The sequence below is a fragment of the Psychrobacillus sp. Z3-81 genome (genome assembly GCF_056620325.1).
On sequence record NZ_JBWQPU010000020.1, the window covers coordinates 1 to 50,194 of the forward strand.

Annotated in this window: 51 protein-coding genes, 2 tRNA genes, 1 rRNA gene and 1 pseudogene; 4 read left to right on the forward strand and 51 right to left on the reverse strand. The window is 38.8% G+C overall.

What is annotated here, in order from left to right; all coding sequences use genetic code 11:
* Nucleotides 1–350 precede the first annotated feature (350 nt).
* The 14 genes from lysS to AC1ECF_RS16235 form a co-directional block, all read right to left on the reverse strand.
* On the reverse strand, nt 351–1,841 hold the full coding sequence (gene lysS / locus AC1ECF_RS16170) for a lysine--tRNA ligase (protein WP_480390463.1): 1,491 nt from the start codon (nt 1,839–1,841) through the stop codon (nt 351–353).
* A 158-nt stretch (nt 1,842–1,999) separates the two neighbouring features.
* Nucleotides 2,000–3,025: a tRNA dihydrouridine synthase DusB gene (gene dusB / locus AC1ECF_RS16175; RefSeq protein ID WP_480390464.1), complete on the reverse strand. Its 1,026-nt coding sequence runs from the start codon at nt 3,023–3,025 to the stop codon at nt 2,000–2,002.
* A complete protein-coding gene (locus tag AC1ECF_RS16180; protein WP_480390465.1) occupies nt 3,022–3,246 on the reverse strand; it encodes a helix-turn-helix domain-containing protein in 225 nt (74 codons plus the stop codon). Before AC1ECF_RS16180 ends, dusB begins: the two co-directional genes overlap by 4 nt.
* Nucleotides 3,198–3,716, reverse strand: coding sequence for a 2-amino-4-hydroxy-6-hydroxymethyldihydropteridine diphosphokinase (folK, locus tag AC1ECF_RS16185; RefSeq protein ID WP_480390466.1), 519 nt, complete (start codon nt 3,714–3,716; stop codon nt 3,198–3,200). The genes AC1ECF_RS16180 and folK overlap by 49 nt, the downstream gene beginning before the upstream one ends.
* Nucleotides 3,713–4,078 (reverse strand): dihydroneopterin aldolase, encoded by a 366-nt coding sequence (gene folB, locus AC1ECF_RS16190; RefSeq protein ID WP_480390467.1) that lies wholly within the window; start codon nt 4,076–4,078, stop codon nt 3,713–3,715. The genes folK and folB overlap by 4 nt, the downstream gene beginning before the upstream one ends.
* A 2-nt stretch (nt 4,079–4,080) precedes the next feature.
* Nucleotides 4,081–4,935 (reverse strand): dihydropteroate synthase, encoded by an 855-nt coding sequence (gene folP / locus AC1ECF_RS16195; RefSeq protein WP_480390468.1) that lies wholly within the window; start codon nt 4,933–4,935, stop codon nt 4,081–4,083.
* A gap of 354 nt (nt 4,936–5,289) precedes the next feature.
* Nucleotides 5,290–6,213 carry a cysteine synthase A gene (gene cysK, locus AC1ECF_RS16200; RefSeq protein ID WP_480390469.1) on the reverse strand — a complete coding sequence of 308 codons (924 nt, stop codon included), beginning with the start codon at nt 6,211–6,213 and terminating at the stop codon, nt 5,290–5,292.
* A gap of 148 nt (nt 6,214–6,361) precedes the next feature.
* Nucleotides 6,362–7,288: a peptidyl-prolyl cis-trans isomerase gene (locus tag AC1ECF_RS16205; RefSeq protein WP_480390470.1), complete on the reverse strand. Its 927-nt coding sequence runs from the start codon at nt 7,286–7,288 to the stop codon at nt 6,362–6,364.
* The gene (gene hslO, locus AC1ECF_RS16210) at nt 7,272–8,153 is read right to left on the reverse strand and encodes an Hsp33 family molecular chaperone HslO (protein ID WP_480390471.1); all 882 of its coding nucleotides are present in this window, start codon (nt 8,151–8,153) and stop codon (nt 7,272–7,274) included. Before hslO ends, AC1ECF_RS16205 begins: the two co-directional genes overlap by 17 nt.
* Nucleotides 8,154–8,936: a type III pantothenate kinase gene (locus tag AC1ECF_RS16215; protein ID WP_480390472.1), complete on the reverse strand. Its 783-nt coding sequence runs from the start codon at nt 8,934–8,936 to the stop codon at nt 8,154–8,156.
* 110 nt (nt 8,937–9,046) lie between these two features.
* Nucleotides 9,047–11,038 carry an ATP-dependent zinc metalloprotease FtsH gene (gene ftsH / locus AC1ECF_RS16220; protein WP_480390473.1) on the reverse strand — a complete coding sequence of 664 codons (1,992 nt, stop codon included), beginning with the start codon at nt 11,036–11,038 and terminating at the stop codon, nt 9,047–9,049.
* Between the two features lie 99 nt (nt 11,039–11,137).
* Nucleotides 11,138–11,680: a hypoxanthine phosphoribosyltransferase gene (hpt, locus tag AC1ECF_RS16225; protein ID WP_480390474.1), complete on the reverse strand. Its 543-nt coding sequence runs from the start codon at nt 11,678–11,680 to the stop codon at nt 11,138–11,140.
* A gap of 16 nt (nt 11,681–11,696) precedes the next feature.
* Nucleotides 11,697–13,097 carry a tRNA lysidine(34) synthetase TilS gene (gene tilS / locus AC1ECF_RS16230; RefSeq protein ID WP_480390475.1) on the reverse strand — a complete coding sequence of 467 codons (1,401 nt, stop codon included), beginning with the start codon at nt 13,095–13,097 and terminating at the stop codon, nt 11,697–11,699.
* Between the two features lie 50 nt (nt 13,098–13,147).
* Nucleotides 13,148–15,493, reverse strand: a complete 2,346-nt coding sequence (locus AC1ECF_RS16235) for a SpoIIE family protein phosphatase (protein ID WP_480390511.1) — start codon at nt 15,491–15,493, stop codon at nt 13,148–13,150.
* A gap of 270 nt (nt 15,494–15,763) precedes the next feature.
* Between AC1ECF_RS16235 and AC1ECF_RS16240 the strand changes: the two genes are divergently transcribed.
* A tRNA-Met gene (locus AC1ECF_RS16240) sits at nt 15,764–15,837 on the forward strand.
* A 10-nt stretch (nt 15,838–15,847) separates the two neighbouring features.
* Nucleotides 15,848–15,919, forward strand: a tRNA-Glu gene (locus AC1ECF_RS16245).
* Nucleotides 15,920–16,973: 1,054 nt separating this feature from the next.
* Here the strand turns inward: AC1ECF_RS16245 and AC1ECF_RS16250 are convergent.
* The 3 genes from AC1ECF_RS16250 to AC1ECF_RS16260 form a co-directional block, all read right to left on the reverse strand.
* Entirely contained in the window at nt 16,974–17,426 is a 453-nt protein-coding gene (locus tag AC1ECF_RS16250; RefSeq protein ID WP_480390476.1) for a DinB family protein, read from the reverse strand.
* A gap of 122 nt (nt 17,427–17,548) precedes the next feature.
* Complete coding sequence (locus AC1ECF_RS16255; protein ID WP_480390477.1) at nt 17,549–17,980, reverse strand: S1 domain-containing RNA-binding protein; 432 nt, start codon at nt 17,978–17,980, stop codon at nt 17,549–17,551.
* 127 nt (nt 17,981–18,107) lie between these two features.
* Nucleotides 18,108–18,503: an FtsB family cell division protein gene (locus AC1ECF_RS16260; protein ID WP_480390478.1), complete on the reverse strand. Its 396-nt coding sequence runs from the start codon at nt 18,501–18,503 to the stop codon at nt 18,108–18,110.
* A gap of 70 nt (nt 18,504–18,573) precedes the next feature.
* On the opposite strand from AC1ECF_RS16260, the gene AC1ECF_RS16265 reads away from it, so the two are divergent.
* Nucleotides 18,574–18,705, forward strand: a complete 132-nt coding sequence (locus AC1ECF_RS16265; RefSeq protein ID WP_480390512.1) for a hypothetical protein — start codon at nt 18,574–18,576, stop codon at nt 18,703–18,705.
* A gap of 52 nt (nt 18,706–18,757) precedes the next feature.
* On the opposite strand, the pseudogene yabQ reads toward AC1ECF_RS16265, so the two are convergent.
* The 23 genes and pseudogenes from yabQ to metG all read right to left on the reverse strand — a co-directional run.
* Nucleotides 18,758–19,021: pseudogene (yabQ, locus tag AC1ECF_RS16270) on the reverse strand (spore cortex biosynthesis protein YabQ); the annotation flags it as partial.
* Nucleotides 19,018–19,320, reverse strand: coding sequence for a sporulation protein YabP (gene yabP, locus AC1ECF_RS16275; protein WP_480390479.1), 303 nt, complete (start codon nt 19,318–19,320; stop codon nt 19,018–19,020). The gene yabP and the pseudogene yabQ, both read right to left, overlap by 4 nt.
* Nucleotides 19,321–19,433: 113 nt before the next feature.
* Nucleotides 19,434–19,724 carry an RNA-binding S4 domain-containing protein gene (locus AC1ECF_RS16280; RefSeq protein ID WP_480390480.1) on the reverse strand — a complete coding sequence of 97 codons (291 nt, stop codon included), beginning with the start codon at nt 19,722–19,724 and terminating at the stop codon, nt 19,434–19,436.
* 4 nt (nt 19,725–19,728) lie between these two features.
* Nucleotides 19,729–21,189 carry a bifunctional methyltransferase/pyrophosphohydrolase YabN gene (gene yabN, locus AC1ECF_RS16285; protein ID WP_480390481.1) on the reverse strand — a complete coding sequence of 487 codons (1,461 nt, stop codon included), beginning with the start codon at nt 21,187–21,189 and terminating at the stop codon, nt 19,729–19,731.
* Between the two features lie 13 nt (nt 21,190–21,202).
* Nucleotides 21,203–22,813, reverse strand: a complete 1,611-nt coding sequence (locus AC1ECF_RS16290) for a putative polysaccharide biosynthesis protein (protein WP_480390482.1) — start codon at nt 22,811–22,813, stop codon at nt 21,203–21,205.
* 229 nt (nt 22,814–23,042) lie between these two features.
* A complete protein-coding gene (gene spoVT, locus AC1ECF_RS16295; protein ID WP_480390483.1) occupies nt 23,043–23,579 on the reverse strand; it encodes a stage V sporulation protein T in 537 nt (178 codons plus the stop codon).
* An 88-nt stretch (nt 23,580–23,667) separates the two neighbouring features.
* Nucleotides 23,668–27,195 carry a transcription-repair coupling factor gene (gene mfd / locus AC1ECF_RS16300; RefSeq protein ID WP_480390484.1) on the reverse strand — a complete coding sequence of 1,176 codons (3,528 nt, stop codon included), beginning with the start codon at nt 27,193–27,195 and terminating at the stop codon, nt 23,668–23,670.
* A gap of 79 nt (nt 27,196–27,274) precedes the next feature.
* Nucleotides 27,275–27,505 carry an anti-sigma-F factor Fin gene (locus tag AC1ECF_RS16305; protein ID WP_480390485.1) on the reverse strand — a complete coding sequence of 77 codons (231 nt, stop codon included), beginning with the start codon at nt 27,503–27,505 and terminating at the stop codon, nt 27,275–27,277.
* Nucleotides 27,506–27,550: 45 nt separating this feature from the next.
* Complete coding sequence (gene pth / locus AC1ECF_RS16310; protein ID WP_480390486.1) at nt 27,551–28,114, reverse strand: aminoacyl-tRNA hydrolase; 564 nt, start codon at nt 28,112–28,114, stop codon at nt 27,551–27,553.
* Between the two features lie 133 nt (nt 28,115–28,247).
* On the reverse strand, nt 28,248–28,850 hold the full coding sequence (locus AC1ECF_RS16315) for a 50S ribosomal protein L25/general stress protein Ctc (RefSeq protein WP_480390487.1): 603 nt from the start codon (nt 28,848–28,850) through the stop codon (nt 28,248–28,250).
* A gap of 73 nt (nt 28,851–28,923) precedes the next feature.
* Entirely contained in the window at nt 28,924–29,883 is a 960-nt protein-coding gene (locus tag AC1ECF_RS16320) for a ribose-phosphate diphosphokinase (RefSeq protein WP_480390488.1), read from the reverse strand.
* A gap of 28 nt (nt 29,884–29,911) precedes the next feature.
* A complete protein-coding gene (gene glmU, locus AC1ECF_RS16325; protein WP_480390489.1) occupies nt 29,912–31,282 on the reverse strand; it encodes a bifunctional UDP-N-acetylglucosamine diphosphorylase/glucosamine-1-phosphate N-acetyltransferase GlmU in 1,371 nt (456 codons plus the stop codon).
* A 367-nt stretch (nt 31,283–31,649) separates the two neighbouring features.
* Nucleotides 31,650–31,937: a septation regulator SpoVG gene (gene spoVG, locus AC1ECF_RS16330; protein ID WP_480390490.1), complete on the reverse strand. Its 288-nt coding sequence runs from the start codon at nt 31,935–31,937 to the stop codon at nt 31,650–31,652.
* Nucleotides 31,938–32,259: 322 nt separating this feature from the next.
* Nucleotides 32,260–32,631, reverse strand: coding sequence for a RidA family protein (locus tag AC1ECF_RS16335; protein ID WP_480390491.1), 372 nt, complete (start codon nt 32,629–32,631; stop codon nt 32,260–32,262).
* Nucleotides 32,609–33,460, reverse strand: a complete 852-nt coding sequence (purR, locus tag AC1ECF_RS16340) for a pur operon repressor (RefSeq protein ID WP_480390492.1) — start codon at nt 33,458–33,460, stop codon at nt 32,609–32,611. The genes AC1ECF_RS16335 and purR overlap by 23 nt, the downstream gene beginning before the upstream one ends.
* 57 nt (nt 33,461–33,517) lie before the next feature.
* On the reverse strand, nt 33,518–34,384 hold the full coding sequence (gene ispE, locus AC1ECF_RS16345) for a 4-(cytidine 5'-diphospho)-2-C-methyl-D-erythritol kinase (protein ID WP_480390493.1): 867 nt from the start codon (nt 34,382–34,384) through the stop codon (nt 33,518–33,520).
* A 276-nt stretch (nt 34,385–34,660) separates the two neighbouring features.
* A complete protein-coding gene (locus AC1ECF_RS16350) occupies nt 34,661–34,840 on the reverse strand; it encodes a small, acid-soluble spore protein, alpha/beta type (RefSeq protein WP_480390494.1) in 180 nt (59 codons plus the stop codon).
* 112 nt (nt 34,841–34,952) lie between these two features.
* Nucleotides 34,953–35,216 (reverse strand): biofilm formation stimulator Veg, encoded by a 264-nt coding sequence (veg, locus tag AC1ECF_RS16355; protein ID WP_480390495.1) that lies wholly within the window; start codon nt 35,214–35,216, stop codon nt 34,953–34,955.
* 154 nt (nt 35,217–35,370) lie between these two features.
* Nucleotides 35,371–36,252 (reverse strand): 16S rRNA (adenine(1518)-N(6)/adenine(1519)-N(6))-dimethyltransferase RsmA, encoded by an 882-nt coding sequence (rsmA, locus tag AC1ECF_RS16360; RefSeq protein WP_480390496.1) that lies wholly within the window; start codon nt 36,250–36,252, stop codon nt 35,371–35,373.
* Nucleotides 36,252–36,815 carry a ribonuclease M5 gene (rnmV, locus tag AC1ECF_RS16365; protein WP_480390497.1) on the reverse strand — a complete coding sequence of 188 codons (564 nt, stop codon included), beginning with the start codon at nt 36,813–36,815 and terminating at the stop codon, nt 36,252–36,254. The genes rsmA and rnmV overlap by 1 nt, the downstream gene beginning before the upstream one ends.
* Nucleotides 36,816–36,899: 84 nt before the next feature.
* Entirely contained in the window at nt 36,900–38,123 is a 1,224-nt protein-coding gene (locus tag AC1ECF_RS16370) for a ubiquitin-like domain-containing protein (protein WP_480390498.1), read from the reverse strand.
* 117 nt (nt 38,124–38,240) lie between these two features.
* Nucleotides 38,241–39,011 (reverse strand): TatD family hydrolase, encoded by a 771-nt coding sequence (locus AC1ECF_RS16375; RefSeq protein WP_480390499.1) that lies wholly within the window; start codon nt 39,009–39,011, stop codon nt 38,241–38,243.
* A gap of 373 nt (nt 39,012–39,384) precedes the next feature.
* A complete protein-coding gene (gene metG, locus AC1ECF_RS16380; RefSeq protein WP_480390500.1) occupies nt 39,385–41,337 on the reverse strand; it encodes a methionine--tRNA ligase in 1,953 nt (650 codons plus the stop codon).
* A 332-nt stretch (nt 41,338–41,669) separates the two neighbouring features.
* Here metG and AC1ECF_RS16385 point away from each other — a divergent pair, with 332 nt between their 5' ends.
* Entirely contained in the window at nt 41,670–41,945 is a 276-nt protein-coding gene (locus tag AC1ECF_RS16385; protein WP_480390501.1) for an AbrB/MazE/SpoVT family DNA-binding domain-containing protein, read from the forward strand.
* A gap of 50 nt (nt 41,946–41,995) precedes the next feature.
* Here AC1ECF_RS16385 and rsmI read toward each other — a convergent pair whose 3' ends face one another.
* The 11 genes from rsmI to rrf form a co-directional block, all read right to left on the reverse strand.
* Nucleotides 41,996–42,868: a 16S rRNA (cytidine(1402)-2'-O)-methyltransferase gene (rsmI, locus tag AC1ECF_RS16390; RefSeq protein WP_480390502.1), complete on the reverse strand. Its 873-nt coding sequence runs from the start codon at nt 42,866–42,868 to the stop codon at nt 41,996–41,998.
* Nucleotides 42,865–43,131 (reverse strand): GIY-YIG nuclease family protein, encoded by a 267-nt coding sequence (locus AC1ECF_RS16395; protein WP_480390503.1) that lies wholly within the window; start codon nt 43,129–43,131, stop codon nt 42,865–42,867. The genes rsmI and AC1ECF_RS16395 overlap by 4 nt, the downstream gene beginning before the upstream one ends.
* A complete protein-coding gene (locus tag AC1ECF_RS16400; protein WP_480390504.1) occupies nt 43,118–43,864 on the reverse strand; it encodes a tRNA1(Val) (adenine(37)-N6)-methyltransferase in 747 nt (248 codons plus the stop codon). Before AC1ECF_RS16400 ends, AC1ECF_RS16395 begins: the two co-directional genes overlap by 14 nt.
* 64 nt (nt 43,865–43,928) lie before the next feature.
* Entirely contained in the window at nt 43,929–44,288 is a 360-nt protein-coding gene (yabA, locus tag AC1ECF_RS16405; RefSeq protein WP_480390505.1) for a DNA replication initiation control protein YabA, read from the reverse strand.
* A gap of 9 nt (nt 44,289–44,297) precedes the next feature.
* Entirely contained in the window at nt 44,298–45,128 is an 831-nt protein-coding gene (locus AC1ECF_RS16410) for a PSP1 domain-containing protein (protein ID WP_480390506.1), read from the reverse strand.
* Complete coding sequence (gene holB / locus AC1ECF_RS16415) at nt 45,121–46,131, reverse strand: DNA polymerase III subunit delta' (protein ID WP_480390507.1); 1,011 nt, start codon at nt 46,129–46,131, stop codon at nt 45,121–45,123. The genes AC1ECF_RS16410 and holB overlap by 8 nt, the downstream gene beginning before the upstream one ends.
* Before the next feature lie 62 nt (nt 46,132–46,193).
* Nucleotides 46,194–46,631 carry a YaaR family protein gene (locus tag AC1ECF_RS16420; protein ID WP_480390508.1) on the reverse strand — a complete coding sequence of 146 codons (438 nt, stop codon included), beginning with the start codon at nt 46,629–46,631 and terminating at the stop codon, nt 46,194–46,196.
* Between the two features lie 23 nt (nt 46,632–46,654).
* Complete coding sequence (locus AC1ECF_RS16425; protein WP_093276576.1) at nt 46,655–46,984, reverse strand: cyclic-di-AMP receptor; 330 nt, start codon at nt 46,982–46,984, stop codon at nt 46,655–46,657.
* A 54-nt stretch (nt 46,985–47,038) separates the two neighbouring features.
* Nucleotides 47,039–47,677: a dTMP kinase gene (tmk, locus tag AC1ECF_RS16430; protein ID WP_480390509.1), complete on the reverse strand. Its 639-nt coding sequence runs from the start codon at nt 47,675–47,677 to the stop codon at nt 47,039–47,041.
* 2 nt (nt 47,678–47,679) lie between these two features.
* Nucleotides 47,680–49,101: an aminotransferase class I/II-fold pyridoxal phosphate-dependent enzyme gene (locus AC1ECF_RS16435; protein ID WP_480390510.1), complete on the reverse strand. Its 1,422-nt coding sequence runs from the start codon at nt 49,099–49,101 to the stop codon at nt 47,680–47,682.
* Between the two features lie 1,021 nt (nt 49,102–50,122).
* Nucleotides 50,123–50,194: ribosomal RNA gene (gene rrf, locus AC1ECF_RS16440) — 5S ribosomal RNA — on the reverse strand; the annotation flags it as partial.

Here is a 50,194-nt window from a genome sequence, read left to right on the forward strand (position 1 = left end):
GATAAGCTTTGATAGCTCATAAATTTTGCTGGCATCATCATAAAATGATGTCATGTTTGTTTTGCGATATGTTTCAACCGCTGTATATCTTGACGTTTTGCATGTTCAGTTTTCAATGTTCATTTTGTTATCGCCTTAGCGACTTTAATATCTTATCAGACTCTTTTGTTTGTGTCAACAACTTTTTAAAAGTTTTTTTCGGAGAGTTTCAATGAGAAACTCGTTTGAAATTGACAGCTTGATAACTATATCACGCTCTAACCAAGTTAGCAAGAGGTAAAACATATTTTTTAAAAATGTTAATTTTACCAAAAAAATGAAACGCTACTGTCGTAGCGTTTCATTTTTTATTAGTCACGGTGACGCATAGTTGGGAATAACAGTACGTCACGAATGGATGGTGAATTTGTTAATAGCATGACCAAACGATCTATACCTATTCCAAGTCCACCTGTTGGTGGCATACCATATTCTAAAGCCTCTAAGAAATCCTCGTCCATTTCATGCGCTTCATCATTACCAGCTGCCTTTTCTGCCATTTGTGCTTCAAAGCGTTGACGTTGGTCAATAGGATCATTTAACTCTGTGAAAGCATTAGCATGCTCACGTCTTACGATAAACAACTCAAAACGATCCGTAAAGCGTCCGTCCTCCGGATTTTTCTTAGCCAGTGGGGAAACTTCTACTGGGTGCCCATATATGAAAGTAGGTTGAACAAGCGTTTCTTCTACTTTTTGTTCAAAGAATTCATTAAGAATATGTCCTACCTCCATGGAATCTTTAATTTCTACTCCATGCTCCTTAGCATAAGCTCTTGCTTCCTCTACGGTCATCTCTTTCCAGAAGTCCACTCCAGTTATTTCTTTAACCGCATCCGCCATATGCCAACGTCTCCAGCCTGGAGCTAAGTTAATTTCATCATCACCATATTGAACGGTAGTAGTACCAAGTACTTCTAAAGCTACATGAGAAACAAGGTTCTCTGTTAAATCCATAATATCTCTATAATCAGCATAAGCTTCATATAATTCAATCATCGTAAACTCTGGATTATGTCTCGTGGATACTCCTTCATTACGGAATACGCGGCCGATTTCATAAACCTTTTCTAATCCACCAACAATTAAACGCTTTAAGTGCAGCTCAATCGCTATACGCAAATAAAGCTCCATATCTAATGCATTATGATGAGTAATAAAAGGGCGAGCCGCTGCTCCACCTGCTACTGTATGCAAAAGGGGAGTTTCAACTTCTAGATATCCTTGATTATCTAGATAACGACGCATAGATTGAATTATTCTACTTCTCGCTATAAAGGTAGTTTTACTTTCCTCACTAGTCATTAGATCTAAATAACGTTGACGGTATCGTTGCTCAACATCTTTTAAACCATGAAATTTTTCAGGCATTGGACGTAGTGATTTGGTTAGGAACGTAAATTCCGTAGCTTTCACAGAAAGCTCCCCTACTTGTGTACGGAATACATTTCCTCGCACTCCGACAATATCGCCAAGGTCAGCTGTATTGAATAGCTCATAAGCATCTTCTCCTACTGCATCCTTACGAACATAAATTTGAATTTGTCCACCTAAATCTTGAATATGCGCAAAGCCAGCCTTACCTTTGCCCCTCTTTGTCATAATACGCCCTGCAATTACAACTTCTTTTGGAGATTCTTCTAAAGTTTCTTTTGTATACTCATTGAACTCCGCTACAATTTGGTTGCTCATATGAGTACGTTCGAATTTTCCTCCGAATGGGTCTAACCCTTTTTCTTGTATAGCATTCATCTTTTGGCGTCTCACCAAAAGCTGATCATTTAATTCTTCTATATTAGACATTTCCTTCACTCCTCCGCGACATTTATCGCACGTATCTTCACGTTTCATCTATTGTACACAATTTCATTTAGCTATTCATCTTTTTGCTTATGGGCTTCGTTATTTCCACTTTTCTGATTACAGAGGAAAAGCCGCCACTTACTGTGACAGCTTTTGACTTACGCTAGAATTGAACTGGAGGTTTGTCCGTCCTTCATTGACTCTTCTGCAAAGTGACGAAGATATGACTTTAATTCTTCTGCCGACTCCATTTGATTAATCATATTTCTAGCTGTCCCATTTCCTCGGATGCCTTTTAGGTACCAGGAGGCATGCTTACGCATTTCTCTAACTGCAATTGCCTCACCTTTTAGTGCTACAAGGCGGTCAAAATGCAATAAACAAACTTCAATCTTTTCTTGTACACTCGGCTCCGGCTTTAGGATCCCAGAGTCTAGGTATTCCACCGTACGATAAATCATCCAAGGATCTCCTAGTGCCGCTCGACCGATCATGACTGCATCTACACCTGTTTCTTCTATCATTCTCTTAGCATCCTGAGGTGTATTCACGTCTCCATTCCCAATAACAGGGATGTTCACTGATTCTTTGACTTGTCGAATATAATCCCAGTTTGCATTTCCTTCATACATTTGCACACGAGTACGACCATGTACAGCTACCGCTGCTCCTCCAGCTCGTTCCACTGCACGAGCATTTTCCACCATGTATAAATGCTCATCATCCCAGCCTGCACGCATTTTTACAGTTACCGGCTTCCTTACATTATCTACGACAGCCGCAACCATCTCATAGATTTTATTGGGATCTAACAACCATCTTGCGCCAGCTTCACATTTAATGATTTTATTAACCGGGCAGCCCATATTTATATCAATAATGTCTGCTGTTGTATGCTGGTCCACATATTTAGCCGCAGCTACTAACGTTTCCTTCTCTCCTCCAAATATTTGTAAGGAAAGGGGATTTTCTCGTTCGTCGATATATAACATGCTTAATGTTTTTTCATTTTTAATAACGATTCCCTTGTCACTAATCATTTCTGCACACACAAGCCCTGCTCCAAATTCTTTCACAGTTAGACGGAATGCTGAGTTACAGATACCTGCCATAGGGGCCAGTACGACACGGTTATCCATAACAATATCCCCTATTTGGAAAGGCTTAGTTGATGCAACTGTCAATATTCTTCACCTTCCTTTTGTTCCCCTTTCAATTCTTCTAGCTGTATATCAAGTATGGAAGCTATTTTTTTCAACTGTTCATCAGTTGGCATACGCTTCCCTTGCTCTATTTTGCCCAATATAGATACAGACATATCCATTTTCTTTGCAAGCTCTACCTGCTTGACCATCTTTAACTTTCGAAATGCACGAATGCGTGAACCCCATCGAATGTTTTCCATAAATGGACGCCTTCTTTCTGACCATCCGCTAGATGTGATAAAAATTGTTTAGATTGTGGCTCTATTAACTGATCGTTAAGTTCCACTAGTGGTATGAGTACAAAGCCTCGTTCCGTCATTCTAGGATGCGGAATAATAAGGTCTTCTGTTTTCATATTCTCTTCATTATACAACAAAATGTCAAGGTCTACCGTTCGAGGTCCCCAGCGAATATCTCGCTTTCTCCCTAAAGCCGCTTCAATCTCATTACATTTTTTTAAAAGTTCATGTGGTGTTAGTGATGTTGCCACTTCTACCACCATATTTAAAAAAGCATCTTGATCTAAATAACCTACAGGATCTGTTTCGTACACAGAGGAGATTTTCTTCACTTCTACCATATCCGATTCAGCCAGGAGTCGAACTGATTGCTGAAGGTGGTGAAGACGGTTTTCGATGTTTGATCCTAAGGAAAGATAGGCGATGTTCATAGCACACCTCTCGTAATTTCCACAGCTACAGAAGCATAATGACCCGCTATTGGTGGATTCGGCTTCACAACATGAATCTTACAGCCGCTTACCTTGCCCTTATACTGTTCTAGAATTTTCCCTGCAATTTTTTCTGCTACGGATTCAATTAATAAATAAGGCTTACCTTCTACTATTTCCTTACAAACTTCATAAACCTCTGCATAGTTTACCGTAGCCTCTAAGTTATCTGTTTCTCCTGCTTCCTTTAAATCACAAGCAAGTGTGACTGTCACTCGAAAGATTTGACCCAGTTTCGTTTCCTCCGGCAGTGCACCATGATAGCCGTAGAACTCTAAATCATTTAGATATATGTAATCCATGTTTAATTCTCCGCTTCTTGATAATTTGTTTTACCTACTAAAACATCCATCATTCTTGTCATTCTCGTTATTTCCTTCACATCATGCACACGTACCATATGACATCCTTGCTGGATACCGTAGCATACAGTCGCTCCAGTACCCTCCATACGTTCCTCTACTGGAAGTTGGAGTACATTGCCGATAAGACGCTTACGTGAGGTGGCAAGTAATACCGGATAGCCCATGTCTACTAACTCCTTCAAACGCTGCATCATCCATATATTTTGCGTCGTATTTTTAGCAAAGCCAATACCCGGATCCAGCCAAATGTGACTATCTGGAACTCCAGCTGACTTAGCTATCCGGATGCTTTCCTCTAAATCTTGCTTGGCTTCATTCCAAAAATCTTGATAATCTTCGTTATTTCTATTATGCATTAAGATGATAGGTACTTGAAATTCTACCGCTACCTCGGCAATTCGAGGATCTTTTCTAGCGCCCCAGATATCATTGATAATATGTGCACCAGCTTGGATAGCTGCTCTTGCTACCTCTGCCTTATAAGTATCAATTGAAATAATACCATCGACTTCTCTTCGAAGAGCTTCGATCACAGGCACTACGCGAGCAATTTCTTCCTCTACAGTAATTGGAGTATAGCCCGGTCTCGTAGACTCTCCTCCAACATCAATAATCTTCGCTCCGTCCTTTACCATCTGCTTTGCTTGCGCAACAGCCGCTTCTATCTCATTAAACTTCCCACCATCCGAAAAGGAGTCTGGTGTTACATTTAATATGCCCATCACGATTGTTTCCTTTCGAAAATCAAGGGTGATTCCGCCAGCCTCAAATTTTTGCGAGTACTTTAGTTCCAATGTTATTCCCTTCTTCCTTTTGCTTGCTATATACTGTAGATCCAGATCAACGGCTCCTTCTGAACGATAAGAAACCATCAACTTATTTGTTTACTCTTTTGAATAAAAGCTTATCTCGATCTCTATTTTAGCATTTATTCCATTTTCCATTTAAAGAAACACATTTACGTCCATCTTAACTGGAAACATATGAAGTTATCTACCAAAACGAACACACTTTAAATTGCAAAAGAATCGTGCTCCAACAGGTGATACTGGTTGATGACCACCCCAATAACAATCCTTAATCACAAATAAACGCAAAAAAGGGGTGTCCCATAGTTTTCTACTAATGGGACACCCCTTCACACTATATTAATCCTCAAATTGATATAAAGGTGTACTTAAATATCTTTCTCCGTTATCCGGGAAAATAGCAAGTACTTTTTTACCTTTTCCTAGCTGTTTCGCAAGCTGAATAGCTCCGTATACCGCAGCACCTGCAGAAACCCCTCCAAGGATACCTTCAGTTTTCGCCACTTGACGAGAAGTTGCATATGCATCCTCATTAGAAACCTCAATAATAGAATCATATAAATCTGTATTAAGCACGCCTGGTACAAATCCAGCACCGATTCCCTGGATTTTATGAGGTCCTGGCTTTCCTCCTGATAATACATTCGAATCCTTTGGTTCAACTGCAGCGATATGAATGTTCGGGAAATGCTCTTTTAATACGCCACCAGCACCAGTAATTGTACCACCAGTTCCAATTCCGGCTACGAAGCCATCTAATTGATCGAACGCTTCTACAATCTCAGGACCTGTAGTTAAACGGTGAACTTCTGGATTAGCAGGGTTATTAAACTGTTGTGGCATAAAATAACCGTGTTCTTTTGCTAATTCTTCCGCTTTAGCAATCGCACCCTTCATTCCATCCGCACCCGGTGTTAATACTAATTCTGCACCGTATGCACGTAAAAGATTACGACGCTCTAAGCTCATTGTATCTGGCATTACTAAAATAGCTTTATAGCCTTTTGCTGAAGCGATCATAGATAAACCAATACCCGTGTTACCACTCGTCGGTTCAATAATCGTACTATTTTCGTTTAACTTTCCGTCCTTTTCTGCCGCCTCAATCATTGCTAGTGCAATACGATCCTTTACACTGCTCCCAGGATTAAAGTACTCAAGCTTCACATATACCTCTGCATCTTCAGGCCCTGTTACGTTATTTAACTTTACAATTGGAGTTTTTCCAATTAAATCTGTAATACTTTGTGCTACCTTAGTCATTATCTCACTCCTAATCCCTAGTTATTTAATAGGGTTTATTATATTCATCTTAACAACCTATTAGAAGATATGTCAATTAATAAAGATTCTCGTCACTCTCTATGTATATCCGTTAATAAGTAGTAAAAAACGCACCCTAAGGATGCGTTTATTCTTCTCCATATAACCAATTAGCATCGAACTCCTGCCAAAAGGATTGTGGTGGAACCGATTGAGAAATCTGATTAAGCGCCAGATCTCTCTTAATATGCTCTTCTACTTCTTTAAAAGAGAAGGATTGGCCTTTTATGATATCCTCTACAAGCACAACAGCATATCGACCATCCTCCAAGCTGATGGCATCACTCCATTTGCCTTCATCAATTTTTGACACAGCTTGAGCAATAGCAGAGTCTAAATTTGGTGTTTCCACAGTTATGTACCCAATATCTCCTCCTAAGCTAGCGGAGCTAGGGTCAATAGAAAGCTCTCTTGCCAGCCCTTCAAAGGAAGATTTATTATTTAATTGCTTTACTACTTCTTTTGCTTCTCCCTCGCTTGACACATAAATGATACTCGCTCGGTAAGAGGTTGGTATGTCAAAGAGGTTTTGGTTGTTTTCATAGAAATCTTCGATCGATTTCTTTTCAACACCAAGATCCTTTGTGAGAACCTTTTCTAATATAAGTCTCGACCGAATTTTTTTCCTGAGTGTTTCTTCATCAAAAGCCTGAAGGGAAGTGTCGTTTCCTTCTTGGCTAGAGACAGTCAAAGCTAGCTCTAAGTCCACTTCCTCTTCAGTCACCTTAATATTATTTCTTTTGGCAGCCGCTTCCATGACCTCTGTATTTACCATGTCTAGTAAGACTTCTTTTCCATACCTGGACTCCATCTCGGCAACCCATTGTTCTTTCGTAATAGCCTTCCCACCAACAGTTGCCACTTCCTCAGAATCCTGGACATCATTGTTTGGTATTAACCAAGCAATAAACCACAACAGATTTCCAAGCAGTAGTATGCTAATAAGCATTAGCGTAGGTTTTGTTTTTAAGCGTCGTTTAGTTGGTGGTGGGGTGTTATTACGAATTGATTTCATCTATAAAGGACTCCAGTTCATCTATTGAATATTGATACTTTTCCATACAGAAATGACAATGAGCCTCTGCTCCGCCATCCTCATGAATCATATCACGAATTTCTTCTTCTCCTAGACTAATTATAGCACTTGCAAAGCGCTCTTTTGAACAGTTACATTGAAAAGATACTGGCATATCATTTAAAATTTTCACGTTTTCTTTACCTAAAATTTCATATAGCAACTCTTCTGGTGTTAAGCCCTTTTCAATTAACTTTGAAACTGGCTGCATATTCGCTAAATGCTCCTCTATTATCGTGATAGTTTCATCATCTGTCCCTGGCATTAGCTGAATAATAAAACCACCCGCAGCCAAGATAGAGTTATCAGGGTTTACTAGCACACCAAGCCCCACTGAAGACGGAACTTGTTCAGAGGAAGCGAAGTAATAAGTAAAGTCCTCTGCAATTTCTCCAGAAACAATTGGCACTTGTCCAGTGAAGAAATCACGCATTCCTAAGTCTTTAACAATGGTGATAGCACCTTCTGTACCGACTGCCCTTCTTACGTCCAACTTACCTATAGCATTTAAATCAAAATGGGTTTGTGGATTGGTCACGTAGCCACGTACCGTACCATTCGCATTACTATCAATAATCATCGGACCAATAGGACCATTCCCCTCTACCTTAACAGTGAGTTTGTCCTCTCCCTTTAACATAGCGCCCATCATTACTGCAGCAGTCATTGATCTTCCTAAAGCTGCGGAAGCAGTTGGCCATGTTTCGTGGCGACGCTGCGCCTCCCCAATTGTCTCTGTGGTACGAACGGCAAATGCACGGACACTTCCATCAAAAGCTAATGCTCTTACTAAATAATCATTCATCTATTTATTACCTCTTTCATCTAAGTTTCGTTTATATATTAAATGTAAGCCCTTTAAAGTCAGGTACGGGTCGATGATATCTACAACCGCAGTTTCACTTGCGATAAGAGATGCCATACCTCCAGTACTTATAACAGTAGGCCTTTTCTTCGCTACCTTTTTCATACGATTTACTATACCCTCAACCTGACCTACATACCCAAAAACAATACCAGATTGCATTGCAGCTATTGTATTTTTTCCTACTACATGCTCTGGCGTCGCAAGCTCAATACGCGGAAGCTTGCTTGCCTTAGTAAATAGCGCTTCTGTAGCAATACCTATCCCTGGAGCAATTGCTCCCCCCATGTATTCTGCCTTTTCGTTAATAAAGCAATACGTTGTGGCAGTACCAAAATCTACAATAATAAGAGGAGAACCATACTCATGAATAGCTGCAACAGCATTTACAATACGATCAGCCCCGACTTCTCGTGGGTTTTCGTATTTTATATTTAGTCCAGTTTTCACACCTGGCCCCACTATTAGTGGTTTTATTCCAAAATATTTTTTACACATGGATTCAAGGGAAAACATAATGGGTGGCACAACAGATGAAATAATGATTCCCTCAATTTGATCGAATGATATATGAACATGTGAAAATAGTGCTTTTACCTGCATGCCGTATTCATCTTCTGTCTTACGACGATCTGTTTCTATGCGCCAGTGATGGATGAGCTGCTCATCTTGAAAGACTCCTAACACAATATTTGAATTTCCGATATCTAAAACGAGAATCATGGAGCATATCCTCACTTTTCTAGTTTTTCCAAAACATCATACCATATTTTCTATATAAGAAAAAAGCCGATTGCCTCGTGCACATACGAGAGCAATCAGCTTTCCTATTATTATCGACGTTCTTCCTGAATTGGTGAATCTGGATCATTAGAACCGTCTTCGCTTGGTAAGTCTCCAATTGTCGGATCATTTGGAGCTCCTACTGCATCCGAAGTGATTTCGGTTGCATCCTCAGTTGTTTCTTCAGTGTTTTGGCCATAGTTTCGCTCAGGAAGCGTACCATGATCCTTTAAATGAAGAATCTGAGCAGCATCTAATGTCTCTACTTCTAAGAGTGTATTCGCGATAAGGTCTAGCAAATCACGTTTTTCTGTTAGAATTTGTTTTGTTCGTTCATATTGTTCTTTAATCATTGTTTGCATTTCTTGATCAATTTCGTAAGCAATCTTATCGGAGTAATTTTGCTCGGAGTTGAAGTCACGGCCTAAGAAAACGTTACCACCTTGAGATTGACCAAATTGCATTGGACCTAATTTATCACTCATGCCGTATTCCGTTACCATGCTTCTTACGATGCTTGTTGCGCGCTGGAAGTCATTATGGGCACCTGTAGATACTTCCCCAAACACGATGTCCTCAGCCACACGTCCTCCTAATAGACCAGCGACTTTATCCAAAAGCTCTGGCTTTGTCATAAAGTAACGATCTTCTTTTGGAAGCATTACTGCATAACCGCCAGCCTGACCACGAGGAACGATTGTTACCTTGTGAACGACTTCTGCATCATCTAAGGTTAAACCGATTACTACGTGACCTGCTTCATGGAAGGCAACGATTTTACGTTCTTTTTCTGATATAACCTTCGTTGATTTTGCAGGACCTGCAATAACTCGGTCTGTTGCTTCATCAATGTCAGACATATCAATTTTCTTTTTATTTCTTCTAGCAGCAACCAATGCCGCTTCGTTTAAAAGATTCTCTAGGTCTGCACCAGAAAAGCCTGGAGTACGAGAAGCTATTGCTTTTAAATCTACAGTATCATCTAAAGGCTTGTTACGTGCGTGTACTTTAAGTACAGCTTCACGACCTTTTACATCCGGGCGACCTACTGTGATTTGACGGTCGAAACGTCCAGGACGCAATAATGCTGGGTCTAGAATGTCCGGTCTGTTTGTCGCAGCGATAATGATAATACCTTCATTAGCACCAAAGCCGTCCATCTCAACTAGTAACTGGTTAAGTGTTTGCTCACGCTCATCGTGTCCGCCACCAAGACCTGCACCACGTTGGCGACCAACTGCGTCGATCTCGTCAATAAATATGATACACGGAGCGTTCTTTTTCGCATTTTCAAATAAGTCACGTACACGGGAAGCCCCTACACCAACAAACATTTCTACGAAATCAGAACCACTAATTGAGAAGAAAGGTACGCCGGCTTCACCGGCAACAGCACGTGCAAGTAAGGTTTTACCGGTTCCCGGTGGACCTACTAAAAGGATACCCTTAGGGATACGTGCACCAATTTCTACAAATTTACGAGGGTCTTTTAAGAAATCTACAACCTCTACAAGCTCTGCTTTTTCTTCATCTGCCCCAGCAACATCTGCAAATTTGGCCTTTTTCTTCTCGTTATCATATAATTTTGCCTTACTCTTACCAAAGTTCATCACACGGTTTCCACCGCCCTGTGATTGACTTAATAAGAAGAAGAACAAAATAATGATAATTAAGAAGGGTAATAAGCCAGTAAAGAATTGAACCCATCCACTCGTTTTGGATTGTTCAATAACTTCTACTTCTATCGCTTGAGCCGCTGCTAATGAACGTATCTTTTCTTGTAAATTTTCACTATTATAAGGAAGCTTTGTTAAAAACGTCTCTCCCTCTTCATAGCCCTTCATTTTCCCTTCAACAAAGTAAACACCTTGTTCAGGTTGCATAGAGAAGCTTGTTACCTCTCCTTTTTCAAGAGCTGTGATGAATTCGTCGTAACGAATATCTTTAGTTGGTTGATTGCTATTATTAAACGTAGCGAATATACCAACAATCACAAAAAATATCAGTAAATACAATATGGCGTAGCGCAATGCTCGATTCATTCCTAGCCTCCTCACAAGGTAAACAGAAAAACTACTGATTATCTTATCATACGAAATTTTGGGCGTACAACAAAAAGCCTCTAAACTTGGATACTTATACTAAAAAGAATACACTTCTTTTTTCAGCACACCAACGTATGGTAAATTTCTATATTTTTCTGCGTAATCTAATCCGTAACCTACAACAAACGCATCTGGCACTTCAAAACCAACATAATCTGCTTCCAAGTCTACTTTTCTACCAGAAGGCTTATCCAATAGGGTCACGATTTTAATGGATTTTGCTTTACGATACTTTAAAAGATCCACTAGATAGCTTAAAGTCATCCCACTATCAATGATATCTTCAATAATAAGAATGTCTCTGCCTTCCACACTAGTGTTTAAGTCTTTGACAATTTTTACTTCTCCAGAAGAAACTGTCGCATTTCCGTAGCTCGATACATCCATGTAATCCATTTCAATATAAGCATCTACTCGCTTCATTAAATCGGACATAAAAGGCATTGCACCCTTTAAGATTCCTATTGCAAGTGGGAACTTGTCTGCATAATCTGCTGACAATAACGCACCAAGCTCATTCGTCTTTTCTTGAATTTGCTCCTCTGTTATTAATACTTCTAGAATGTCCTTCTCTAGCATGATTGGTCCCCCTAAATTATTGATTTCGCCTTATGTATAATACATAATTTTGCGAACTGCCTTGCTTCGAAAATTGTACTCCGTAACGTATGCCGATTACTGCTATTATATCATCTTTGGCAGTCACTAGCAGTGGCCATACTAGCCGTTCCTCTAATGGGACCTTTTCATCTATAAATAGACGTGAAATTTTTTTGGAGGCGCGCATTCCTTTTATTTGTATGCGGTCTCCATTTTTCTTTTGTCTAATCTTAAGGGGAAGCATGTCTTTTTCTACATGAACAAACCATTTTTCATCTGAGAATTGTACTTCACCTATATTCCGTGTTAAATAGATAGAAAATCCAGCACCACAATTAGTCCATTTGTTCTCTTCTAGAAAAATTTGTTCTCTTAACTTAAAAGCATTTTGTGGATTAGAAGAGGTAAATTGAACTACTTGGTAATGACGAATGAGGAAGAAACCGTTGGGCAAATGTAAAACAGCATGGCCCTCCTGTTCATTGCAGGCTGCTAAAATAGATTCAATCAGACGGTCATTAAGTAGTATGTCGGAGTTTTTATATAGATACTCTAATAGTAGTAGAATCAATCTCCTTTGTAAAGCAAGGGGAATCTTCGAAAATGTGCTAGTATTGAGTGAGAAGACCCCTTCACTCTCAACTGTCACAAGCTGTTCAAACTTATCCTTTGCAAGCTGCCACAGAAAATCATCATCTTGTTGTTGTTTTTCTACCAAGGTACGGATCGCCTCATTGATATTCGGATTTTCTTCTTCCAATAAAGGGACGATTCGATGTCTGATACGGTTGCGTGTGTATGTATGCTTATCATTACTAGGGTCATGTCGATAGCCTACGTTGCATTCATTTAAATACTCCATAATCTCCTTCTTCGTCACATTAAGAAGCGGGCGAATAATCTGACCTGTTGAAAATGGACGCATATTGGGGATTCCAGTAATTGCATTACTTAAAGATCCTCTGATCACTGTCATTAATACTGTTTCCGTTTGGTCGTCTCCATGATGGCCGAAAATGAGTTTATGATAGTCATGGTTCCTTACTACTTGTTCAAAAAAAGAGTATCTTTCCTCCCTACAGATCAGTTGAACATTTCCACCTTCAGCTTCAATTCGCTCTGGTACTTGAAGTGTGGTTGCATGAACAGGAATACGTAATTTTTCTCCTAATTTTAATACAAAGTCCATATCCTCTGCAGACTCTTTTCCTCTTAATCGATGGTCTGTATGAGCAATTCCTAGCTCGCATTCATAAACGCTCGCCAACTCTTTCATTACGAGAACTGCAGCTACAGAGTCAGCCCCACCAGAGCAGGCGATAAGAAGACGCTCTCCCTTTTCAATCAGCTGGTGCTTGTCAATATATTGTTTCACCTTTCGGACGAATTGGTGCATCTTCTCACCCTCTCTCTTTCAACATCCTTTAGATTATTGTAGCATTTTTCTTAGTATCTAGCCGCCTCTCTTGGTGAAAATATAGACCATTCAGGAACAGCGTGTTTCACTTGCATAAAAATAACAGTCCGGTCATCACCCGGCAACGAATAGGTTTCTTCTAAAATCTTCACAAATCGCTCTGCATTAATGGTTGGGTCTTGCAATATTTTTCGGTAATATTGCTCCTGTTTTTCAATTGTTGTTTTAGAAGAAAACACGCCATCCGAAAGCATAAGTAAAATATCTCCATCCTTTATATCTACTTTTCTTGCCTCTATAGAAATGGTTGGTAAAAATCCAAATGGGACATGCTTGCTTTCAATTTTACGCATATCCTTCCCTCTTATCAAATACGTAGACATACTGCCGGCCTTCCAAGACCAAAGCTCTCCCTTTTGCAAATCAATTAAGGCTAAATCTACTGTTGCATAGCTATCCGTTTCATCCTGTAGACTCATCATGTAATGTAGCGTATGCATCGTTGTTTCTGGATCCATTTTTTTGTTTAAGCATTCACGCATAAACTGCATGACTCTTCTACTTTCTCTATGTGCCTCTATATTATTACCCATTCCGTCAGATAAAATAACTGCTAGTAAACCTGGATGCAATTGAAAAACAGCATGAGCATCTCCTGAATAGATTGTATTTCTGCTAGAGGATGTATAAACATCATGTGTTACTTGAAAACGAACAGATGACTTAAAGGTCATTTGTATATGATTGTAAGGTTGCTGCAACTCTCTTTCCGAAATAATTTCAAATGGCTCCTTCCACAATTCATAAAGAATAGGAAGAATCATTCTTTCTCCTAACATCTTTCCTCGTGCCTCTACAGGTAGGCAGCATACAATTTCCATTTGTCCTTTTTCAATACTTAGCACATCTATCTGAAAAAAATCGACATTGCACTGCTGAAGCTTTTGTTTTAGTTCTTCTTCATGAGATGTATATAGAGAAACCCCACTTTCTAAATTGTTCATCAGCTCACTCATATGCTGTCCCATATCTCTCAGTTTTAAAGCAAACATTTTCTTACCATGCTGCATCTCCAGCTGCAGCTGTTTCTTAGCCTCTCTTTCTTTAAGCTCCTGTATAATCACACTTGGCTTCACACATTTATTTTGAAGTTTAATTTCTAAATGGATCCTTGTCTTATTCGGCTGCTCCTCCCACTGTTTTATTAGGTTTGGAATTCCATTAGATTTTTCCCCCCAGCATTTTTCATAATGAAAGCATGACTGACAGACATGTAAAAGTTCTGGCTGTTCTAAGGTCCCCCCTTTTTTCTCGAATTTTTGTGTAATAAAACCAGTGATAAAATCAACAAAATACTGAAACTCTTGTAATTGATGGTGTACCTTCTCTGTCATCCATTTTTGTCTCCGTAAAAGAACATGAGTTGCGTCAGGATATAAATGGTTCTTTAAATCGCTAATCCACTGGGACGGTATCATAAAGAAAAGTAAAGAGGCCGCTACAAGAGACCCTATATAAACACTATCTAGAGGCAAGGTTTGATCATATAAAATAAAGAAAAAGGTGATGCCAAGCATGCTAAAAGCCTGCCATAGCCGTCCGAATCTCCTGTGCAGGCCAGCGAAAAACCCTGTTACCGCGTATACAGCAATCATGCCGCTAAAGCTGAGCGTTGAAATACTTAAAATACTACCTGCTAGGACTGCTACCACTGTAGACAACTGAGCTCCTCCTACAGCTGCTGCTATTACGATAACGAGATGTGCAATGATTAATGGAATCGATACATAACCAACTATTAATGATGACATCCCTGTTAGTATTAGTGCTCCGATTAGTAAAGCTGCTCCCATTCTTTCGTTTGTCCACTTACGGTGAAGAAGCTCTGGTAAAGGCAGAAAGAGCTGAAACAAAAACAGCGTCATAAATAGGCTTAGTATCCCCTCATATCCAATGGATAGCCAGATGGATACTGGTACCTCACCCCCATAGGAGATAAGCTGCCAGATCAGCTGAACAAGTATAATATCCAAGAAAACAAATAACGGAACCGGTATTTTTCTTATAATCCTTTTCCCTTGAAACTTAAAAAGGAGTGCTTGTAGTGCATGTATAGTAAGTTGTCCTATGCCTAACGTTAAGCTTCCTAGTACAGCCCCAGCTATTGTCCAAGGGATATAGCGTGGGAATCTAAGATGAACAAGTGCCCAAATGGGTAAGAAAAAGGGAACTGTTGCCTCAAACAAAACCACCTGTGCTCCAAAGAATGTTAATAAAAAGAATATTACGGTAAACAACAGCGTGATCTTCCTTGCTTTTATCCCTTCTATGAAGCTGCGCCAGAAATAAAACTTTTTTTGTTCCTGTTCATACATTGTTTTCAATTGGGTATACCTCCTATTCAACTCTTGTTCGAAGTATACCTTCGCTATTACGAGAAGAATGTCACTTCCTGATATTCCTCCTTAAAAACTTTTCGACTAGATTGGCTAGAAAAAAAGGGCTTTGTAAGGTTCTAATAATTTTTCTCTAAACAAGTCGAGGGGGAACTATTTACCCCTTCAAAAGTCGAACTATTTAGTTTTAAAAAAAGTATTGACACTTTGTCCAATCGCTTGTAATATGATATTTGTTGTTAAGAGAACGGCGGCGTAGCTCAGCTGGCTAGAGCGTACGGTTCATACCCGTAAGGTCGGGGGTTCGATCCCCTCTGCCGCCATTATATATACGGCCCCTTGGTCAAGCGGTTAAGACACCGCCCTTTCACGGCGGTAACACGGGTTCGAATCCCGTAGGGGTCATCTTACAAATAGCAGCTACTTTGTAGCTGCTATTTTTTTATCTATTTTTAAAGGAATAACTGCAAAGGTCTGAAGCTCATACAGCAGCGTTCCAATTTGTTAAACGTCATTTTCCATTATGTCAGGCTGTGCTTCTGGCTGTTAGTGTCGTAAGAGGCAAATCTAATTCTACGTTAGATTTCGATATCTTTATCTTTGATTCATCTATTCCCTATGCCTATAGGGAATCTCTTCACATTTAAAATTGGCTGATTGAAATGTATAATCTAGCATTCTATAAGAGTTTCTTCGCTTCGGACTGGCATCGAACAAAGTCCACCCTCTCTAGAATGTTTTTTGAAGGAGTAATTTTAAAAGATGAAAGAATTCTTAAGGACATTCAAAAAAAGCTGAGGGTTTATTGTCGAAGGGACCAATTCCTTGGTCAATGGAAGATATCCGCATGAAACAGTATTTTGTAACTGAATGTTAGATGATTTTAATGGAAATACCTGTCGAGCAGAAGGAATTTTATTGCAAGTACGCTTACAGAGTAGACTGTGGAAGCACGTGTGATTCATTATACAATTAGAATAATACGTACTTTCTTAATTTTTGAGATTTAGGTTCTCCGCTGCGTCGGACGCTTTCCGTGGGGGCGTAACAAGCCAGCACCCAACGCTTACGCGTGCGGTTGTGCTGGCTCTCCTACCACCTGCTCCCACAGGAGTCGCCGACGCTGCTTCGAACCAATAAAATTACCTATTAAAAATAAATTTTGGTCAAGAAATTTTAAAAAGGACATAATCTTTCCATTCCCAATCCTCTAATTATTTGATCGTAAAATAAACTCATTCGATTTGTCCAGCCTCATATTCTTTTTTCTCCTCTTTATTAACGACAAGCCTTCAAACAATCTTCCACGATACGGCTCTAAGTTCTTCTCTACTAATTGAATGATTTTTTTCATTCTTTCATGCTTATCATAAGCCTGATAGGCATTAGCAATTCGGCCGAAAACTTCTCATTATAGAATTTAGGAATAGGCTTTATTCCAGCCTCTCAGACTCCTCATTTACAGATAACCTGAAATCTGAACCTTATGGTGTAAGTCATGCTCGATAAAATCTGTGAAATACTGACGGATAGACATAGGGCGTTCTCCGATGTAAAAGATTTTTTCCCATTCCGTTTCATCTATTTTTTGTAGTTGCTCCATAATCTTAGTGCGTTGCTCTTTTGCATGAGCAATGGTTTCTTTAAATGTTTGTTTATTCGCTGAGGCAGCGGCCTTTGCATTAAACTCTTGGAAATCAGGATACCTTTCATGTATTTCTCCCTCCTTCATTCTTGGTAATCGATTCTCTAGCGTAAAACGATCCCATTCTGCTAAATGCATAATTATTTCCTTTGGTGACCATTTACCCTCCCTGTAAGGTTTTCTTCCTTCCTCTTCCGAATAACTTTGCAAAGAATCTAGCCATTCCACGTAACGTTGATGCTCCCTTAAAATCTCTACTTTTCTCAATCCCCTACCCCCAGTTTTGAAAATAAATTCTTTTAGTTATAAAAAGAGGTGCCCAGCTAAGCTGTGCACCTCTAGTTCTTCATCTATTAAACATTTTTTCTACCGATAAAACAGACAGCGTATTATCCTCTTTTTGCGCCACGTCCGCCGCGCTTAGATTCTGTTGCACGCTTTAACGTAGACAAACGATCTTCACTATCCTTTAGGAACTTCGCCATTTTTTGCTCAAAATTCTCTTTGCTCGGACGATCACGGTCGTTCGGGCGGTTGTTGTTGCGTGGACGCTGTGGACGTTCTGGTCTCTCCGGTCTCTCTGCTTGTGGCTTTGCTTTACGAATAGATAAGCCGATTTTGCCATCCGCTTCAACATTCATCACTTTCACTTCGACCATATCGCCAACTTTTAAATGATCATTAATATCCTTCACATAGTTATCTGCAACTTCACTAATGTGAACAAGACCTGTTGAGCCTCCTGGTAGCTCGACGAATGCTCCAAAGTTAGTGATTCCTGTTACTTTACCTTGTACCTTGCTGCCTACTTCAATTGACATAAAAAAAATGCTCCTCCTTAAAATTTAAGCGACTCTTAGAACGAGTAGTATACACATTCTTATCTTTTATTATAGCTAACAAAAAAAGAGTGTCAACAAGACACTCTTTTTGACTACAAATTTTTCATTATTTGTCACTATCCTCAGGTAAGGAAAAGATGATTTCTCCCTCTTCGGATAGAAAATATTCTTTTCTAAGAAGTTTTCCAATGTATTCATCATCATTAAGCTTGGAAATTTGCATTTTAAGCATTTCCTGCTCTTCTTGAACTCTTTCAAGCTCCACTGCAACTTCTTCCTTTTGTAGTTGCTTTTCTGCTAAAGTTTGCTTGCTGTTTACCAGTGCAGACACTAGGAAACCTATAAGCAGCATAGAAAAAATACTAAAAGCAACTAGGCGTCTAATAAGTCTTATTTTACGAGACTTATTTTGAGTTTCACGACGTTGGACAGAACGCACGTAGTCTGTATTAATAGATGTAATATGTTGTTCAGTTGGTGCTTTATATCGCTCCTGCCTCATGTCTCACTCTCCTATTCTACTTTAGGAATTCTACTTTTCTTATTATATCGTTTTTTTAGGAAATTCTGTAGTGCCAAATGCAATGTATTTTTATAAATATAAACAATTGGTGACAGTAAAAACCGCAGAAATTTTAAAAGAAGTTGTACAAATTTTAGAACTAACCCAGTTAGTAGCTTTAATAGAATCCATAAAGGCCTAATTATGAAGCGTAAACAAACTCGTCCAGCAAAGCGAAAAACGGGCTGAAATACTTGTTCATATAAGAGAATTCCTAGCAATTGGGCAAGCGGATCATATATTCGCCAAATACCATCTCTAACTGTGTAAAGAATATAAAAGGTTCCCAGACCAAGGACGATCCAGGCTACTATCTCGATGTAGATACGATATTTATAAAAGAAGGAGCGTCTTGGCGCACTATGCATAACAAAACGCAATCCCTCTATGATGGCTCCTACGATGACTCCACTAATCATCATTAGTAACAAACTAAAAAACTGTAAGGAAAGCGTCATCCGAATAACTTATGAAGTAATCCTCTAGCACCGTCTATGCTTTGCTCATCTGCGTATTGTATTGCCTGGACGATACCTTCTAATGTCAGTAGACCTTTGTCTACATCCAGATGGACAATCTTCAAATCTTCCCCTTTAATATGAAGGGTGCCTTGAGATGTGCGAACGAAAAATTCTTGTTGATCAAATCTTTCAATTGCTTTGACAGATGTTAGGTCCATTCTCTTTCGATTTCTTAGCGAAATTAAGTGGTCCCCCGTTGGAATTGTGATTGTTTGATTTTCTGCTTGATATTGCATATCCTCTCTCCTCTCCTTGTCCTAATAGATTCTATGCATAAAAAAAAGAAAGCATGACTAAATCTCATGCTTTTTTTCTTAACTTTTATTTTAGAGAGAAGAGAATATATGCTTTAGTCTTCATCGTCAATAAACTCAGGCTCTATTTTTTCAAGGCGCTCTTCTTTCAAGATAGTAAACATCTTAGCCGCATCTTCTTTCTTCGCATTCTCTTTTACTTCATTAACCTGCGCCGTTACAACCTTTTGCCCAAACCGGATAGAAAGCTCGTCTCCTGGTTTCACCGTTGAGCTTGCCTTAGCTACTTTCCCATTGATCGTCACTCTTCCTTGATCTGCTACTTCCTTTGCTAACGTTCTTCGCTTAATTAACCTAGATACCTTTAAAAACTTATCTAATCTCATCGTCTCACAGCCTCTCTAACTTTTTTGCTTCGTTCCAAAACTCATCGAGCTCCTCTAGGCTATAAAGAGAAAATTCTCCCCTACCTTCTGCTACTCTTTTCTCAATATATTGGAACCTTCTTTTAAATTTATTATTTGCCTGCATCATTGCTAGCTCTGGCGACAGACCATAGAATCTTGCAAGATTCACAATCGTGAAGAGGACGTCTCCTAATTCATCGGTTTGCGTCTCTTTCGATCCTCCTTTTAACTCTTCCTTCCATTCAGCTAGCTCTTCCTCAAACTTCTTCCAAGCCTCTGAAACCTCTGGCCAATCAAATCCAAATTTTGCTGCACGCTTTTGATAATTAAAGGAAGTTAACAAGGAGGAGTCTGCTCTCCAATCTCCATCCAATATAGAGTCGCTACTGACACTTTGCTCGTTCTCCTTAATCTCCTGCCAATTACGTGACACATCCTCTGTATTTTCAACCTTCACATCTCCAAAGACATGTGGATGCCTTCTAATCATCTTTTCAGCAACGGAGGCCAAGACGTCCTCCATACTAAAGTAACCCTCGTCTTCCCCTATTTGAGCATGCAAAAATACCTGCAGCAATACGTCTCCTAGTTCTTCGACAAGGTGATCATCATCTTCTTCATCAATCGCCTGGAGTAGCTCATATACTTCTTCTATAGCATATTTCTTTAAGGAGCTATGAGTTTGCTCCTTATCCCATGGACAACCGTCTGGCCCTCTTAAAGTAGCAATAATCTCTCGAAAAGTTTGCCACTCCTTTATTCGATTTTCCATTTCCTTTACTGGAGGTACATACAAGGTGGTTAAATTATCTAGAGTCATGACCCGATCTATTTCATATAATGGCACCTTCTGCAGCTTTTCCTGGGTGGAACCAGCAGCTGTCACTAAGGTGACCTCATAATCATCTGGATATTTTTCCATCAGTGTGAGCTTTACCTCTGATGCACTAAAGGAATCGTATACTTGTCCTATTAACAAATGGGCATTCATATGTAAGTCGTCACGATGAAGACTAGTTCCATCTAGTAATTGAAAACCTTCGATAGGATCGATGCGCAACGCATTAAAGATAGGGTCTAAAAAGCTTTGCCCACCTTCGATTTCAAGCTGCACTCTTCCATCCTTTTCTGCCTCTATCAATAGCTGTACTGTCTGTTCCGCTACTAAAGGGTGACCAGGTACGGCATAGATAATTGTATTTTCATTGGATAGCTGTAATAACTCCTCCACAATCGCCGAATAGACATCTTCAAAACGGTCGTTTTTTTCATATAGAGTATCGAAGCTCTTCCATGTTACTCCTTCAGCCTTCAGTTCTTGAAGAACAGGATGCTGCTCCGTTCGAACATATAAATTTTCTGCTTGCAGAAGCTTTTTATATATCCCTAGTGGAAGCTGCTCTAGATCACTTGCTCCCAATCCAATCACTACTATTTTGTTCATAAGCTTCACAACCTTATTTTTGTTTATTTAACCATAATTGAATCGCTGCCATTCTTTTCCCAAATGGAAGCAGGTACCACTCTTTTTCTGCAATCACTCTTCTCTTTGCTAGCACATATAAAAAGGTTACCGCTCCAAGAAACACCGCCGTCAGTGAGATGAGAACCGATTGCATACGGCCTTCTAGCCAAGCGAATAGAAGAGATTCAGCTAAATTTGTATACCCAACCACTACGACTACCATGGCAAGCGAGGATATAAGTATTCCAAGATAAAACTTTATTGGTGCAAATGTCATCTTCCAGCTTTTTTTCACATAAAGAAGCATTAATAAAAACACAACAACTAAGCTTATGTTACCAGAAATAGCAGCTCCGAGTATTCCATAGCTAGGCACCAGTGTAATATTGCCGATCCATTTTAAAATCACACCCATTAACAGCAAAAAGGTTGGGAGTTTTACTATTCCACTTCCCTGTAGCATCGCCATAAGGGTTAAAATAAAGGACATCCAAATAATTTGGATGGAAAATACCATTAAAGTAACAGACTCCGCCTTTGTTTGGAACAGCATTTCGTTTACAAAAGGCATTACTACAATCAAACCAAGAGCTGCTGCCACACCAAATGTGCATGCCACTCGGTAAGTTAACTGCATAAAAGGAACAGCGCTCCTTCCCTTGTTGCTATTCATTCGATGAGCAACCAAAGGAACGATTGCTAAAGATAGAGTGGAAGCTATCACAATACCAAGCTGTACCAATGGCTGTCCTCGGTCGTAAATTCCCTTGATTTCCATCGCTGCAAGCTTCTCTACCCCACTGTCCAATAAAAGCTGAAAGACAGTAAAAGAATCGACAAGCTGTAGCAACAGAAAGAGCATAGAGCTTATACTTGCGCTAATACTGATGGCAGTTAACTCTTTCACAACCCGCCATTTATCAACAAGCCTCGAGGAAGATTTATATTTCTTCCGATTCATGACCTTCCAATAGAGCACAGCTAAAAATAAAATACCAGCTAGTTCTCCTACAACAGCCCCATACATAGCAGTACTCCCTGCTTTATACAAATCAAAGCTAGTGGATACAACAATCCAGGCACCAATTAAAATGACAGAGACCCGTACAGCCTGCTCAATTATCTGGGCATATGCAACCGGTGCCATCTGACCCTCTGCCTGAAAGCTTCCCTTCAGTACAGCTAAAAAAGGCATTAATAAAATGACGAATGAGCCCGAATGTAATAATTGCGCTAGCTGACGATCTCCCATTGCATCCGCAATAAATTCTGCTCCGAAATATAAAATAAAAAAGAAAACGAGGGAAATGAATCCTATATAGAAAAATGCTATTTTCTTTACTTGATCTAAAGCATTTTCTTTCCCTACAGCAGCATAATCAGAGAGAATTTTCGATAAAGCTACTGCAAAACCATATGAAGTCCAAGTCGTAATAATCGCAATGAAGGGATACACCTGTTGATAGATATAGAAACCTTCATCACCAACCAAGTTTTGAAAGGGAACCCTGTAAACCGCACTCAGCAGTTTTACGATAATAGCCGCTATTGTTAGAAGCGCAGCTCCCTTCATGTAGGACTTCATATTCCATTCACTACTCATAGTATTACCCCTTCTTCTCCATCAATAGCATTATTATACATCAATACAAGAAAAGCGTAAGCGCCTATGTCTGCCACGACCAGCAAATGGGGTACGGCGAGGAGGCTGTTCTCCAGCCACCGCAGTCGTGCCACATTTGACTCGAGGGACCGGAAAGCGGAAATACAAAAAACCTTCCTCAACGAAAGAGGAAGGCTATGGAAAATAAGCTTTAATTGAAATGTGATGATTAATTTTCCATTTGTTTTGCTAAAAAGTTAGCCGCAGTTTCTATAGCCTTTAATTCAGCTTCGCCAATAAAATGCACTTTAGAGAAGATTAAAATAGCACCAATAGGATCTCCGGCAGCAATAATAGGAGCAATACAATAGGACTTCACAGTTTCCGTTACCCCAGGTATCCATTCTACAGAGTTCTCATGCTTTTCTACAATGACGTTACGGCCCGTTATGATTTCCTCTACTTCTGGACTAATTCGACGTTTTAAATAATCCTTTTTGGAAAGTCCAGCTGCAGCAATCATTTCATCTCTGTCACTAATTAATACTGGAGTACCTAGGGTCTCGTATAACGTTTCTGCATATTCCTTTGCAAAATCTCCAAGTTCATTAATCGGGGAGTATTTCTTGAGAATTACCTCTCCCTCTCTGTCAGTGAAAATTTCCAGTGGATCTCCTTCACGAATACGAAGAGTTCGACGAATTTCTTTTGGAATAACTACTCTACCTAAATCATCAATACGACGTACAATTCCTGTTGCTTTCATGTAATGTGTGCCTCTCTTTCGACAGAATGGAAATAAAAGTTTATTTCTGCCATAGTATGCATCACATTACCAAATAATATGCAAAGCGCTATTTTACTTCTTCTATCTTTTTTGTTTTAGGCAGGATTTTCATCACTTCTTCTAACACATCAAAGGGTTCATTTCTATCTGTTTTTCTACCGTCAATGGTAACAATAAGGTTGGCTTGGTCCATATGAAATCCTACCGCTCGACCAAATTTCATGGTTTCCTCGACTAGCATCGCTCCGTCTATTTGCTTGGTACCTTCTTTACTAATCCTAATAGAAACCTTCTTGTTATTCTCCTTAATAGATTCTACCTCGACTTCTTTTCCCCATACCTTCATACGAGCAATACGGAGTAATCTTTCTGCCGGAAGCGGTATATCTCCAAAACGATCCTGAAGCTCATCTACTATTTCTAAATATTCTTCTTCTTTTTCCATCGCTTTAATTCGTTTGTACATTTGGATTTTTTGATAACCGTCTGGTATATATTCATCGGAAATATAGGCCTCTGTACTAAGTGAAATTTCTATTTCTTCAGCCTCTTCCTTTTTGACACCAGTACGACGTTCCTCTATTGCTTCTTCTAACATCTGAGTATATAAATCGAATCCTACCGAATCTATAAATCCATGTTGCTGAGAACCTAACAAATTTCCTGCTCCACGGATGGACAAGTCCCTCATCGCGATTTTAAATCCAGAGCCCAGCTCGGTGAATTCTTTGACCGCCTGTAAACGTTTCTCTGCCACATCCGTAAGCACCTTGTCTCTTTGATGAAGAAGATATGCGTAAGCCACTCGGTTTGAACGGCCAACACGCCCTCTCAACTGATAAAGCTGAGATAATCCCATTTTATCTGCGTCATGGACGATCAGCGTATTAACATTCGGTATGTCTATGCCTGTTTCAATAATAGTTGTGGTGACTAAAACGTCATACTCTCCTTCTAAAAAGCTAATAATGACGGATTCTAGCTCGGTTTCTGACATTTGACCATGTGCATAGCCAACTCTGGCAGTAGGAACAAGTGCTTGAATTTCATCTACCTTACGAGTTATATCCTCTACACGGTTATAAAGGTAAAATGCCTGTCCTCCTCTAGCTAATTCCCTTTCAATAGCTTCTCGGACAAGTACTCCGTTATATTCCATTACATAAGTCTGTACAGGAAAACGATTTTTTGGTGGCGTTTCAATTACAGAAAGGTCTCTCACACCAATCATGGACATATGCAGTGTTCTAGGAATAGGAGTGGCGGTAAGCGTTAACACATCAACATTTGTTTTTAACTGCTTGATTTTTTCCTTATGCTTTACACCAAATCGCTGCTCTTCATCGACTATCAGTAACCCTAAATCATGGTACTCCACATCCTTCGAAAGAATGCGATGTGTTCCGACCACTACATCAACCATACCCTTTTTTAGCCCGTTAATTGTTTCTGCCTGCTGTTTTTTCGTACGGAATCGACTTAGCAAGCCAACCTCGATAGGAAAGTCCTGAAACCTCTCAATCATTGTCTCGTAATGCTGCTGAGCAAGAATGGTAGTTGGGCAGAGAAAAGCAACCTGCTTCCCTTCCATTACCGCTTTAAAGGCAGCTCTTATTGCGACTTCTGTCTTACCGTATCCAACATCCCCACATACCAAGCGATCCATTGGACGCGCTCTTTCCATATCACGTTTAACCTCTTGAATTGTCCGTAGCTGGTCCTCTGTTTCCTCATACGGAAAAGCTGCCTCAAAGGTTCTTTGCATTTCTCCATCTGGTTCGAACGCATATCCAACTTCTGCCTCTCGCTTTGCATAAAGCTTTAGCAATTCATCTGCTATGTCTTGGACAGCAGCTGATACCTTCGATTTTGTTTTCTTCCAGTCTGTGCCCCCTAGTTTATGGAGCTTCGGATCTTTTTCACCTGAAGGAACATATTTTTGGATAAGATCAATTTGATCTACAGGAACAAATAATTTATCATCTCCGCGGTATCGAATATGCAGGTAGTCTTTATGCACGCCATTTACCAGTAGTGTTTCTATACCAATATATTTACCGATACCATGGTGAATATGTACAACATTGTCCCCTGGCTTAATCTCTGAATAGCTTTTTATTCTTTCTGCATTTGTAACCTTTTGAGCGCGAGCTTTTTTCTTATGCTTCTGTTTAAACAATTCCGAGTCTGTGATAACAGCTATTTTTTGTAAAGGAAGCTCAAAACCTGCCTCTAAATCTCCCTCTATAATAAAGATACCCGGACGTGTTAAATCACTTGAATTAGCTCCAATCTGCGAAACTATTTCATAATCCTCTAATACTTCATGCACTTTTTGTACTCGTTCACTGCTATCTGCTAGTATGACCACTCGAAATTTCCCTTGCATAAAACGCTCTGTTTCATTTTTTAACAAATGCATTTGGCCATGGAAATTTTGCATTGGTTTACATGAAAAACCTATGTTTTTCTTAATGGATATACCACCAAACGTTCTTGAAAATAAAGATAAGTACACCTTAGACTGAGCTATTTTTTGTAAAATTTCCTTCATAGTAAAGGAAGGCTTTACTTTATGAACTGTTTTCCCCTCTTCAAGTAATGCTAAAAACCAATCATTTTCTTGCCTTTCTAATGTTTCTGCTACTTCCTGAACTCTACCCAACTCATCAAATAATACGATTCCATTTTTCGCAAAGTAGTCACCTAAAAAGCTATTTCCATCTAAAAGGGAGACGTATTTCAATGCCTCTTTTGGCGTCTCACCTTGTTTTAGCTCCTCAATATCCTGCTGAATATTTTGATAGAATTTTTCCTTTATTTCTGGAAGCTTCACCTTTTTTAAGCTATCTGCTAGAGCATCCTCTAGTCTTTCTGCCAACAGAATCTTCTTTTCTCTTGTGAAGACATACTCAGTCGCAGGGAGGATTCTTATTTCTTTCAGCTTTTTTAAGGAACGTTGATCTTCCGCAGAAAAAGTTCGGATGGAGTCCACTTCAGTATCAAACAGCTCTATCCGAATTGGATCCTCTAGATATAGTGGATAAATATCTATGATTCCGCCACGCATAGCAAATTCTCCGGGTGTTGTAACCATAGGCTGTCGAACATATCCTATATCTACTAAACTTTGAACTAGATGATCAACAACAATTTCTTCACCTTCCGAAATAGAAATCCTGTTTCTCTTCCATTCTTCTACTCCAGGTATATGCTTTTTTAACCCAGCTACAGGTACTACATATACACCTGTAGAGTTTGATAACATATGATCAATCGTCTCTAATCGTTGAGCACGCAACTCAGGACTGGCAACAGATATATCTGTTGAAATCAGCTCATCAGCAGGATATAGTCTGACTAAATCTTCACCTAAAAGCTTGATTAAATCCTCTGTTAGTTTTTGGGCATGAAGGAGATTAGGTGTAATAATTAATACAGACTTTTTTAACGAGCCATGTAACAGCTTAGTAAAAACTGCTCTTGCACTCCCAGAAAGACCTGTTACAAGCTGCTGGTCGTTCCCTTTCTCTAAATCTTTCACTAGATTCTGCAATTGTATATCTTCGATTAATAATTTACTTAGAAGTTCCATTTCAACCCACCTTTAATCATTACAAAAGCTAATAAGCTTAAACAGAAAAATGCTTTGTACACCCCATGTGTCAAAGCAATTACTGTATCCATTTTTTCAAAGCATAGTAATTAGGAAACTTTTGAAGAGAATGCTGACATTCCTCACAGATGCATCTCACCACAAAATTCCCTTCTTCTTCGTTTTCTATATAAATATGTTGTTCTTCAGGTTTAATTTCGTGTTTATTTAGAAACTCCTGGTCAATTGAGTCAAAAGGTAATTGACCAACTTCTGTTTCACAGTGACGGCATTTGTAACGAATTGGCATACCTATACCCCCTTTTAAAAGAAGTATAGGCATATTCCCTACCATTTATGCACCATTATATTTATTCATCACTTCTAAAAATGGCTTCGACAACCATTCTTCGCATGCATCCGCACTATTTTTCACTGCATTTTCTATTTCCGGAAGTTCATCAGCTGTGAATTTGGACAATACATAGTCCGGCACCTTCATGCCATTTTTAGGGCGATCTATCCCAATGCGGATTCGATTAAACTCTTGGCTTCCAAGGTGCTGAATAATAGATTTTATTCCATTATGACCTCCAGCACTTCCTTTTTGTCTCAAACGTAGCTTGCCTGCCTGTAAATCTAAGTCATCGTAAATAACGACTATTTGATCATCCTCCACATTAAAGTAATCCATCATTGGGACGATACATTCGCCTGACAGGTTCATATAAGTCAATGGCTTTAGTAACATTATCTTTTCCGTGCCGACATGAGTTATTCCATAGACACCTTTAAACTTCGACTGATTTAAAGGTAAGTTTAATCTTTTAGAAAGCTCATCAATCACATGGAAGCCGACATTATGTCTCGTCGCTTCATACTGGCTTCCCGGATTTCCAAGCCCTACAAGTATTTTCATCTTTATTCCATTCCTTTGATTCTATATTTTCTTCATTTTAGCACATAGGACTTTTAATATCTCATCGGAAAGTAGCCATCAAGCATATGTATGAGTTAAAAAAGAGACTGCCAATCGGCAATCTCTTTTTTAATTAATCTGTAGTCTCATTTTCCTGAACTTCCGATGTATCCTCTACCTCTTCAGGTTCAGTGTCCAGCTTTGGTGCTAAAACAGTAAATAACGTAAATTCATCATCTTGTACAATTGGATATTTAACTTTTTTACGGATATCGCCTACCATTAAAGTATCTCCAATTGCTAGACCTGTAACATCTACCTCTATCGCCTCAGGAATGTTAGAAGGCTTTGTTACAATGGTAATTTCACGGTTTGGCTGCTGCAATAAACCACCTTGTGAAACACCTTCAGACGCCCCTGTAACAGTTACAGGCACACTGACCTCCAACTCATCCTTCATATTGATTGCTAAAAAGTCAACATGAATCATTTTACCTTGTAGGATGTTCATTTGGTAATCATTTAAGATAACATTGATCTCCTTACCGTCAAGATCAAGACGCATAACACCATTTTTCCCAATTTCACGAAGCGTCTTCGCTAAATCTTTCTCATCTATTGCAATAGATTGAGAATCTGTTTTAAAACCATACACTACTGCTGGAATGAAACCACTATTACGTAATATCGTATTTTCTTTATTCTTTCTGCGTTGTGCCTTAATTAATGTACCCATTGTATTCATCCTCCCACCTGGTATATCTATATCCAAATAATACCCTGAGGGGGGATTCTCAAACATTTAGCAATTAATCAAATAACGTGCTGACAGATTTCTCTTCAAACACACGAACGATTGCGTCACCTAATAGTTTTGCTACTGAAAGCTCTTTGATTTTTGGAGACCTTTTATCATCCGCTAAATCGATTGAGTTAGTTATTACTAATTCTTTAATCACAGAGCTATCAATTCGATCGATTGCTGGGCCTGATAATACAGGATGTGTACAACAAGCATAGACCTCTTTCGCACCGCTTTCCATTAATGCATTAGCAGCAATAGAGATTGTGCCTGCAGTGTCGATAATATCATCAATTAGGATGGCAGTTTTTCCTTCTACATTCCCAACAATATTCATAACCTCTGCCACATTTGGTCTTGGGCGGCGTTTGTCAATAATTGCAATTGGGGTTTTCAGTCTGTCTGCCATTTTACGAGCACGTGTAACACCACCATGATCAGGAGATACTACTACCACTTCGGAAGGATCGAAATTCTTTGTTAAGAAATAATCTGAAAGAATCGGCACTGCTACTAAATGATCGATAGGGATATCAAAGAAACCTTGAATTTGTGGTGCATGTAAATCTAATACGATTGCTCTAGTAGCTCCTGCAGTTGTTAGGAGATTTGCTACTAGCTTAGCAGTGATTGGTTCACGAGCACGTGCTTTTCTATCTTGTCGTGCGTAACCATAATAAGGAATAACTACGCTAACAGTTCTTGCTGATGCACGTTTCACCGCATCCAGCATGATTAATAACTCCATAATATGCTCATTCACAGGACCAGAAGTTGATTGCACGATGAACACATCGCACCCACGGATACTCTCTTCGATATTAATTTGTACTTCTCCATCGCTAAATCTGGTAACTGTACTTTTCCCTAGTGGAACTCCAACTTCTTTTGCGATCTCTTCCGCTAATTTCTTGTTCGAGTTCAACGTAAATATTTTTAACTTTGAGTTATTATATCGGTGAGTCATGGTTTGATTGATCCTCCTGAATGGTTGCTTATTTTAGTTTAAGTTTTTTCACATATCCATCTTTGTTTTCTTGTCTTGCGCGACCAATGGCAAGCGCATCTCCCGGAACATCTTTTGTAACGGTAGTTCCAGCTGCGACATATGCACCCGCTCCCAATGTGACAGGCGCTACTAGATTAGAGTTACAACCTACAAACACATCGTCCTCAATCGTAGTTTTAAATTTATTTTTCCCATCATAATTCACGGTAATTGTTCCGCAGCCGATATTTACATTAGAGCCTATAGAAGCATCGCCCATATAACTTAAATGAGAAATCTTGCTTCCATCTCCTATAGTGGCTTTTTTTACTTCTACAAAGTTTCCGATTTTCACCTTATTTCCAACTTCTGAATCAGGTCTTATATGTGCAAATGGACCAACAGAAGTAGCCTCTCCAATTTCACTGGAAAGAATCACAGAAGAGTGAATAATAGACCCATTACCAATCACGCTAGAAACAATGTGACTGTTTGGACCAATATGACAATTTTGTCCAATAGTAGTTTTTCCTTCGATTATTACACCAGGCTGAATAACGGTGTCGGACCCTATGACAGCATCGCTACTGATATATGTACTTTGTGGGTCTATAATTGTGACACCTTCACGCATGTGATAATGTGCGATTCTTTCACGCATAATTTTCTCAGCTTGTGATAACGCTACTCTATCATTAACACCCAGCGTTTCATCAAAGTTCTTAGCTGCATAAGCAGAAATTATATCTCCCTCTTGCTGTATAATCTCAATAACATCGGGCAAGTAATATTCACCTTGAGAATTTTCATTCTTTACTAATTTTAACGCTTTAAATAAAACTTCGTTATCAAAACAATAAGTACCAGAGTTAATTTCCTTTACTTTTTGTTCTTCTAAGGAAGCATCCTTCTGTTCTACAATATATTTCACATTTCCTTCTTCATTACGTATGATCCTTCCATAGCCTGTAGGATCTTCTGCGATGCCAGTAAGAATGGTAGCCTTCGCCTTTGTGGAATGATGGTGCTCTAATAGCTCTTGAAGAGTTTCTGCAGTAATTAGCGGAGTATCCCCACAAACAACAATCGTCGTTCCAGGAAGACCTTCTAGCACGTCCTTAGCCTGTAAGACTGCATGCGCTGTTCCAAGCTGTTCCTCCTGTAATGCATATTCGCTTCTAGCGCCCAATTCACTTTGGACTTTTTCAGCTCCATGCCCTACAATTGTAACAATCTTTTCAACCCCTACTTTTTCCATGTTTCCGATAACATGTTCAACCATAGGCTTACCACAAACAGGATGTAATACTTTATATAGGTTTGACTTCATTCGAGTGCCTTTACCGGCTGCCAAAACAACAGCATAAGTATTTGTCATTTATATTTTCCCTCCAGTGGCTGATTTCCTCTTTTGACTATATCGGAAATGAAGCTATTTTTCAAGGAAATATCTCTTGACAAATACATGACAAAACAAGTAATATATATAACTTTTAAATGTATAATTTTTAATCTGAGTTTTTAGAATAATTTAAAATAGAAGAGAAGAGAAGAGGCCGGTTTTTTAATGTAAACGGTTCAAAATAAAGGGAAAAGATAGAGGAGAGGTAAACAGTTATCTTAATCTCGGATATTTAAAAAGGGCAGCTCCTAGTAGGAACTGCCTTTCTACGTATGGTGAAAAGACTTCGAAGTTATAAGTACTCTTCAGAAAGGCTAATAGTTAATCAATATAAACATGGTAATTATACCGTTGCTTCATGCACCTTTTCTTCCACATCTTCGCATAAATTATATGCGTACAACACTGCTTCTTGAATTTTAGCACGAGTACTCACATTTATTGGGTGAGCTATATCGCGAAATTCTCCTTCTGGAGTACGCTTACTTGGCATGGCCACAAACAAGCCATCATTTCCTTCGATTACTCTTATATCATGAACAACAAATTCATCATCCAAGGTAATGGAAGCGATAGCTCTCATGCGCCCATCAGTTATTACTTTTCGCAGTCTCACATCGGTTACTTCCACTTAATTCCACTCCTTTTATCCTGCTGTTTTTATCATTTATTTATCATTCTACAAAAAAATAAAAAGTCCTTCTTATTGTTAAGAATATTTTCAATATTATAACATAGTATATAAGTAATATTTTTATCTTTGCAATACTTTTTTAAAAAATATTTTAATTTTTACTAAATAAGCAGTTAAATGTCACTCTACAGCCGACTATTTTTAAAACGAAATCTTTAAAAGAAACCCAAATAAAATAGCACCTACGATTTTATAGATAAATAAAAACGTAAGTGCTATTTCATTTTTCATTCTCGTTTCACCAAATTCTATCCATATTTTAAATGGTGGCGATTACTTCAATCTCTACCTTGACGTCCTTTGGTAGACGGGCTACCTCTACTGCAGAACGAGCCGGCTTATGTCCTTTAAAGTGTTTCTCGTAAGCTTCATTAAATTCAACAAAATCATTCATATCTTTCAAGAAAACAAGTGTCTTTACCACTTTCTCTAAGGAGGAACCTGCCTCTTCTAGTACTGCTTCTAGATTTGCAAATACTTGGGCAGTTTGCTCTGTGATAGATCCTTCTACTACCTGTCCTTCTGGAGTTAAAGGAATTTGTCCAGACGTGTACACCATATTATTGACGATCATTCCTTGCACATAGGGACCAATTGCAGCAGGTGCCTTATTTGTTGAAATCTCTTTCACTCTTATTTCCACCCTTCTTAAAGTAGTTTCCTTCTGATAGTGCGATTGTGTTATCTTTTTCATTTACCTCATGAAGCTTTACAAGTGATAAATAGTCTTGAATAAGATGTTCTCCCTCATGCTGCGCTTCTACTAAGACAGCTATACCGCCAAGTTCACAATTGAATTCTTCCAGTAGGCTCTTCATACCATTAATGGTGCCGCCTACTTTCATAAAATCATCCGTAATTAATACTCGTTGCCCTTTTTCCATACTACGTTTTGATAAGACCATTGTTTGTATACGACGTGCCGAGCCTGATACATAATTAATACTAACAGTAGGTCCTTCTGTCACCTTACTGTCACGCCGAACCACGACAACTGGAACATTCAAATGCTTTGCAATTGCATGAGCGATAGGTATTCCCTTTGTGGCAACCGTCATAATGGCATCAATTTTAGCATCAGCAAAAGCAGTAGCAAAAACCTTTCCTACTCTGTTCATCAAAGATGGATTTCCCAATAAATCAGTGAGATAAAGATAACCACCTGGCAGAAGTCGATCTGAATTAGAAAGCTGGTTCATTAATTCCTTTGCAACTTTCCTTATTTCCTCATCTGACATAGTTGGAATAAACTTTACGCCCCCTGCAGCTCCCGGGACTGTTACTAGCATGCCACTTCCTCTTGCTTCGAATGTTTCCTTCACGATTGCTAAGTCTTCACTTATAGAGGATTTTGCTGAATCATATAGCGTAGAGAAAAAAGGCAAAGGAATTAACTTATGTGGATTTTCCATCAGATATTGGGTCATGTCCACCAACCGCTCGCTTCTCTTCCATTTCATCTTACATCACCTCTATTTACGAATATTTTAATGAAAACTTATCATAAATATACGTGTTTAGGCAAGTGATGGGCGTTCTCCGACCAATCTGACTGCGTAAACCTCGTTACAGAAGCCACGTAAGCCGTTATAAACACGCTGAACTCTCGATTCGTGATTAACTAATCCAAAAACAGTTGGTCCACTTCCACTCATCAGTACAGCATCGGCGCCAAACTTTTTCATTTGATCCTTTAACACAGCAACCTCTGGGTGCAATTTTAACGTTACATCCTCTAGCACGTTTCCTAGCGAGGAACACATTAGCTTAAAATCCTTTTCCTCAATCGCCTTGATCATTTGTTCAGTTGGTGGATGAGTTATTTTATCAATTTTTAAATTACCATACACGTCAGCAGTCGACACTCCAAGCGTAGGTTTAGCGAGTATAACCCAACAATTTGCTGGACTCGGCAGCTCTTGAATCTTTTCTCCTCGCCCAGTCGCAAGAGCTGTTCCCCCATATACACAAAATGCTACATCTGAGCCAATTTTCGTACCGATTTGGGCAAGCTCGTCCAGGCTTAGTCCTAAGTTCCACAGCTTGTTTAGACCCTTTAAAGTGGCTGCAGCATCACTGCTGCCACCGGCCAATCCAGCTGCAACAGGAATATTTTTCTCAATGCTAATAGAAACCCCTTGTTTTACTTTAAACATATCCTTTAGGATTTTAGCAGCTTGATATGCAAGATTCCGTTGATCATTTGGGACAAAGCGATCCAAAGACAATATATGTATTGCTCCATCTTCCCTTGTTTCTAATCCAATTCGGTCGGCCAGATCAACTGTAGTCATGATCATCTCCACTTCATGATAACCGTCTGGTCGTTTATGTAATACATCGAGTGTTAAATTAATTTTAGCAGGTGCTTTTACAAAGTACATCCCATCTGCTCCTTTTTATACGTATGGTGAAACCTATTTTACCATAGTCCCTTCTATTTGAGAAAAGGATTGGAAAATAAAAGAAAGGGGATTATTTAGAAAGACCTTTCGTGCTTCCTCTTTACAAAGAGATATGGTGTGTTGCCATTAAAGAAGCCATGATATACACCAGTAGATGTCTGTCCAAATAGGAAAGGGTGTCCCATAAGTTTTCTTATGAGACACCCCTTTTCCTGCTAGTTGTAGATTATAAACTTCTCGAATACAAGAAAAACACTATGATTTATTTTGGTTGTTCACATTTTGTTCAGCCATTTCAATCGCACGCTTTACCATGTTTCCTGCATCACGGGCTTTAATTCCGCCCCAGCCTTCGGTTTTGACTACATCATAAAATCCGAGATCTTTCGCTATCTCTTCCTTTAATTCCTTAGACATTATCCCTTTTCTAGCCATGTGGTGAAGCCTCCCTTAACAACTAGCATTATTAGTATGAGCAATATAAACAAAAAAACTCCCCTTCTTAAAAAGAAAGGGAGCACTCAAAAAAAACTATAAAAAGTTCAAATTACTTTACTACAATTAAATTATTTGCTTCATCAAATATAGTGATTTCTACTGCTTCTGTCAAAATGTCTGCATAACTATAAGATACTCGTTCAAAAGAATTCTCATCTTGATCCAGGTCAACCACGAAGACGGCATGATATGTTTCTCTTAGCACACCAGCTCGTTCAATCGTTTTCTTACGTCCTCCGTTTGCTTTTAATTGCAAACGTTTGCCTAAATGGTGATCTAATGACTTTTTAATATCAGCTAAAGTTTTTGGCATTTCGCTTACACCTCACTGAATACTATGATACAGCATTTTTTATTTATTGTCAAACAAAATATTTTAACAACGATTCACTATGCTTGTCAATATATTTATTTATCAATAGCATTATTTTTATTTATTAATATTACTGATATTGTAACAAGTATTCTTAATGAAAGTGAGGGTACAATTCATCTGCAAGTTTGCCAAACTCTTCAATCGTTAAAGTTTCACCTCTTCTAGTAGGTTCAATGTCTACATTATGAAGGGCTTGAATAATTAGATCTTTCTTCTCCTTCCCATTCGGTAAGGAGGCTTGCAAATTATTAATAATGGTTTTTCTTCTTTGAATAAATGATCCTCTTGATACCTGGAAAAAGAAATCTTCATCTAGTACCTTAACCGGCGGCTTCTCGTGACGAGTTAGCTTTATAACTGCAGAATCTACATTTGGAGGTGGCATAAAGACTGTCTTTGGAACCGTCATTGCCACTTCCGCCATCATGTAATACTGAATAGCTATTGATAAAGATCCATAAGCTTTTGTTCCTGGCTTGGCAGTAATTCTATCTGCTACTTCTTTTTGCATCATTACAACCATCCCGCGTAAGGGCAAGCGTTCCATTAACAGCTTTAGTAGAATGGGCGTAGTAACATAATAAGGTAAATTCGCTACTACCATTACATCCTGAAAGTCTGAGAGCTTTTCTTTCCAAATTTCTTGAATATTAGCCTCTAATATATCCGAATGAATAATTTCTACATTATCATACGGAGAAAGTGTGTCCTCCAAAACCGGCAAGAGACGTTGGTCGATTTCAAAGGAGATAACTTTCCCAGCAGCCCTTGCTAAATGCTCGGTTAAAGCTCCTATTCCCGGCCCTACCTCAATAGCAGCAGAATCCTTCGTCAGCTCTGCGTGACTCACAATATTCCGCAAGATGTTCGGGTCTATTAAAAAGTTTTGTCCTAAGCTCTTCTTAAAGGAAAAACCATATTTTTTTAAGATTTCCTGTGTTCTAACTGGGGTCGCGATATCTTTTTGTGTCATTATTTATTTTCCTCCGAGTTCAGTTGCAAAATCGCCTGTTCCAATTGTTCTTTGGAAATTTGAAATATAGACAAGCGCTTCTGTAGCTGTTTTCCATTTGTATAACCAATCTTTAGTATTTCCCCAAGTCTCGTTCTTCTTCCCTTGGAATCAGGATGCCCGATAAGTGTCGCTTCTATCAACATACTTAATGGAATTGGCTCCTGTATGTCATGGTCAAGCTTTGGTGTGTAGACATCTTGCAGTGCCTGTCTGATGTCCTCATCTTTCGCATGCTCAATACCTAGACCCTTACCATTTTTAGCAATCGTTTTATCCTTTGATAAGAAAGCATGTTTCACCCCTGGTACCTGTTCCTCAATGATCGCTCTAATTCTTCTCCCTGGATAGTCTGGATCTGTAAAGACGATGACACCTCTTTTTTCTTGGGCATGTTGAATTTTTATAAGGGTTTCTTTAGAAATAGCTGACCCATTTGTTTCAATAGTATCTGCTTCAACAGCTCTTTTAATTGCTGTCGTGTCATCTTTACCCTCAACGACAATAATCTCCTTTATTCGCAAAAAGCTTCCTCTTTTCTTGATCTCTATATCCATTATCATAACGCAAAAAAGCTTCCCCTTACAACGAAAGGGAAGCACTCGTAATTAGTTTAAAACTTTAATACGTACTTTTTTACGACCAAAATTATATGCTTGGGATTTCGATGGCATAAAAAGATCTATTTTATTCCCTTTAATAGCTCCTCCTGTGTCACCTGCAATAGCATACCCGTAGCCTTCTACCCAAACCTTTGAGCCTAATGGGATAACACTTGGATCTACAGCAATAACTTTTACATCAGGGTTAGATTTAAGATTAATACCAGTTGAAGTTACACCACTGCAGCCGTTGCAATAAGCAGTGTAGGCTGTTGCGGTAACATAGAATTCTTTCCCCCCAGAAGATGAGTTAGAAGTACCTGCTACTTTGGAAGACCCACGAGATACACTAGCTGTCACAACCTTTGTACCTACTGCAACTACCTTCTTCTTAGGTTCTTTTGTTACTTTTTCTTCTACTACTTTTCGAGATACCTCTACACCATTTTCTTTTACTACTTCATATGTTCGGGAAACAGTTCCTTTTTCTCCTGCTTGAACAACTTTTTCCTTACCTTTTGGTAGCGAGTTATCTTTTTTTGTTTCTACTGCAAAGTTTGTTTCTTCTTCAACTACATCGGTGACCTTTTCTACTCGCACTATTTTTATAACAGTATCTGGTGTTACTTGCTCATCCATACTCTGCTTCAAACGGTCCAATTCATTTAAATGAATGTCATGTTTTTTTAAAAAGTCAGCGACCGTAGTCGAAGTGGACCATAATTTTTTCTTTTCCTTTCCATCTAAAACAGTTACTTGGTAAGCCTTTTTGATAGAAATTTCATTGTCCGGTCCTACCACTGCATCCATCGCAGGGGTTACTTTATCATGCTCAGCTAACTGAACATTTGCCTTTGCCAATATTTCTGAAACTAAATCGTCAGTAGTATGTACACTTTGTACCTTTCCATCTACCGTGACTTGTACTTTTCTTGCCTGCTCCCACTCAACCTCTAAATTATTCGAGATTGAAGTGTTCACTGAGGGATGTAAATAATCATGGTCCGAAACTATTATATCTTGCTCATCTAATAGTTCCTTCACTGTATTTGCATGAGTTGTAATTTCTTGTTGTTGTCCGTTTACTGTCAATGCGACAGTTTTCTTTGTACCTTCGTACAATACAAAGGTAACAGCTGCAATAAACACCAATAAAGACAATGCAGTTACTAATGTTTTCTTGCTCCTCAATGAAGGAAGGAACAGGTTTTTCATGTTATTTTTTTGCATGAAAAACGCCTCCTTGTTCACTCGTGTGATTATATAGAGTACTTTTCAGCTTGTCAACTCTTTTGGATTTTCCCTCTATTTACCTGAAGCTAATTTTTAACCCTTTTTTCATAACCGTTAATTAGGCAGATTAAAGAATTTTAGCGCATTTTTACTCGTAGCCTCTGCTACCTCTTCTACTGTCAAACCCTTTAATCTAGCTATTTCCTCTGCGACCAAAGCCACTAGCGCTGGCTCATTTCTTTTTCCACGATGTGGATGTGGAGCGAGATACGGTGCATCTGTTTCTATTAACAGCTTATCCAAAGGAATTTCTGTAGCCACTTCTTTCGGCTTCTTTGCATTTTTAAAAGTTACAGGGCCACCTAAGGAAATCATAAAGTTCATTTCAATGCATTGTTTCGCTGTTTCTACGCTACCACCAAAACAGTGCATGACTCCTCCCGTAAGATGAGCCTCTTCTTCTTGAAGAATTTTTACAACATCTTCCGTTGCATCACGATTATGTATAATCACAGGGAGATTTACCTTCTGAGCCAAACGAATTTGCTTTCGAAAAAGCTCCTGCTGAACATCTTTTGGAGACTTGTCCCAATAATAGTCCAACCCTGTCTCTCCTATCCCAACTACCTTCTCATGTGCAGAAAGCTCTTCAATCCATTGCAAATCAGCATCTGTACAATCAATTGCATCGACTGGGTGCCAGCCAATGACAGCATAGATAAACGGGTATGTATCTGCAAGAATCATAGCTCGTTCAATTGTCTTTCGATCGAATCCAATTACAACCATTTTTTGGACATCTGCTTCAATTGCTCGATCAATTACATCCTGTAAATCCTCATCATATTGGTCTGCATTTAAATGTACATGAGTATCAATTAACATATAGATGTTCTCCTATCTGTAAAATATTCTACAACTTTTTCTTTTTACATACATCACGATATTATTACAAATACATTAAATTAGCTGAATTTTTAAGTCAAACTAAATCTTTTTCTTCATATACATGAAATTTTTTTCTAAATATACAAGAAGTTGTTTTAGGGAGGAAATTCTTTATAAATCCATAAACTCCTGATTCATCCCGGCAAGTATAAATGAAATGAGCGGAGAGCATATTACCGCACACAGGGCATATGGCATATAATATCGTTCTAAGGAGAGTAAAGCAAAGAAAAAACATTCATCAATTAAAGAAGGGCTGCCCCATAAGTTTTCTGCTTATGGAACAGCCCATTTTCTATATTATTTCCCTTTATTTAACCTGTGCACCATTTTCTAATTTTTCATCTACAGTTGCTAAAGTTAAAAAGCCGTCCTTTTCTCCAGCCAGAATCATCCCTTCCGATAACTCTCCTCTTAACTTCACTGGCTTTAAATTTGCAACCACTATTACTTTCTTCCCGATAAGTTCGTTCGGCTCGTAGTGTTTCGCTATACCTGACACGACTTGACGTTTTTCATAGCCTAAATCCAACTGTAATTTTAGGAGCTTATCTGCTTTTGGCATTTTTTCGCAAGAAATGACGGTCGCAACGCGTAAATCTACTTTAAAGAAATCATCTATAGATATTTCCTCTACTTTTTCCTCTTCTTCTATTTCTTCCTCTTGAGGGGTTTGAACAGATCCTTGCATCTGCTCTCGTATATAAGAAACCTCCACATCCACTTCTAAACGCGGGAAAATAGGTACTCCTGTTTTAATGACAACTGTACCCGCTGGGATGACATGAAAGCTATTCAGATTACTCCATTTTAACAATTCCTCTGAAAGGCCTAGCTGTTTTACTATTTCTTTCGGACTGTTTGTCATAAATGGTTGAATGAGCGTAGCAATCATTCTTAAGCTTTCTGCTAAATTAGTCATGACAGCTGCCAACTGTCCTTTTTGAGTTTCATCTTTAGCAAGCACCCATGGTTGCGTTTCATCTATATATTTGTTTGTGCGTGATACAAGTGCCCAAAGATCACTTAAAACTGCGCTAAATTGCATTTTCTCCATATTTGCTTCATACTTGTCAACCGTTTCCTTTGCAAACTGAATAAGAGCTTCATCAAATTCTGTAGCAACCGTGTCAGAAACTGGTATAGAACCATCAAAATACTTATTAATCATAGAGACTGTACGATTCAACAGATTTCCAAGATCATTCGCTAAATCAAAATTAGTGCGTTCTACAAAGGACTCAGGTGAAAATACACCGTCTTGGCCGAACGGAAGCTCTCTTAGTAAGAAGTAACGAGTAGCATCAAGTCCGTAGCGTTCTACTAGCATTTCTGGATATACGACATTTCCTTTAGATTTAGACATTTTACCGTCCTTCATCATGATAAATCCATGAGCAAATACTTTTTTAGGTAATGGTAAATTTAATGCCATAAGGAATATAGGCCAATAAATGGTGTGAAAACGAACTATATCCTTTCCAACCACATGTACGTCTGCAGGCCAATACTTTCTAAATAGAGAGTCATCCTCTGATAAATAACCTAGTGAGGTAATATAATTAGTCAGTGCGTCTACCCATACATATATGACATGCTTTGAATCTCCTGGTACTTTTATTCCCCAGTCAAAGGATGTTCTGGAAACAGATAAATCTTCTAGTCCTGGTTTAATAAAGTTATTGATCATCTCATTCTTACGAGACTCAGGCTCTATAAACTCTACATTGTTTTCATAATACTCCAGAAGACGACCTGCATATTTCTTCATATTAAAGAAATAAGATTCCTCTTTTACTTTATGTACCGGACGCCCACAATCAGGACAGTTACCGTCCTCTAATTGTGTCTCTGTGAAAAATGATTCACATGGGGTACAGTACCATCCCTCATACTCTCCCTTATAAATATCGCCGTTATCTAAGAAAGTTTGAAAAATCTTTTCTACTGTTTTTTTATGACGTTCCTCTGTCGTTTGGATAAAATCATCATACGAAATATCCATTAAAGCCCAAACTTTCTTAGCTGCCGCTGCAATTTCATTTACATATGCTTGCGGCTCCATTCCTGCCTCTTGGGCTTTCTCTTGAATTTTTTGACCATGTTCATCCATACCAGTTAAGAATCTTACATCATAGCCCTTTAGCCGTTTGTAGCGCGCCATTGCATCAGAAGCTACAGTTGTATAGGCAGTACCAATGTGGAATTTTCCACTCGGATAGTAAATTGGCGTGGTTAAATAGAATGTTTTTTGCTCGTTCAATTTGATATTGCCTCCAATGCGTTCTTTATTTATTTCCTATTCTATCTAAATGAATAAGTGGTTTCAATCTATACTACTAGATTCACTTGTCGAATTAAACAGGAGGTTCGATTTTCTTCCAAAAAAAAGAATTTTATTAATAACTTTTATATATAACCACATCTAACTGGGGTTTTCGCCTGCAAAAAGTCATATTTTTATCATAAATTCTAATAAAATCAGAAGAATAATTATTGACCAATATGGTAGTACTTGGTATGATAGACTACATAAAAGAGGTTTATGTCGAATTATGGCGAAAAATATACACTCTTGAGAGGAGAACTTTAATAATGAAATCTACAGGTATTGTTCGTAAAGTTGATGAATTAGGACGAGTAGTTATTCCGATTGAACTACGTCGTACACTTGGTATTGCTGAAAAAGATGCTTTAGAAATCTACGTTGACGATGATAAAATCATCTTAAAAAAATATATGCCTAACATGACATGTGCTGTTACTGGAGAAGTTTCTGAAGATAACCTACGTCTAGTTGGCGGTAAATTAATCTTAAGCCCAGAAGGCGCTGAAGCATTAATTAAAGAAATTCAAAGCAACTTAAAATAATGTTAATAGGTGTAGCAAGGATTTACCTTGCTACCCTTTTCTTTTTGGTCTCAGTTAATATGATAAGCCTGATACACTTCCCGCTTGGAAATCCCTCTTTCTTTTGCAACCTCTTTCACTGCTTCTTTTGAGCTGATTCCTTTTTCTTTTATTACTTGCTCTACATGCTCCTCTAAAGATAAAGAAATCCACCAAGCTTCTTCCTCTTGAACAGATTCTCCATTACCTTCTAGAACAATACAAAACTCACCTCTAATGTCGGCACTTTCTACCCAAGCAACAGCTTCCTCTAAAGTTCCTCTGAGGAACTCCTCGAACTTTTTAGTTAGCTCCCTAGCAAGCGTTATTTTTCGATTACCTTCTATTATAGTAAGCATATCCTTTAAGGTATCTTTTAAACGATGTGGTGCTTCGTAAAGTAAGATTGTTTCCTTCCTTTTTTGAAGTTCTAGAAGCTCACTTTTTCTTTCTTTTTTATTTCTGCTTAAAAACCCATAAAAGTAAAACGGTTGAGTTTGCAGTCCAGAAGCAATTAGCGCAGTTATAGCTGCATTTGCTCCTGGTATTGGGATAACTGCAAATCCTTCAGCCACAGCCTTCTCCACAATATCGGCTCCTGGGTCAGAGATACATGGTAGACCTGCATCACTCACTAAAGCAACCTTTTTTCCCCTTCTTAATAACTCTAAAATCTTCTCCCCGCCTGTTTCTTGATTATGATCATGATAACTAAATAACGGGGTATTTATCTCAAAATAATTACAAAGCTTTTTTGTATTTCTCGTGTCTTCTGCTGCAATAAGATCTACTTCCTTTAAAATTCGTATAGCTCTCATTGTCATGTCCTCTAAATTACCAATAGGTGTTCCTACCAAGTATAAACAGCTATGTGTCTCATGCTCGGTTGACTTTTGGGATCTCATTTAACAGTTCCTCCCATATAGGCTTCTTTTTGTTTCCGTGAAAGCTGTTTAAATGCATACTCTGCTCTCATTGCTTCTTCCTTTGACTCAAATAACTCATAGTATATACATCTCACAGGCTTTCTAGCTCTTGTATATTTGGCACCTTTGCCTTCATTGTGTTTTTTCATTCGATTCACTAAATCATTTGTATATCCTGCATAATACGAACCATCTCTACATTCTAATACATAAAAAATGTGATTTCCTTTATCTTGCTCCATATAGCATCTCTTTTACTTCGTTTGTATATTCTCCATCTTCCCCATACACATATAAAGGTGGGAGAATCCTCAAATCTGGCTTCCCATCTTTTATTCCTTCTATTAATAAAGTGTTTGCTTCCTTCCCAGGCTTGGGATAGACAAGTTGTATCCGCTTTGGCTCAAGTCTATTTGCTCGCATAGCAGTTACGATATCTAACAGTCTTCCAGGACGATGGACAAAAGCAGCCTTTCCACCTTGTTTCAGAAGCTCACTTGCTGATTTTATTGCCTCATCAAGCTTTAAATGAATTTCATGTCGTGCAATTGCTAAATGTTCCTTTAGGTTGCGCTCACTTGCCTCATGAGCAGGGAAATATGGTGGATTGCAGGTAACAACATCGTACTTTTCATAGCCTATTTTTCCTGCTATTCCTATTACGTTATCTTCCCTAATTTCTATTCTTCCCTCTAGCTTATTATATTTCACGCTTCTGTCAGCCATATCAGCAAGTCTTTCTTGTAACTCTACTCCTATAATCTCTGCATTTGTTCGTGCGCTAAGAAATAAGGGGATCGCACCATTTCCAGTACATAAGTCTACTATTTTTCCTTTTTTAATGGGAACATATGTAAATTTAGCTAATAAAACAGCATCTAGCGAAAAAGAAAAAACAGAAGGGCTCTGAATTATTCTCAAATCCTCTGCCAATAAATAATCCAATCGCTCGTCATTTTTTAGCCATTCTTCCATTTCTACTACCTCCATACAAAACAAGAGACTGAGATTCCACCTATGTGGCATTCAGTCTCTTCATTTAACCATTTTGTTTATTTAAAAAAGATAAGCAAAACAGGCAATCTTCCTCTTTGCGAGGACTTCCATAATGAACGTGACATACATGATAGCCCTCCTGGTAGAGACGAGCCAAATTATCGTACCCTTCTCCAACATCCATCTTGTTCAACTGCCCTTTACCTTGCATTTTCTCTTGAGTCATTTCTTTTTCATGTATTTCATCAAGTCTTTGTCTTAAGTGCTTATTTTCTTCTTGCAGCGCCTGGCGTTCTTCAAGCAAGATTGCTACAAATTCTTTTAAAGCTCGAAATTGGAGCTGCGTGGACTCTAAATGTTTTTCAAATTCGATTACTGTATCCAAAAAATTACGGTCCATCACATATTCACCTCATTGCCTAGACCATTGTACTGGGCTTTTAGCATAGTTGATAATCTCATCTAACGTGTAGTCTAGTACACGCATAGGATCGCTAAATTCAATCTTTAAAACTCTTTCAAGCACATTCATGCCTACTACTTTACCAAAACCATCCGGTGTTTCTATCTTATCTCCAAGGTCTGGCATTTTTTCTCTTGCAGCCTCGTACTCATCATTTTCATACTTTAAGCAGCACATTAATCTTCCACAAAGACCTGAAATTTTAGAAGGATTTAAGGACAGATTTTGGTCCTTTGCCATCTTAATCGAAACTGGCTCAAAATCTCCAAGGAACGTTGAACAACAAAGCATACGACCACATGGACCAATTCCTCCAAGCATTTTCGCTTCGTCTCGTACCCCTATTTGTCGAAGCTCAATTCTTGTTCTAAATATAGAGGCTAAGTCCTTCACTAGGTCTCTAAAATCTACGCGACCCTCTGCAGTAAAATAAAAGATAATCTTGTTTCTGTCAAAGGTATATTCGACATCTACAAGCTTCATTTCTAACTGCCTCTCTAAAATCTTCTCTGTTCCTAAAGCCAAGGCTTGGGCAGATTCTAATCGATTTTCCTCTACCTGGATACGATCCTTTTCTGTAGATGGACGCACTACCTGCTTTAATGGAAGCACTACATCGTTCTCTCCGACCTGTTTAATCGGTACAACGACTTTCCCATACTCTACCCCTCTAGCAGTTTCTACGATGACATAGTCATCTTTTTCAAGCGCATAGTCTACTGGATCAAAATAATATATTTTACCCGCTTTTTTGAAGCGGACTCCTACCACTTTATACAACACTATACCCCTCCTGCAGGTTAAGCATCAGCTGTTCCATCATCAGCGTCCTATTCATATTTTTATGAAGATTTTGCTTTGCTTGTAAAATTAATTCTAATTGTTTAGATAATTTTCCGTAAGTTGTTTGCAAAGCCAACTGTTTCCAAACGGGAATCATGTCTGGATAAGTACAAGCTGTTTCCGGAGTTGCTTTTATAGCTACTATATCACGATAAGCAAATAGTAGTAAATCTAATACTTGTCCTGCTTCCTCTTTCTCTTTTAGCAATGGTCCAAAATCTTCATGAAGACATAAGAGCGCCTCCTGGGGATCCTTTTCCGCTGCTTGTACTAATTTTAACACTGATTTTCGTGTAAGTCCAAACTGCTCGTCTGTCGCTAAAATTAGTGCTTCTTCGACCTTATTTGTCAATCTACTAACCGTTGAAGCCATAGAATCTGTTATTCCTTCTTCTATTAATTTTTGCTTTAAAATAGCATGTGGAATCGCCGAGAGACTAATTTGCTGGCATCTCGAACGAATTGTTGGAATAAGGGCATGAATTTTGTCTGTTAAAAGAAAGGCAGTGATATTACTTTGAGGCTCCTCTAAAAATTTAAGTAATGCATTAGCAGCGCTATTATGTAGTCTATCTGCTTCATATATCACATAAACTTTTCTTCCGCTTTCAATAGAGGTCTTGCTCATTTCCTGTATTAACTCGTCTATCTGATTCCTTTTAACAAATTGTCCATCAGGTTTTATTTCCCTATAGTTTAAATGATTATGTGATTTTAGCCTTCTGCAGCTTCGACATGTTTCACATGGAACATAATTTGTCGGATTTTCGCAAAATAACAGCTGAACAAAAAACTGCATGATCTTTTCTGTCCCTGTTCCCTTTGCCCCATCTATAATATAAGCATGGCCTACTCTTCCCTTAGATACCATTGCTTGTACTTGCTGAATAGCCCTTGGTTGCAGTTTTTCAATTCCTTCTATGGACCATTCCTCTGTCATTATTTATTCATTCCTTTCTCTAAAAAATCCCGTGTCTCGCATTGTGCGAAAACACGGGAGTATTACGTATACAAATTAATTAGAAGTCCTTTAATCTCCCCAATTTTATCTAATAAGTCAAGGGAGCTTTTTTCTTGGTTCAGTATTTCTTCAGCTAATTCTACTAATTTTTCATCAATCGTTTCTACTATTTTAAGCTTTCTACCTTCTCCAAAGCGATTCCATGTGTGAGACTGCTTTAATCCCATTCCGAAATCAACAGCTTCTTGCAAAAATTTTCGAATGAGCATTTTATATTTCGCCATGTCCCGCAAATTTCTAGATCTAGCTAATCGATCTCCAGCTGTGGAGATATCTCCTAAAAGTCTAGTCAACGTTTCCGTCTGCATTCTCTGCTCTTGTTTGACGACCATATGACCGAACTTTGCAGAAGAAACATTTTGCGGAATGGTATTTCGAATCTTATCGTGTCCTACACGCAAGTCTTGGTTTATTTTCAAAATGTTCTTTCCTTTCCTTCATTTTAAAAATGATGGAATTGTTCAATAGGAAGGACAAATACTGTTGCTCCTCCTACCTCTACCTCCACAGGGTACGGGATATAAGAGTCTGCATTTCCTCCCATTGGAGAAACAGGTGCAACCATTTGCTCTCTTGCACGGCAATTATCTCTAATTAGTTCTAATGCAGATGCCACTAAAGAGTCATCGGTACCGATTAGAAAAGTAGTATTTCCAGATCTTAAAAATCCACCTGTACTTGCAAGTTTTGTTGCTCTAAACTTGGCTTTCGTTAACGCATTGGATAACCGATTACTATCTTGGTCCTGCACTACCGCTACTATTAATTTCATCGAGACTCACCCCTAATTATTATTATATATTCTTTCTATTATAACATAAACTATTTAATATTTTTCCAGTTCTTTCTTGGTGGCTAAATAAACTTCTTCGAGAACCTCTTCTACCTCCTTGGAAGCATCAATGGAGACAAAACGTTCTGGATATTTATCTAACAGCATTAAATATCCCTCTCTCACTTTCTCATGAAAAGAGAGACTTTCCACATCTAATCGATTTTTTTCTCTCTCCAGGTGGGCATTGATACGTGCCAGTCCAATACTTGGTTCTATATCAAAGTAAATGGTCTTGTCAGGCATTGTATCTCCTATTGCGAATTGATTAATCGAATAGATCTCCTCTACCCCGATTCCTCTAGCAAAGCCTTGATAAGCGAGGGAACTATCAATAAATCGATCACATATGACGATTTTTCCTTCATTTAAAGCAGGTAAGATTACCTCAACCAGGTGCTGTCTTCTTGCAGCAGCATATAACAACGCTTCCGTACGACTATCCATCATTATATGCTCTCTATCTAAAATTATATTACGTATTTCCTCTGAAATCTTTATACCGCCTGGCTCTCTAGTCATTAATACTTCATAGCCTTCATCCATTAGCCTGCTACCTAGCAGTTGCATCACTGTCGTCTTCCCAGCACCCTCTGGTCCCTCGCTTGTTATAAAATACCCTTTTTTCTTCACAATTAATCCTCCACAACATATATTAGCCTTTCTTCTAGACGATGGTTTCCTTGAAAGGAAGCCCCTTTCTCTATCCATTCCTCTAATTCTGTCAACACGGAAACAGTTATTTTCTCCCCAGGCAAAATTAACGGAATACCTGGTGGATAAGGAACAATCATTCCTTTTGCAACTCTCCCCAACGCTCGTGTATAAGGAATCCATTCCCCTTGCCTCTCATTTAATAAACTTACATTCATATGTAAGGTAGAAATCTCTTTCCCAGCAGTGGGGTGAATATCTTTTGGACTCTTAGGCTCTTCCTTCATTAAATCATCCACTGCATTTTTTATACGCTTTCTGACCTCTGCAAAAGAATAATCTTGGTCAAAAGTTAACAACGGCAAAATGAGTAACACCTGAGATGTATCCGCCAATTCAACGTAAAGTTGATGTGCCTCCAGGACTCTCTGTACCTGGAATCCAGAATATTTTCCTACTCTGATAAGCAGCTTAAGTGGGTCATCCACTTGTATTACTTCTAGCTGTTTTATTGTTTCTAATGCTTCAATAAACAACTTTCTCTTATCCATGAACTGTTTAAAATCTATATCACTGTACCTCTCCACATAATTACGAGCATCGTCTAACGAAGCAAGTAATAAATAGGAGGGGCTACTTGATTGGAGCATTCTAAGATATTTATTTACTCGTTCAACTAAGTCTAACGTTGAATTGATGTGCAGGAAGGAGCCCATTGTAAAGGCTGGTAAAGTCTTATGAGCTGATTGTACAACAATATCTGCTCCAAGCTCTAATGCCGACTTAGGAAAGCCTGTTGAAGCCCTAAAATGAGCACCATGAGCCTCATCTACTAAAACAAGCATATTGTTTTGGTGACATAGCTCTATTATTTCCTGTAGCTCAGCAGATACTACACCATAATAGTTAGGATATGTGATAACTACTGCTTTCGCATTAGGAAAATCCTCAATAGCCTTCCGAATTCCCTCTACTGACACTGTCGTCGCCGTCTTTGTTCGCTTATCCCAAACAGGGTTAACGAATATTGGTTCAGCCCCTACTAGTTCAATCGCATGAAAGATAGATTTATGTGCATTACGTTGCACTATCAATTGCTCCCCATACTGACAAACCGCATATATCATTGCTAGATTTCCGACAGTCGTCCCATTCACCAAGAAGAAGCTTTTCACCGATCCATAAGCTCTAGCTAATAAATCCTCCGCTTCCTTAATCGCTTCCTCTGGATGATGATAATCATCCAATCCACTTAGTTCCGTAAAATCATAGCCCATCGCTTGCTTCATAGGACTTGGAAGCTTAGATAATAAACCATGCTTATGCCCCGGCACATGCATCGAAATAGTCCTCTTATTATAAAATTTTTCTAATGCCTCAACCAGTGGGCGTGACTCCTGCATATGAAAACCTCCAATTACCTCTTGCTATCTTTATTATACATGAAAAAATGAGTGAATCCTTTGCTTTCCTTGCAAGGACATTAAGGAAAGAGAGTGTCTAACTCTTATTATTTCCTACTCTATTAGTACGGATACCCCACTCTCACAAGACAGACGCTGAATTGTTAGGATCGACTGAGTGAGAGTAAATGCAACCTCTCCGAGAATAAAGTCAGGTCAATCTCTAGAAGGGGGGAACCCTTACTAGAATTCCCCCCTTTACGAAAAACTGGTCGTCATTGGCCAATGCACTTCCACCATTCTTCCGCTTAACTTGAAGATACTGCCTCAGGTTAGACTCTTCTTTTTAGGCTGGCACGAACGAGAGTATTCCTGCTGAACGAGAATACCTCGGAAGATGTCCCTCCTTTTAGTCCGGCACGAATGAGAATAAATTCGGCTTTTCCGAGAGTAAATGCTCCCCGAACGAGAGTAACCACCACCTATCCGAGAGTATTTCACCCGTGAATGAGAGTAAATCCTCGGTTACCTATGACAGGGATTATTTTTTTGAATTTGCCCTTATAAAGATAACCGGTGAGCATTTGCCATGCCTTTTACCATTCTAAGTCTTCTAGCTTACTTGTGGATGCTGGGATAGGAGCTGGTATGGGAGATTGGAGGCATCGGCCATGCCTTCCCCAAATGTTCTTTCCTATTTAGATAGTAGGTGCTGATTGGGAGAATGCCTTCCTTTTATTCCGGCGCGATTGAGAATAAAGTCGGCTTTTCCGAGAGTAAATGCTCCCCGAATGAGAGTATTCTTGATGAATGAGAATAAATGCACTCTATCTGAGAGTATTGCTTCCGTGAACGAGAGTAACAAACACCTATTCGAGAGTATTCCTCCTATGAACGAGAGTAATTCAATCTGCCCCAGATAACCCTATCAGGTTGTCCAGCAATTTCTCCCCTTCTCGTAGATATTCTGACCAATAGAAAAAGACCGCCACCGATTTGACTCGGTGACGGCCTTGCTGTTGCCTAGCGACGTCCTACTCTCACAGGGGGAGACCCCCAACTACCATCGGCGCTGAAGAGCTTAACTTCCGTG

Bases quoted from the DNA above. Each gene is read 5' to 3' on its own strand.
- lysS (WP_480390463.1), bottom strand. From the start codon at position 1,841: ATGTCTAATATAGAAGAATTAAATGATCAGCTTTTGGTGAGACGCCAA.
- AC1ECF_RS16180 (WP_480390465.1), bottom strand. From the start codon at position 3,246: ATGGAAAACATTCGATGGGGTTCACGCATTCGTGCATTTCGAAAGTTA.
- folK (WP_480390466.1), bottom strand. From the start codon at position 3,716: ATGAACATCGCCTATCTTTCCTTAGGATCAAACATCGAAAACCGTCTT.
- folB (WP_480390467.1), bottom strand. From the start codon at position 4,078: ATGGATTACATATATCTAAATGATTTAGAGTTCTACGGCTATCATGGT.
- cysK (WP_480390469.1), bottom strand. From the start codon at position 6,213: ATGACTAAGGTAGCACAAAGTATTACAGATTTAATTGGAAAAACTCCA.
- AC1ECF_RS16205 (WP_480390470.1), bottom strand. From the start codon at position 7,288: ATGAAATCAATTCGTAATAACACCCCACCACCAACTAAACGACGCTTA.
- hslO (WP_480390471.1), bottom strand. From the start codon at position 8,153: ATGAATGATTATTTAGTAAGAGCATTAGCTTTTGATGGAAGTGTCCGT.
- AC1ECF_RS16215 (WP_480390472.1), bottom strand. From the start codon at position 8,936: ATGATTCTCGTTTTAGATATCGGAAATTCAAATATTGTGTTAGGAGTC.
- ftsH (WP_480390473.1), bottom strand. From the start codon at position 11,038: ATGAATCGAGCATTGCGCTACGCCATATTGTATTTACTGATATTTTTT.
- hpt (WP_480390474.1), bottom strand. From the start codon at position 11,680: ATGCTAGAGAAGGACATTCTAGAAGTATTAATAACAGAGGAGCAAATT.
- tilS (WP_480390475.1), bottom strand. From the start codon at position 13,097: ATGCACCAATTCGTCCGAAAGGTGAAACAATATATTGACAAGCACCAG.
- AC1ECF_RS16235 (WP_480390511.1), bottom strand. From the start codon at position 15,493: ATGTATGAACAGGAACAAAAAAAGTTTTATTTCTGGCGCAGCTTCATA.
- AC1ECF_RS16255 (WP_480390477.1), bottom strand. From the start codon at position 17,980: ATGTCAATTGAAGTAGGCAGCAAGGTACAAGGTAAAGTAACAGGAATC.
- AC1ECF_RS16260 (WP_480390478.1), bottom strand. From the start codon at position 18,503: ATGAGGCAGGAGCGATATAAAGCACCAACTGAACAACATATTACATCT.
- yabP (WP_480390479.1), bottom strand. From the start codon at position 19,320: ATGCAATATCAAGCAGAAAATCAAACAATCACAATTCCAACGGGGGAC.
- AC1ECF_RS16280 (WP_480390480.1), bottom strand. From the start codon at position 19,724: ATGAGATTAGATAAGTTTTTAAAGGTATCTAGGTTAATTAAGCGAAGA.
- yabN (WP_480390481.1), bottom strand. From the start codon at position 21,189: ATGAACAAAATAGTAGTGATTGGATTGGGAGCAAGTGATCTAGAGCAG.
- AC1ECF_RS16290 (WP_480390482.1), bottom strand. From the start codon at position 22,813: ATGAGTAGTGAATGGAATATGAAGTCCTACATGAAGGGAGCTGCGCTT.
- spoVT (WP_480390483.1), bottom strand. From the start codon at position 23,579: ATGAAAGCAACAGGAATTGTACGTCGTATTGATGATTTAGGTAGAGTA.
- mfd (WP_480390484.1), bottom strand. From the start codon at position 27,195: ATGGAACTTCTAAGTAAATTATTAATCGAAGATATACAATTGCAGAAT.
- AC1ECF_RS16305 (WP_480390485.1), bottom strand. From the start codon at position 27,505: ATGCCAATTCGTTACAAATGCCGTCACTGTGAAACAGAAGTTGGTCAA.
- pth (WP_480390486.1), bottom strand. From the start codon at position 28,114: ATGAAAATACTTGTAGGGCTTGGAAATCCGGGAAGCCAGTATGAAGCG.
- AC1ECF_RS16315 (WP_480390487.1), bottom strand. From the start codon at position 28,850: ATGGGTACATTAATTAAGGCACAACGCAGAAAGAATAAAGAAAATACG.
- AC1ECF_RS16320 (WP_480390488.1), bottom strand. From the start codon at position 29,883: ATGACTCACCGATATAATAACTCAAAGTTAAAAATATTTACGTTGAAC.
- glmU (WP_480390489.1), bottom strand. From the start codon at position 31,282: ATGACAAATACTTATGCTGTTGTTTTGGCAGCCGGTAAAGGCACTCGA.
- purR (WP_480390492.1), bottom strand. From the start codon at position 33,460: ATGAAATGGAAGAGAAGCGAGCGGTTGGTGGACATGACCCAATATCTG.
- ispE (WP_480390493.1), bottom strand. From the start codon at position 34,384: ATGTACTTTGTAAAAGCACCTGCTAAAATTAATTTAACACTCGATGTA.
- AC1ECF_RS16350 (WP_480390494.1), bottom strand. From the start codon at position 34,840: ATGGCTAGAAAAGGGATAATGTCTAAGGAATTAAAGGAAGAGATAGCG.
- veg (WP_480390495.1), bottom strand. From the start codon at position 35,216: ATGCCAAAAACTTTAGCTGATATTAAAAAGTCATTAGATCACCATTTA.
- rsmA (WP_480390496.1), bottom strand. From the start codon at position 36,252: ATGACACAAAAAGATATCGCGACCCCAGTTAGAACACAGGAAATCTTA.
- AC1ECF_RS16370 (WP_480390498.1), bottom strand. From the start codon at position 38,123: ATGCAAAAAAATAACATGAAAAACCTGTTCCTTCCTTCATTGAGGAGC.
- AC1ECF_RS16375 (WP_480390499.1), bottom strand. From the start codon at position 39,011: ATGTTAATTGATACTCATGTACATTTAAATGCAGACCAATATGATGAG.
- AC1ECF_RS16385 (WP_480390501.1), top strand. From the start codon at position 41,670: ATGAAATCTACAGGTATTGTTCGTAAAGTTGATGAATTAGGACGAGTA.
- rsmI (WP_480390502.1), bottom strand. From the start codon at position 42,868: ATGAGATCCCAAAAGTCAACCGAGCATGAGACACATAGCTGTTTATAC.
- AC1ECF_RS16395 (WP_480390503.1), bottom strand. From the start codon at position 43,131: ATGGAGCAAGATAAAGGAAATCACATTTTTTATGTATTAGAATGTAGA.
- AC1ECF_RS16400 (WP_480390504.1), bottom strand. From the start codon at position 43,864: ATGGAAGAATGGCTAAAAAATGACGAGCGATTGGATTATTTATTGGCA.
- holB (WP_480390507.1), bottom strand. From the start codon at position 46,131: ATGACAGAGGAATGGTCCATAGAAGGAATTGAAAAACTGCAACCAAGG.
- AC1ECF_RS16425 (WP_093276576.1), bottom strand. From the start codon at position 46,984: ATGAAATTAATAGTAGCGGTAGTGCAGGACCAAGATAGTAATCGGTTA.
- AC1ECF_RS16435 (WP_480390510.1), bottom strand. From the start codon at position 49,101: ATGCAGGAGTCACGCCCACTGGTTGAGGCATTAGAAAAATTTTATAAT.